Raw genomic sequence first — 57,671 nt, forward strand, 5'->3', positions numbered from 1 at the left:
GCCAAGGGTCCCCCCATGCGCCGATCCGGGCCGGCTCCCGAACAAGTCGAAGCGTCAGGAAGTACCCGCCAGTGGCCACCACCTCTCCGACCGCGCCGGCCCCTCGGCGCCGCGAGAAGAAGATGGCCTACCGGAACGACATAGACGGACTCCGCGGGTTGGCCATCGCCCTCGTGGTGGTGTTCCACATCTGGATGGGCCGCGTCTCCGGCGGGGTCGACGTGTTCCTCACCCTGTCCGGGTTCTTCTTCCTCGGTTCGCTCCTGCGCGGCGCCGCGGACCCCGGTACGCCGCTCAATCCGCTCCCGCATCTCAAGCGACTTGTTCGTCGGCTCTACCCGGCGCTGGTCGTGACGGTGGCCGCCACCGTGGTGGGGACCGTGCTCATCAAGCCACCCACCCAGTGGTCGGCCATCTTCGAGCAGACCGTCGCGTCCCTGCTCTACTACCAGAACTGGGAACTCGCACTCACCGCCCAGGATTACGCCGCCGCCGACGCCACCATCTCGCCGCTCCAGCACCTGTGGTCCATGTCCGTGCAGGGGCAGTTCTACCTGGTGGCCCTCACTGTGGTCCTGGGACTCGCCGCGCTGTGGCGCCTGGTCGCCCGCCGCGGCTCCCCCAAGTGGCTCCTGCTCGCGGTGGTGGCCGCGGGTACCGCCGCGTCCGTGTGGTGGGCCGTCCTGGGGCAGGCCACCAACCAGCCGTGGAACTACTACGACACCGCAGCGCGCATGTGGGAACTGCTCGTCGGCGGCCTGGTTGCGATCCTGCTGGTCGGGATCGTGCTGCCGTGGCCGCTGCGCATGCTCACCACGGTTGCCGGCCTCGCGCTGATCGTGAGCTGCGGCTTCGTGATCGACGGCGCCGCGCACTTCCCCGGCCCGCTGGCCTGGTACCCGATCGGCGGCGCCCTGCTGATCGTCCTCGGCGGCAACCTGCCCGAGGGGGCACGCGCGACACCGCTCAAGGACCCGGTCAGCTGGCTGCTGTCGGCCCGGGTGTTCCGCCGGCTCGGCGACATCTCCTACTCCCTGTACCTGTGGCACTGGCCACTGCTCATCCTCTGGCTCTCCTACGACAGGCAGGCCGAGGTCACGCTGGTCTCGGGGCTGACCATCGTCGCGATCTCCGTGGTGTTGGCGCTCCTCACGGAGAAGTACGTCGAACGACCGCTGCGGATGGCCAGCCGGGCACGCGGCGGCACCACTCCCGCGGCCCGGGAGCGCGACGCGCGACTCGGGAAGCCCGCCCGGTCCGCCCGGGACCAGCGGCGGTTCGTGCAGGCGACCGCCCTCGTCGTCGTCGCCGCCGTGGGCAGTCTCGGCACCGTGGGGTGGTGGGCTGCCACGTCCACCTCCCGCTCGGCGGTCCCCTACGTCGACTCCCTCACCGACCCGGACCACCCCGGCGCCCGTGCCTACCTCGAGGGGGTCCCCACCCCGGACGACGTCGGGTACCTGCCGTCCCTCCTGCAGGTGGGCAATGACCTCCCGGTGAGCACGACCGACCAGTGCATCTCCACCTTCGAGTCGTCCGAGGTGGAGATGTGCGTGTACGGCGACGTCACCGCGCCACGCACCGTCGCACTGGTCGGCGGGTCCCACGCCGAGCACTGGATCAGCGGCCTCGACGAGGTCGGGCGCCACTACGGTTTCCGCGTGGTGACCCTGCTCAAGATGGGCTGCCCGCTCACGCTCGACGCGACGGTCTCCGACGGCGACGACCGGCTGTACGAGAGCTGCGAGCAGTGGACCCCCGCCGCCCTCGCGGCGCTCGTGGGTCTGGCCCCCGAGTTCGTGTTCACCACCGCCACCCGGCCGGTCGGCGTGGTGGGGCCCGACGTCACGCCGCGGCAGTACGTCGAGCTGTGGCGCGCGCTCGACGAGCAGGGCATCGGCGTGATCGCCGTCCGCGACACCCCGTGGCTCAACCGCGGCCGCGGCCCGATCCGCGCCGGCGACTGCCTGGGCGACGGCGGCACCCCGGAGGAGTGCGGGATGCCCCGCGAGCGGTCCATCTCGGCCATCAACCCGGCCGCCCTCGCCGGGGCCGGCGTGGACTCGGTCCGGCTGATCGACCTCACCGACGGGTTGTGCGACGCCCGCGACTGCCCGGCCGTGGTGGGCAACGTGATCGTCTACCACGACTCCCACCACCTCTCGGGCTCCTGGGTCCGGTCCGCGTCGGGCGAACTGGCCCGCCAGATGGGGCCCGCGACGGGGTGGTGGTGACGGGATGGTGGTGACGGGGCGGTGACGGGGTGGTGACGACCCCCACGTCGACTGCCACGCCCTGACGTCCGGGAGGCATTACCCTTGGACACCGTGACCAACGACGACGCGCAGCAGTCCGCCCCGGAGCTCATCCGCGCCTGGCCCGGAACCGCCTATCCACTGGGGGCCACCTACGACGGGACCGGCACCAACTTCGCCCTGTTCTCCGAGGTCGCCGAGCGTGTGGAGCTCTGTCTGATCGACCGGGAGGGCAAGGAGCAGCGCGTCGAGCTCTTCGAGGTCGACTACCACATCTGGCACTGCTACCTGTTCGGTGTCACCCCGGGTCAGCGGTACGGGTTCCGGGTCCACGGTCCGTACGAACCCGAGAAGGGGCTGCGCTGCGACCCGTCCAAGCTGTTGCTCGACCCGTACGGCAAGGCGTTCGACGGTGCCTTCGACGGCGACCCGAGCCTGCACAGCTACGACATGGACAACCCGGACGAGCGCAATACCGACGATTCGCTCGGGCACACCATGACCACCGTGGTGATCAACCCGTACTTCGACTGGGACAACGACCGCGCGCCCCGGCACGAGTACCACAACACGGTGATCTACGAGGCCCACGTCAAGGGCATGACCGCCACGCACCCCGACATCCCCGCCGAGATGCGCGGGACCTACGCGGGCATGACCCACCCGGCGGTGATCGACTACCTCACCAACCTGGGAGTCACCGCGATCGAACTGATGCCGGTGCACCAGTTCATGCAGGACCAGCGACTGGTCGACATGGGACTCCGCAACTACTGGGGCTACAACAGCTTCGGCTTCCTGGCCCCGCACAACGAGTACGCGTTCGCCGCCAAGCCCGGCGACGCCGTGACCGAGTTCAAGGCCATGGTCAAGGCCTTCCACGACGCCGACATCGAGGTGATCCTCGACGTGGTCTACAACCACACCGCCGAGGGCAACCACCTGGGCCCCACGATCGGCTTCCGCGGCATCGACAACCAGGCCTACTACCGGCTGGTCGAGGGCGACGAGAAGCACTACATGGACTACACGGGCACCGGGAACACGCTCAACGTCCGGCATCCGCACTCGCTGCAGCTGATCATGGACTCGCTGCGCTACTGGGTGCTCGAGATGCACGTCGACGGCTTCCGGTTCGACCTCGCCTCCACCCTGGCCCGGGGCCTGCACGACGTGGACCGGCTGTCCTCGTTCTTCGACCTGGTCCAGCAGGACCCGGTGGTCAGCCAGGTCAAGCTCATCGCCGAGCCGTGGGACGTGGGCGAGGGCGGCTACCAGGTGGGCAACTTCCCGCCGCTGTGGACCGAGTGGAACGGGCAGTACCGCGACACCGTGCGTGACTTCTGGCGCGGCGAGCCCGCCACCCTGGGCGAGTTCGCCTCCCGCCTCACCGGCTCCTCGGACCTCTACGAGCACACCGGCCGGCGCCCAACCGCGTCGATCAACTTCGTCACCGCCCACGACGGATTCACGCTCAACGACCTGGTCAGCTACAACGAGAAGCACAACGACGCCAACGGCGAGGACGGCAACGACGGCGAGAGCCACAACCGCTCGTGGAACTGCGGCGTCGAGGGGCCCACCGACGACCAGACCGTGCTGGACCTGCGGCACCGGCAGCGCCGCAACATGCTCACCACGCTCATCCTGTCGCAGGGCACGCCGATGATCGCCCACGGCGACGAGATCGCCCGCACCCAGGACGGCAACAACAACGTCTACTGCCAGGACAACGAGATCGCCTGGATGGACTGGGAACTCGACTCGGAGCAGGAGGACCTCCTCGAGTTCACCCGCGACCTGATCCGGCTGCGCAAGGACCACCCGGTCTTCCGCCGCCGCCGGTTCTTCGGCGCGCCGCTGCGCAGCTTGGACGACCCGCAGGACATCGCGTGGTTCAGTCCCGACGGTTCGGAGATGACCAGCAAGGACTGGGACTCCGGGTTCGGCAAGTCGCTGGCCGTGTACCTCAACGGAGAGGCCATCCACGAGCCGGACGAGCGTGGTCAGCGGATCATCGACGACTCGTTCCTCATGCTGTTCAACGCCCACCACGAGCCCATCGAGTTCTCGCTGTTGGGCTCCGAGTACGCGGAGGCCTGGGAGGTCGTGCTGGACACCGCCGCCCACCACGACAATCGCGGGGGTGAGCTGGGCTCGGACGGCGCCATCACCGTCGCGGACCGGGGCACCGTGGTCCTCCGGAAGCTCCGCTAGCCGTGGTCGCCCCCGTCCCGGCCCCTGACTCCGCCGGGGCCCCTGACTCCGCCGCTGCCCCACTCCTCGGGGCCGGGCCGCTGAGCCGGGGCGCCGCGTTGGCCAGCACGTACCGGGTGCAGCTGCGGACGCCGTCGTCGGACCCCGACGGACGCGGCTTCACCCTGGCCGACGCCCGGGAGCTCGTCCCCTACCTCGCCGACCTCGGCGTGGGTTCGGTGTACCTGTCACCCGTGCTCACCGCCACGCCCGGATCGACCCACGGGTACGACGTGGTGGACCCCACCACCGTCTCTCCCGAACTCGGCGGGATCGAAGGACTCCGCTCGCTGCGGGCGGCGTGCCGGGCCCACGGGTTGGGCCTCGTGGTGGACATCGTGCCCAACCACCTGGGCGTCGAGGAACCGGCGGCCAACGCGTGGTGGTGGGACGCGCTGAGGCGGGGCCCCGACTCCCCGTACTCCTCGTACTTCGACTTCGACACCGAGCCCGACAACGGAGCGGCCGGCCGGATCGCGATCCCGGTGCTGGGCTCACCGGAGGACGTGGCCGACCTCGTCGTCGTCCCCGCGGCCGGCACCGCTGACTCCGACTCCGGCGAGTTCGAGCTCCACTTCTACGACCATCGCTTCCCCGTGGCCCCCGGCACCGAGGAGGGCACCGCGCAGGAGGTCCACGACCGGCAGCACTACCGGTTGGTCCACTGGCGCGAGCCGCTGCTGGGCTACCGGCGCTTCTTCACCGTCACCGGGCTGGCCGGCCTGCGGCAGGAGGACCCCGCGGTCTTCGACGCCACCCACGCCGAGGTTCGCCGGTGGTGCGAGGAGGACCTGGTCGACGGCATCCGAGTGGATCACCCGGACGGGCTCGCCGACCCGGTGGGCTACGGGCGCCGGTTGCGCGAGCTGGCCGGCGAGGACCGCTGGCTGCTGGTGGAGAAGATCCTCGCTCCGGACGAGGTGCTCGAGCCCGCCATGGGAGTCGACGGCACCACCGGTTACGACGCCCTGCGCCTGATCGACCAGGTGCTGGTGGACCACCGGGGGCGCGCACGCCTGACCGAGCTGGCCGAGCGCTACTGCGGCGGCCCCGGCGATGAGGCGCAGGTCCACGAGCAGTCCGCGCTGCTCAAGCGCCAGATCGTCACCGAGGACCTGGCTCCCGAGCTGGCGCGGCTGGCGCGCGCGGTGCGGCGCGACGCGGGGGTCGGTGGCGGGATCGGTGCGGCGGCCCTCGTTGACCACCGTGACGCCGTCGACCACACCCACGACGACGACGACGAGGACGCCGAGCTCCGCGAGGCGCTGGTCTCGGTGATCGCCCGCACGCCGGTCTATCGCGGCGACTACCCCGTCCTGCGGGGCACCCTGCCAGCGATTCTGGACGACCTCCAGCGTGAGCGCCCCGAACTCACATCCGTTCTGCCGCTCGTGGCCGGGGCGTTGGCGCGCGCGGGTGAGGCGTCGGCGCGGCTGGCGCAGGTCACCGGTGCCGCCACTGCCAAGGCCGAGGAGGATCGGCTATTCTACCGGCTCGGTCGGCTGGTCTCCCTCAACGAGGTCGGCGGCTCCCCCGGGCGCATGGGCCTGTCGGTGGACGCCTTCCATCTGGCGATGGCCGAGCGGGCGGGTTCCGCCCCGCTGACCCTCACCGCCCTGAGCACGCACGACACCAAGCGGGGCGAGGACGTCCGCGCCCGCATCTCCGTACTCTCGCAGGTGCCCGAGGAGTGGGCCGGGTTCGTGGCGGAGGTCTTCGCCGCGTTCCCGCCGCCCGCCCAGGACGCCGGGTACTTCCTGCTCCAGGTGATCGTGGGGGTGTGGCCGGAGCTCGGTGGGCCGACCGACGAGCTTCGTTCCCGTCTGCACGAGTACGCCGAGAAGGCGATGCGCGAGGCGGCCGTGCACACCACATGGACCGATCAGGACGCGGAGTTCGAGTCCGCCGCCCATCAGTGGATCGACACCCTGCTCGACTCGGGCGCCCCGCTCGTCGCGCCATTTGTCGGGCGGATCGCCCCCGCCGGGCGTGACAACTCCCTGATCGCCAAGGCTCTACAGCTGCTCTCCCCCGGAGTCCCCGATGTCTATCAGGGGACCGAGGTGTGGGAGGACTCTCTGGTCGATCCGGACAACCGGCGGTTCGTGGACTACGGCCCGTTGCGCTCCGGCGCCGTCGCCAGGGCGGGGCATGCCAAGTTCACCCTGGTCCGCGAGGCGCTGCGGCCCCGGCGCGCGCACCCGGAGGCCATGGCCGCCGGGCCTCACGTCCCCCTGCCGGTGCAGGGTCCCGCCGCCGGGGACGTGGTGGCGTTCACCAGAGCCGTCGACGGCCGACCGCTCATCGGGATGATCGCGCGGCGGCGCACCGCGGTGGTCGGTGCCGGGGACTTCGAGGGCACCGTGGTCCTGCTCCCGGAGGGGTCGTGGGCGGTGCGGCCGGACGGCGCCTCGATCTCCGGCCGGGTCGACCTCGGCGAGTTGCTGAGCGAGACCGCGGTGGTGCTGATCGTCCGCGAGGACGGCTGACGGGTTGCGCGGCCGGGCTCGGTGTTCGGGCAGGGCTCGGTGTTCGGGCAGGGCTGGGTGTTCGGGCAGGCGCCCGGCGAGCTATTCCCGGCCCTGCAGCCGGTCGGTCTCGCGCCGCTCACGCTTGGTGGGTCGCCCCGCGCCCCGGTCCCGCCGCGGCTGTGAGGCGAGGACTTCCCTGGGAGGCGGCGGGGGCGATCGATCGATGTAGCAGGTCGCGGCCACCGGAGCTCCGACCCGCTTGCTGACGGTCTGGACCACCTCGAGGATTCGGATCCGGCCGAGCGGGCCGGTCACCTGGACGCGATCTCCGGGCACGACGTTCTTGGAGGGCTGCACCGCCTCGCCGTTGACCTTGACGTGACCGCCGCGGCACGCGGTCGCCGCCTTGGTGCGCGACGGGAACAACCGCACCGACCACGTCCACGCGTCCACCCGCACTGCCATACGGCGAGGATAGCGACCGGGGCGACCGGGCCGGACGCCGGAACGCCTGTGTCAGTCCAGCGTCCCCGCCGCCGCCGCGCTGCCACTCAGGCATCCCGTCCGATCTGCCCCTCGGATGGCGATCTGCCCTCGTACCTCGGAGGGCGAATCGCCATCCGAGGGGCGGATCGGGAGAACCGGCTGTGTCTGGTGAGTCCCCTCGGAAACTCCCGGCGGATCGTCATCGAGCCGCGGGGGAAAGCACACGCCGGATCCGTTCGGCCAGCAGCCAGGGCTGTTCCAGATCCGCCCATCGCCAGTGGATGACGCGGTAGCCGAGGGCGATCAGTTCGGCGTCGCGATCCTTCTCTCGCGCGAGCCGGCGCCTGACTTCCGCAGGATCGTTTCCATCGAAGTACTTGCCGAACCCGTCGCATTCCCCGATCACCCCGTACTCACGCCAAAGGAAGTCGACGCAAGCGATGCGATTGCCGTGGGGGTCGAAGATGTTCTGCTGTGTCTCCGGCGTCGGCAGACCGTGGTCCAGGAAGGACAGCCTGCTCAGAGTCTCAGCGACGCTCTCGCTCCGCCCGTCGACCAAGCTCATCGCGTGGCGGGCCTTCTTGATACCGGTGCGGCCGGCCGCCTGTGCCAGAGCCAGTTCCAGCGAGGCCGGCGTCGCCAACTCACCTTTGACAGCGGCGTCGGCGACCGACACGCTCGCATCCCGCCCACAGGCCCGCGCGACATCCACCACGGTCCGCGCCGGGGCTGTCACCCGCAAACCGCCCACGTTCAGGATCTCGTCCGCCTCGACCACTGCGGTGTCATGCTTCATCAGCCTTGTGTTGCGAGAGCGCTGGGCCTGGCCGTACCGCGACACCGACACCGTTCTGAGCGGCAGACCCCATGACGGGAGCCCCAGAACCAACGCCGCCGACCAGTGCGTGAACACGGGCTCCAACAGGCACCTGTCGGCCGCCAGGATCAAAAGCAGGTGTCGGTCATCTCGACGCAGACCTCGGGCCGACGCATCTACATAAAATCCTGGTCTCAGTCGGATCATTAAGCCGGTTGCCACTGCTCGGCTGAGAGCCTGGGGACTGCTTCCGCGGGCGAGCAGACGGTCGGTGGTCAGTAGCAATGAACGCAGTTCGTCGATTCCGGTCATGCGACGATGTTCGTACCCTTCCGCGAGCCAACTGGCCCACCGCGGGCCGCACTCGACGAGAGTGTGGTCGAGGACGCCACTTGTGGACAGCCGCCGACGCACCTGCGGTAGGCATTCACCTGGGTCGGCGCCCGTCGGATGGGCCCGTCCTCTCATCAGAGCGGACGATCAACCGCGCAATGCCCCCTTTCCCCACGATTCGCTCGTCAGATCGAGATTTGCCCCCCGAGGTACTAGGGCGGATCGCAATCTGGAGGGCGGACCGTGACGCAGCCACGGCGGGTGCCGACGGGGTTGTGGGTCGAACGGCAGTTGGCGGGCGTTCCGGATGTGTCGGACGTGCCCGCACGCCTGGCGTTCCGGATGTGTCGGACGTGCCCGCGTGCCGGGCGTTCCAGTCGCTACAGGACGTGGCGGGCGTTCCGGATGTGCCGGACGCTCGAGATAGGCCGCGTGCGAGACTGAGATCACAGTTCCGCTACTCCCCTTGGAGGGTCCCATGACCGACGCCGCCACCATGCTCGAGCAGATCCTCGACGACCGCTACAGCTGCAGGGGCTTCACGTCCGACCCGGTCCCCGAGGACACCATCGAGCGGATCCTGCAGATGGCGCAGCGCACCGCGTCCTGGTGCAACTCGCAGGCGTGGCAGGTAGAGCTGGTGACAGGACAGGCGACCGCCGAGTTCGGCAAGCACCTCACCGACTACGTGGTCTCCAACGGAATGCGGTCAGACATCCCGGCGCCCGAGCGCTACGAGGGCGTCTACGGTGAGCGGCGGCGGGCCAGCGGCTACGGCCTCTACACCGCGCTGGGCATCGAGCGGACCGACAAGGACGCCCGGCTCACGCAGATGCTGGAGAACTACCGCTTCTTCGGTGCCCCGCACGTCGCGGTGATCACCTCGGATGCCGGCCTCGGGACCTACGGCGCCGTGGACTGCGGTGGCTACGTGGCCACGTTCCTCGCGGCGGCGTCCTCGCTGGGCGTGGCCACGTGCGCCCAGGCCGCACTCGCCCTCTACTCGGACGGCGTCCGCGAGCACCTGGGCATCGGGGAGGACCGGCTGATCGTCTGCGGAATCGCGTTCGGTTACGCCGACGCCGAGCACCCGGCCAACACGTTCCGGGCCGAACGCGCGGACCTCGGCGACGTCGTGCGCCGCCACGGTTGAGCTGGCGCGGCTGGTCAGGCGCGGCTGGTCAGGCGCGGCTTGACCGGCGCGGCTTGACCGGCGCGGCTTGACCGGCGCGGCTTGACCGGCGCGGCGGCGGACGTAGGCGGAAGTGCTAGTACAGCTCGCGCTTCTGGCCGGACTTACCGGAGATGCCCTTGCGGACCTTGAGTCCGCTGTAGATCGCCATGATCGCGGCGAGGGTGGCCACCAGCATGAAGAACGAGCTGGCGAACAACCCGATCGGCAGCGCCACGACCGTCACCCCCAGCGCGATCGCGGTGTTCCGCGCATCCTTGCGGACCTGCTTCTTCTGGACCTCGATCGAGTTCTGTTGGTAAGGCTGCATGCTCATACCGTCAGGATTCCACATCTCGGCGCCGGGCCGCGTTCTCGGTGGTGGCCACGCCTGCGGACTCCCACTCGGTGCCGCCGGAGGTGCGCGCCGCCAGGATCGGCCCGAGCACCGCGAGCTCCCCGGCCACGGTCAGGGCGACCCTGCGGCCGTACTCCACGCCGAGCACCTGCGCTCCCGCCGCGCGCACCGCCCCCTCGAGCCCACCGGCCACTGAGTGGTCGACCTGCGCAGTCCACGCGGGGGTGCGCGTGACCTCCATGACCCGGCCCGCTCGCCACGCCTCGTCGACGGCCCTCGACACCGCCGCTCCGTACGCCCGCACCAGCCCGCCCGTGCCCAGCTTGGTGCCGCCGAACCACCGCACGACCACCGCGCTCACCCCGGTCAGCCCACTGCCGCGCAACACCTCCAGCATGGGGGTTCCGGCGGTGCCCGAGGGTTCGCCGTCGTCGTTCGAGCGCTCGATCCGGCTGGACCCGGGGACGTCCACCAGGAAGGCATTGCAGTGGTGACGCGCGGCGGGGTGGGCCCGGCGGAGATCGGCGACCAGGGCGCGGGCGGCCTCCTCGTCGTCGCACCGTCTCAGTACCGCGAGGAACCTCGAGCGCTTCTCCTCGTACTCCCCGACGACGTCCGGGCCGGCGGACAGCCTGAGCACGCGGGTCCCGGGGGCGGTCATGAGTCCAGTATCGCCGCACTCGGTTGCTCCTCCCCTGCGCGGCCTTACGCTGGGCACCGTGACCTCCCCGAGCCAACTCACCGTCCCCGCCAACGCCACCCCCGGAACCGACGGCTTCTCCGTCTGGGCGCCGACAGCCGATTCCGTCGGCCTGGTCCTGGACTCCCCCGACGTCGAGCCGATCCCCATGCGCCGCGCGGCCGGCGGGTGGTGGACCTCCAACGTCGTGCGGGATCAGGGCAGGGACTACGGCTTCGTGGTGACGGGCGACGACGGCGAGGTGACCGCCCCCCGGCCCGACCCGCGGTCGGGGCGTCAGCCCGACGGCGTGCACGGGCTCTCGCGGGTGCACCGCGTCGACCCGACCCGCTGGACCGATCAGGCATGGACGGGAAAGCAGCTTGCCGGATCGGTGATCTATGAGATGCACGTGGGCACCTTCTCCCCCGGCGGTACCCTGACCAGCGCTATCGAGCACCTGGACGAGCTGGTGGAGCTGGGCGTGGACATGGTCGAGGTGATGCCGATCAACGCGTTCAACGGCGAGTACGGCTGGGGTTACGACGGGGTGGCGTGGTTCGCGGTGCACGAGCCGTACGGCGGGCCGGACGGGTTGCAGGAGTTCGTCAACGCCTGCCACGCGCGCGGACTGGGCGTGTGCCTGGACGTGGTCTACAACCACCTCGGCCCGTCCGGGAACTACCTGCCGGAGTTCGGCCCGTACCTGTCGGCCGCGGACGGGCCCTGGGGGTCCGGGCTCAACCTCGACGGTGAGCACTCGGGCGAGGTGCGGCGCTACATCATCGACAACGGGCTGCGCTGGTTCGACGAGTTCCATGTGGACGCCCTGCGGCTGGACGCGGTGCACGCGCTGCACGACGGCTCCGCGGTGCACCTGCTCGAGCAGTTGGCGGTGGAGGTCGAGTCGCTGTCCACGCACCTCGGGCGGCCACTGTCGCTGGTCGCGGAGTCGGACCAGAACGATCCGCGGCTGGTCACCGCGCGCGAGGGCGGTGGGCTGGGTCTGACCGGACAGTGGGACGACGACGTGCACCACGCCGTCCACGCCGCGGTCTCCGGGGAACGTCAGGGCTACTACGCGGACTTCGGCTCGCTCGAGGCGTTGCGGCAGGTGCTCACCGGGGCGTTCCTCCACGCGGGGACGTGGTCGGAATTCCGCGGTCGGGTCCACGGGCGACCGCTGGACGTGGGCCGGGTGCCGGGGTCCCGCTTCGTGGCGTACACCCTCACCCACGACCAGGTGGGCAACCGCGCGGCCGGTGATCGGCCGTCGATGAACCTCACGCCGCAGCAGCAGCTGGCCAAGGCGGCGATCGTGCTGTGTTCGCCCTTCACCCCGATGCTGTTCCAGGGCGAGGAATGGGGCGCGCAGACGCCGTTCTGCTTCTTCACCTCCCACCCCGAGCCGGAGCTCGCCGAGGCCGTGCGGCAGGGCCGGACCCGCGAGTTCGCGGCGATGGGGTGGGACCCCGCGACGGTGGCCGACCCGCAGGACCCAGCGACGTTCCAGAGCTCAAAGCTCGACCGCTCGGAGCAGGCTCGGGATCCGCACTCGGAGATCCTGCGGACCTACCGCGACCTGATCGCCCTGCGCCGGGCCGAGCCGGAGCTCAGCGATCCGTGGCTGGGCCCGGTCCGCGTGGAGTGCGGGGTCGAGGCCGACGACGGCCGCTGGCTGGTGGTCCACCGCGGCTCGCTGGCGCTGGTGGTGAACCTGGGCACCGAGCCGAGCCGGGTACCCGTAGCCGGCGAAGCGGTGCTGGCCTCGGGCGCAGTGGCCGACGCGGACTCGGTGTTCTGCCAGGCGTACGGGTTCGCGGTGGTGCGGACACGCTGATCCCGGGCCGCGCGCGTTCCGGTCACCCGACCGACCGGGTCAGTTGGCGAACCCCAGCGAGAACGTCCCGGCCTGGCCCATGCTCCCGGAGAGCCAGTCCCAGACCAGCTGAGGCGCGCGGAAGAAGCCCTCGAGGCTGACCGAGCCCTCGCCGCCGTCGGGCAGGGGCGAACCGGGGCTGCTGCCCACGACGATCGCGGCGACCGGCGTCGCTGACCCGCCCACGTAGCGCTCCACCCCGGAGATCACCGGCACGATCTCGGCCCGGTAGCGGTAGGTCCGGGTGTCCGTGTACTGGGTCAGGGTGTCCGTGGGGAAGGTGTAGTTGGCGGTCGTCGTCCCCGCGTTGATCGCCGTCGGCGCGCCGAGTGGCTGGTCGTTCCGGTAGAGCTGTATCGCCAGCCCGGCAGGCGCCGATTTCCCGGCGGGCAGCGAGAACGCGGCCCGGAGCGTCACGGGCATCGTCCCCCCGGTGAGTGAGCCGTTAGTGGAGGTGAGGACGACGCCGACGTTGACCTCGTTGTACCCGACGGCGACCGTAACGGGGTCAGACGTGCTCGCCTCGATGTCGTTGGCACGACCGGCGTAGGACGCCGTGACCTCGTATTCGTCGCGGAACGAGCCCGCGCTCAGCGCGGGGAACGCGTAGTTGGCCACGGTCGCGCGGCCGTCAGTCCCGATCGCCACGTTCGGCACGGTCGCGAGGACCTGCCCGGTGGCCTTGTTCCGGATCGTGAAGTTCATCCCGCCCGGGCTGATGTTGGACATCAGTTCCTCGCTGGAGGACACCTCCGCGGTGAGGTTCATCGTCCTGGCATTCAGGGGGAGCAGGGTCGCCGGGGTGACCATCCGCGTGCTGGTCTTGGCGAGATAGCGGGGAAGCGAGCTGCTGACGACCGTGGAGGAGAGCGCGGACGCGTTGGCGGAGGAGTTGCAGTAGAACCGCGTGGTGTAGAGGTAGCTTCCGAAGTATCCGGCCTTCTCGGCCCCTTGGACGGTGTTGTTGGCCCCGTTCGTCGTGCTCCCGTTGGTAGTACCCGCCCCCTTCAGGCCTACGGCGATGGTCGAACCTCCCGCCGTCACAGGCGCCCTCATCCGTAGCGCGACCTCCGGGAACCGGAACGTCGTGTTGCCTGGCACCTGGAGGCCGCCCTGCCAGTCGTTAGCCCAGGTTCCTGCCTGCCCGGATTCCAGTACGGCACTCTCGCCTCCCCAGATCCGCGCGTAGGGGCCGAGCGCCTGGGCGGCACCAGTGGAGCCCACCCGGTCGACGGCCATGATCGTGCCGGCCGAGGAGAACCCGCTCTCGCCGCCGTTCTTGACCGCTCCGAGATTCGTGGAGTTCGTCGGGAATGCCAGGTCGTAGCTGAGGCGGCCGGCGCCGTAGCCCTCCCCGCTCCCGCTCGCCGTGGTCATCGGACCGGGCTGAACGTACGCCGTGAAGATCTCTCCCGGTGCGACGATGGCCGGATAGCGGGAGGTCACCGAATCCGGGGTCACCTTGGTTCGGTGCTCCTTGTTGAGGGCTGACGTGTTGTGGACGACAGCACAGCTGTGCGTCACCGCCGTGGACCGAGTGGACAGTTCCTGCGCCACTGCGATGGGGGTGACCGGGGAGACGACGCCAGCCGCCAGTCCCGCCGCGAGGAAGGCGGAGGTCTTTCGCCACAGAGTCATGCGGCCATCCTTAATCAATTCGTGATCCCGCAGATCAGTCGCAGGACGCCGTGGGATTTTCAGTGTCAGGCTCGGGCAAACCTAACATCCGGCAGTGATAGAAAACACATCGACGCGCGTGTTAACGTCTTCAACAGCAGCGTAGCGCCTTACCGTTTACTGAACTTCACCGAGTTGTGTTTTGGGTCACTAACGTCAATACTTCGTTCGTCGGCGCCTCCAGCGCCCGCCCGACGCAGCCCAGATCCCTCGTCGCCCCAGGAGTCGGACGTATGCCCAGAACTCGCACCCATGCCGGTCCCCGGTCCGCCGCCGTCACCCGCACAGCGGTCAGAAGCGCAGCCGCCGCAGCGACCGCGGTCGCGATCGCCGTCGCCGTGGCTGCCCCCGCTTCCGCCCAGCTGCCCGGTGTCGATCTCGGAACTAACGTCGTCATCGTGGACAGCACCCTGGTCCAGGTCGCAGTCGACGCTCCGAATCTCACAGCTGGCACCGTCGGCCTGAGCCTGCAGAACAACACCAGCTCGGCGATCACCTGCAGTGGCATCCGGGGCACCGACACCGGCACCACGTCTCGTGCGGGGACGGTCACCACCGACGAGATCGTCGCCCGGACCGTCGACTACTACGCCCAGTACCCGCACACCTTCGATCCCGCCCTGGCGATCCCGGTGGGCAGCAACGGCACCAACATCCTGACCGTCGGGGCGGACCTGGGCAGTATCACGACGCTGATCCCGGGGAGCTTGAGCGGGAGCCTTCGGCCGGAGTTCGGCGCTACCGGCCGACTCAGCGAGATGTACACCGACGCGCGTCTGGACGGTCTGGTGGGCACGATCGACACGGTCACCATCCCGGCCTCCAGCGGCATCACCCGGACCGTCGCCCTCAACGAGCCGGCCGCGGGCCCTCGCCCGTCATCCTTCCGACCCGGCGCACTGATCGCCTGTCAGATCTCCGGGCAGGACTACCTGTTCTCGGGGTACTTCGGCGACGCGACACCCACCATCCCACTGGGCAGCATCACCTCGTCCGAGACCGGCCGCTTCGGCAGCTGAGCCGCGCACCCCACCACCACCCGGATCCATCAGGAGACCACCATGGCCGCAGTCCCCCTCCGTGCGCTCGCGCTCGTGTCCGCACTCACCGTCGGGCTCGGTTGCCCGGCGGTCGCCCACGCACAGATCCCGGGCGCGATCGACACCGGCACCGTCGTGATCACCGACAGCAACCGGCTGGCCGTCACGGTGGACGCGGCGCAGGCCTCGGCGACAACCATCACCGGCCGGATCCAGAACACCACCGGCACGGCCTTCCGCTGCGCCACCCCAGGGGTCCAGGGTCTGGAGTTCCCCGGACAGGTCACCGAGGCCGAGGTCGTGGCAAGGTCGATGCGCTACTACGCCAACAACGTCTTCGAACCGGTTGGTGGAGTCGATCTTCCCCTCGGCGGCATCGACCTCGACCCCATGCCGATCGGCAGCCTGCTGGACATCCTCCCCACCGGCAGTTTCAACAAGGCGCTCGGCGCGACGCGGTCGGAGCTCATCGACATCCGCACGGCCCAGGAGTCCGCCCGGGTGCTCGGGCACACCGGCGACCCCCGCGTGGGCGGCGATGCGGTCTTCAACATCGCCGCTAACGGCTCGGTGACGTGGAGCGCACCACTGGGCGCCCCCGCGAGTGGCCAGCGCACCGACTTCCAAGCCGGAGCGATGTTCTTCTGCACCGAGACCGCCGGCGCACGGCGCGCGCATGTGTTCGCAGGCTACGAGGGCGGCGTCGCCCCCGCCCTCTAGCTCCCCACAATCCGACGGAGACCCACCATGTCCTTCCCCCTCAAGACTGCGCTACTTTCGACCGCCACCCTCACCGCCCTCGCGGTCGCACCCGCCGTCGCGGGGGCGCAGAACGTCATCCCCGGTGACGTCAATGCCGGCAAGGTCGTGGTGACCTCCTTACCCGGGGTGATCGTCACCGTGACACAACCCAACCTGAGCGCCGTCACCGTCGGTGTCGCCAACAACTCCGGCCGCAACCTCACCTGCGCCGGCCCCGAAGGGAACGGCAGTATCGGCGCCAGCGTGACCACGGCACCGGTGACCCAGGCGGCCGTGCAGTACTACGCGAACTTCGCCTACAAATCGGATCCCGTCTCCGCGTTCGGCAGCTCCGGGAACGTGCAGAACCAGAACGGCACGATCACCGCACAGGTCCCGTTCGGACCGCTGTTGGGCCTCCTCCCCTCGGGCAGCATCTCGCCGATCCTCGGTGATGCCTACGCGGCACGGGACTGGATCTCCCGCGGCAACACCGCGGCCAAGATGGCAGGCCACGCCGGGACCACCGGCACATTCTCCGTCAACAACGGGGCCACCCAGTCACGGTCGGTCCCGCTCTCGGCCCCGAGCAGCGGGCCGCGCACCGATTTCTCCGCGGGCGCGTTCCTCGTCTGCAGCGACCCCAACGGGCAGGCGTATGCGCTCGCCGGATACGAGGGCGGCGTCGCACCCTCACCGAGCAACGGCGGCACGCTCCCGATCGGGTCGACCGGGAACCGCTGACACCACCGCCGGCCGCGCTCGGCGCCGGCCACAGGCAGGGCTCGGAACGCTCACCGGCTTTGATTATCAGCAAATGCACGGATCACACTCCGGTCACAGGCCCGAGAGGCGAGCTTCACCCCTGAAGGGCGAACCTCGCCCGCGCATTTCAAACTCCTTGACCATCGACCGCGCGGTAAACAGGTTAAAACGCAGTTCAGAGGCCTCAATTGGGCCGACGACCAGCGGAAGATGGACACAATTCGAGAATGTGTTTGCGCTAACAAAACTGTTATGCAATGCTTAGCAAGCGTCCAGATTGTTAGGCGGATCACACTCCGGCCTGATCCATCAGGCAGGATCCCTCCACTTCCTTAAGGGGAATTTCATGGCTTCAGTCTCGCTCCGTTCGTCCCTGCGGACCGCCGTCGCCGTCGGCGCGTTCGGTGCACTCGCCGTGTTCGGCACCGCCGCTACCGCCGGCGCCCAGGTTGAGGTCGACGCCCCGTCCTTCGGGAGCCTCGGTTCGCTCACCGGGCTGATCGGCGACGGCAACTGGGACAACCTCGGCGGCTTCTTCGATGGTTCCGTCGGCGAGACCGGGTCCCTCACCGGTTCGGTCGGGTCAGTCGGGGGTTCTCTCGGCGATGCCGGATCGCAGACCGATGCCCTCGACGACCTCGAGGCCGGCTCCTCGCAGGGCTCGGCCGGTTCGGTCGGCCAGATCGCCGGCAACATCGATCCGGACGGTCTCGGGGAGGCCAACTCGGGTTCCGCCGGAATGTCGTCCGACCTGACGGGCATGCTCACCGGCGTCTCCGACGGTTCGGTCGGCGGCCTCGTGCAGTCCGGCTCCACAGCGCTCGGCGCGTTCAACCCGCCTGCGCCGCCGGTAGTGATCATCCCCTGATCTGTTACCCCCCGGGTAGCAGCGCCTCGTCAAGGCGGAGCCCCTGTCGGACGAATCATCGTCCGGCAGGGGCTCCGTCGTGTCGGGGCTGTTCGTCCGGTGGCCGGAAGGGCAGATTCGCCGGGCCAGCTCCGCACGACAGTCCGGCTCAGACAAGCCGCCGACCGTCATGTGCCTCGCTCCTGAGAGGCGTTACCACACCCATAGCTCGGGTAGTTGAGCCTCTAGCCGGTGCACTCAGGCGCCCAGATCTTGTTCATGCCGCTGGCCAGGCGTTATGTCGTGCAGCTACAGAGTTGGACACTTTTGAGGGAGGGTGTTCTAAAACACAATCAAACAACGTAGCCTTCGGCGGGCGTCCTGAAAAAGGGGGGATGCATCACCCGGCCTTCGCGTCAGCGAGGGCGTCGTTCGCCACCACTTAGGGGAAACATGGCTTCCATCTCGACCCGAACATTCACCAAGTCCGCGGCCGTTGTCGGCGCTCTCGGGCTCGCCTTCGCTCTCGGAGCACCCGCCGCCAACGCTCAGACCGAGGGAGCGGACCTGGGTTCGCTGCTCGGCATCCTCAGCAACCCGACCGTGTCGGGCTCGCTCACCGGGTCGCTCACCGGGTCGTTGCCCGGGGAGGGTGACGCGGGGAGCACCGACCAGATCGCGGGCCTACTGACCCCCGGTTCGATCGCGACCGGCGTCGGAACCGTCCTGGGGTCGTCCGGCACGGCCCAGGGCTCGACCGGTCCGGCTGCGTCTCTCGGCGACGTCGCCGGCACGCTCGACCCGGCCGTCGTCGGGGCGGTCATCAGCGGTTCGATCCAGTCGCTGTCCGCCGATGGCGGGGCCACCAGTTCGCTCGGAGAGATCTCTGCTGCCTCGATCGGAGAAATCCTCGGCACCGGCTCCGGTGCGGGCACCGGGACGGGGACCGGGACCGGGACCGGGACCGGGACCACCCCGTAACCCGACGTCCGCCCCGGGCGGAACCGGCCGGCCGCGGACGCCAACCGGGGACACCGTCCCTGAAACGAAGGGCCCCTGCAGGACGAGAGATCGTCCGGCAGGGGCCCTATCGTGTGTTCAGGTACCAGCCTCAGCTCAGGTCAGGTACTCGTACGCGGCGGTGCCGGGCTCGAGCTGCTCGCAGTCGATGCGGGAGGCCGCCATCCGCTCGAGCAGGGAGTGCAGGCCCGTGGCGGAGCCGAGCTCGATGCCCACGAGCGCGGCGCCGTACTCACGGTTGTTGCGCTTGAGGTACTCGAACTGCGTGATGTCGTCCTCGGGACCCAGCACCTCGTCGAGGAAACGACGGAGCTGCCCGGGCTCCTGGGGGAACTTGACCAGGAAGTAGTGCTTGAGCCCCCGGTGGACCAGCGAGCGTTCGATGATCTCGCTGTACCGGGAGACGTCGTTGTTCCCGCCCGAGACGATGCAGACGACCGTCGCGCCCTCGTCGATCTCCAGCTGGTGAAGAGCTGTCACGGCCAGCGCGCCGGCAGGCTCGGCGATGATCCCCTCGTTCTGGTATAGCTCGAGCATCTCCGTGCACACCGCGCCCTCGTCCACGGTGAGGACCCGGATCCGGTCGGACATCGAGGCGATCACCCCGAACGGGAACTCTCCGAGCCGGGCCACGGCGGCCCCGTCGACGAAGGTGTCCACCTTGTCGAGAGTGACCGGTTCCCCGGCTTCCAGTGCCTTGGTCAGCGACGGCGCGCCCGCGGGCTCCACCGCGATGATCTTGCAGTCGGGCGCGTACTCCGCGAGGTAGATGGCCAGACCACCCACCAGGCCACCGCCGCCCACCGGCACCACCACAGCGTCGGGGGCCCGGTCGAGCTGAGCCAGGATCTCGGCGGCGATAGTGCCCTGCCCGGCCATGGTGTCCGGGTGGTCGAACGGCGGGACCATCGTCGCCCCGGTCCGCTCGGCATCAGCACGCGCCGCTGTCTGGGCCGCGTCGAAGTTGGTGCCGGTGACCACCAACTCCACCCAGTTGCGCCCGTGGGCCAGAATCCGGTCGCGCTTCTGCTTGGGGGTGTTGGTCGGCACGTAGATGCGGCCGTTGATCTCCAGGCTCCGGCAGGCGAAGGCCACACCCTGAGCGTGGTTCCCGGCGCTCGCCGTCACCACCCCCGCGCTGCGCTCGTCGCTGCTCAGCTGCGACATCAGGTTGTAGGCGCCCCGGATCTTGTACGACCTGACGGCTTGCTGGTCTTCCCGCTTGAGCAGGATCCTCGCACCAGTCTGCTCGCTCAGCCGATCGCTCACGTCCAGGTCACTCGCACGGACCACATCGCCGATGCGGCGGGCGGCGATGTCGATGTCGTCGGTGGTTACGACCTGGGTGGTTGGTGATTCGGTGGCGGTCACGGCCACCAGTGTCCCACCGCGGCCGTCGTCACCGCCAACTGGTCAACCGGTGAGGCAACCCGGTCCGAGCAGCGCCTTGAGATCACCCATGAGGGACGACGACGTCTCCACCCGCAGATGGTCGTCGAGCCGCAACACGGTGGACGACTTCCCGTTGACCAACCGCAGGTGGACATCCGACGGCCCGGGGTGCCGGCAGAGGACCTGTTTGAGGGCGGTGACCGTCTCGATCGTGCACATGCGGGTCGGGAGGGTGAGTGCGAGCGGGGCCCCGTTCCCGCCCACGACCAGGTTCGGCACCTCGAGCGTGTCGCCGAACACGGAGACGCGCTCCTCTCGAATGTTGATCCGCGCCTTGACCAGGACCACCGCATCCTCGGCGATGTCGAGGGCGGCGAGCCGGTAGGTCTTGGGGAAGAACAGCACCTCGACGCTGCCGTTGAAGTCCTCGATGTTCACGATCGCCCACGGCTCGCCGTTCTTGTTGACCCGCCGGTCCACGCCGGAGATGATCCCGCCGATCGTCACCGGGGTGCCGTGTGGCAGCTCGCCCTCGTGGATCCTGGCGATGGTGGTATCGGTCTTGGCGTCGAGCGCGGATTCGAGCCCGTCGAGCGGGTGCCCGGACACGTACAGACCGAGCATTTCCCGCTCGAGGGCCAACTTCTGTTTGATGTCCCATTCCTCATCGGGGACGCGCACCGCGAAGACGTCACTGAAGCCCGAGTCGTCGTCGGCATCTCCCCCGCCAAAGAGGTCGAACTGCCCCACCGCCTCGGCCTTCTTGGTGGACATGACCGATTCCACTGCTTCGGCGTGGACCAGGAACAGGCCCTTACGCGGGTGACCGAGGGAGTCGAACGCGCCGGCCTTGATCAGCGACTCGGTGACCTTCTTGGTGCACGCGGTCTGGTCGATCTTGGCCAGGTAGTCCGAGAAGTCGGTGAAGGCCCCCTTCTTCTCGCGGGCCGTGACGACGGACTCCACCACATGAGCTCCCACGTTGCGGACCGCGCCCATGCCAAAGCGGATGTCGGTGCCCACCGAGGCGAAGTTGGTCAGCGACTCGTTGACCGACGGCGGGAGGACCTTGATGCCCATCTGCCGACAGTTGGACAGATACAGCGCGGATTTGTCCTTGTCGTCACCCACCGAGGTCAGCAGCGCGGCCATGTACTCGGCCGGGTAGTTGGCCTTGAGGAAACCGGTCCAGTACGACACGAGTCCGTACCCGGCGGCGTGGGACTTGTTGAACGCGTAGGACGCGAAGGGCTCGATGGTGCCCCACAGCGCGTCGACCGCCTCCTTGGAGAAACCCCGGTCGAACATTCCTCCGGAGAACTTCTCGTACTCGGCGGCCAGCACCTCGGCCTTCTTCTTGCCCATGGCCTTGCGGAAGCCGTCGGCCTCACCGGCCGTGTATCCCGCGAGCTCGCGGGAGATGGCCATGATCTGCTCCTGGTACACGATCAGACCGTGGGTCTCGCCCAGGATCACCTTGAGCGGCTCCTCCAGCTCCGGGTGGATGGGAGTGAGCTCCTGCTTGCCGTTCTTGCGGTCGGCATAGTTCCAGTGCGTTCCCATACCCATGGGCCCGGGTCGGTACAGCGCGAGGGCTGCCACGATGTCGTTGAAACCGGTGGGCTTCATGCGTTTGAGCAGTTCGCGCATGCCACCGGAGTCCAGCTGGAACACGCCCAGGGTGTCGCCGCTGGCCAGCAGGTCGTAGGTCGCCTGGTCGTCGGTCTTGAGCGTGTCGAGGTCGATGTCCTCGCCGCGGTTGAGCTTGATGTTGTCCAGACAGTCGCCGATCACCGTGAGGTTGCGCAGGCCCAGGAAGTCCATCTTGAGCAGGCCGATGTCCTCGCAGGACGGGTAGTCCCACCCGGTGATGAGGGCGCCGTCCTGGGCACGCTTCCACATGGGGATCACGTCGAGCAGCGGCTCGGAGGACATGATCACCGCACAGGCGTGGACACCCGCCTGCCGGACCATGCCCTCGAACCCGCGGGCCGTGTCGTAGATCCGCTTGACGTCCGGGTCGGTCTCGAGGAGCTGGCGGACCTCCGAGGCCTCGCCGTAGCGCTCGTGTTTGGGGTTGGTGATGCCCGACAGCGGGATGTCCTTGGCCATGACCGCCGGGGGCAGGGCCTTGGTGATCCGGTCGGCGATCGCGTAGCCCGGCTGGCCGAAGTTCACGCGCGCGGAGTCCTTGATGGCGGCCTTGGTCTTGATGGTGCCGAACGTGATGACCTGGGCGATCTTGTCCGCGCCCCACTTGTCGCTGGCGTAGCGGATCATCTCGCCGCGGCGCCGGTCGTCGAAGTCGATATCGATATCCGGCGCCGACGGACGCTCGGGGTTGAGGAAGCGCTCGAACAGCAACCCGTGTTCGATCGGGTCGATGTTGGTGATCTTGAGCGCGTACGCCACCAGCGCACCCGCGGCGGACCCTCGGCCCGGTCCGACCTTGATGCCGATCGAACGCGCGTACTCGATGAGGTCACCGACCACCAGGAAGTACCCGGGGTAGCCCTTCCCCTTGATCACCTCGAGCTCGAACTTGGCCCGGTCCAGGTACTCCTCGGGGATGCCGGCGGGGAAACGCCACTCCAGGCCCTTGTGAACCTCCCTGGCCAGCCAGGTGTCCTCCGTCTCGCCTTCGGGCACGGGGAACTTGGGCATCCGGTCCTTGGGGGCCCAGATGTCGTCGTAGGGCTGGACGCGCTCGGCGACCCACAGGGTGTTGTCGCAACCGTCGGGGACCTCGGAGTCCCACTGGGCACGCATCTCCTCCGCCGACTTGAGGTAGTAGCCGTCGCCGTCGAATTTGAAGCGGTTCTCGTCGGCGAGGGTCTTGCCGGTCTGCACACAGAGCATGGCCTCGTGGGCGAGCGACTGATCGCGGGTGACGTAGTGGCAGTCGTTGGTCACCAGGGGCGGCATGCCCAGGTCCTTGCCGAGCTTGACCAGGTCCTCCCGGACCCGCCGCTCGATGTCGATGCCGTGGTCCATGAGCTCGAGGAAGAAGTTGTCCTTGCCGAAGATCGACTGCCACTTCGCCGCCGCCTCGTAGGCCTCGTCGACGTGGCCCAGGCGCAACCGCGTCTGGATCTCCCCCGACGGGCAGCCGGAGGTGGCGATGATCCCCTCGGAGTACTCGGCCAGGATCTCGGCGTCCATCCGCGCCCACTTGCCCAGCTGCCCCTCGTAGGAGGCCAGTGAGGAGAGCCGGAACAGGTTGCGCAGGCCGGTGGCGTTCTCCGCGACCATGGTCATGTGGGTGTAGGCGCCGGACCCGGCGACGTCGTCGCTCTTCTGGTTCTTCTCACCCCACAGCACGCGCTTCTTGTTGAACCGCGACTCGGGGGCGACGTACGCCTCGATCCCGATGATCGGCTTGAGCCCGCTCTTCACGGCCTGTTTGTAGAAGTCCGAGGACCCGTACATGTTGCCGTGGTCGGTCATCCCCACCGCGGGCATGCCGAGCCGCTTGGCCTCGGCGAACATCGGGTTGATCTGAGCCATCCCATCGAGCATCGAGAACTCGGTGTGATTGTGCAGATGCACGAACTGGGATCCGCTCACGCAGCATTCCTCCTACGACTTGTCCGGGCCAGTGTAGGTCGCAACTCCGACAGGACTCGAACCGCCGAGACGCACCGGGCGTGGCGCTCTCCCGGCCAGCGTGAACGCGATCACGGCCACCCAGATCAACGCGAATCCCACCCACTGCACGGCGTCCAGCCGCTCGCCCACGGCCAGCAGGCCCCACGCCATCTGGAGCACCGGGACGATGTACTGCAGCATGCCCACCGTGGCCAGCGGGATCCGCTGGGCCGCGACGGCGAACAGCAACAGGGGCACCACCGTCACCAGGCCGGCGGTGGCCAACAGCACGGAATGACCGAGGCCGTACCCGGTGAACGTCCCCGCGCCGGTCACCCCCAGCCACACCAGCAGCGCGAGGGCGAGCGGGGCGATCACCAGGACCTCGCCGGTCATCCCGATCACCGGGTCCACCCGGAGCTTCTTCTTGAGCACGCCGTACAACCCGAAGCTCAGGGCGAGGATCACGGACAGGTACGGGAAGTGTCCGTACCCGACGGTCAGGACCCCCACGGCGACGACGGCGAGGCCCACCGCGAGGACCTGTGGGCGGTTGAGACGTTCGCGGAAGACCAGTACCCCAAGGATCACGCTGACCAGGGGGTTGATCGTGTACCCCAGCGCGGCTTCGGTGACCCGCTCGGAGTTGACCGCGTACACGTAGACGCCCCAGTTGGCGGTGATGAACACCGCGGCCCCGGTGATCCGGGCCCAGGACGCCCGGTCGATGGCCCACAGCTCGCGCCACCGCCGCAGCGCGGTGAGGACGATAGCCATCACCACCAGCGACCACACGATCCGGTGGCCCACGATCTCCACGGCGCCGGCGGGCTCGAGCAGCGGGAAGAACGCCGGGAAGAAACCCCACAGCGTGTACGCGAGGACGCCGGCGAGCATGCCCCCGGCCACGTGCTTGTCGGCGGCCGTCTGCTTGTCGGCGGCCGTCTGCTTGTCGGCGGACACCCGCTTGCCGGCGGCCGCTGATCGATCCGGTGCGGCTCCCCCGCGCTCCTCGCTCACCCGCGCCACCCTAGCGCCGGCACGGTCTGGTCGACGTGCCGCCGGTGCCGGGGGGATCGGACTCAGGCGGGCGGCACCGGCGCGCTGTCGGGCAACGGGACCGCGGCGTCGACCTGCTGGGGTTGGAGCGGCCGGACCGCGAAGTGCTCCCACACCGCGTCGGCGGGCAGCGCCTCGACGGCTCGCACCCCCGGCTGCTCGGCCACGGCCCGCAGCTGCGCGGACGTGCCGCGGGCGAGCAGGCCGACGATCGCCGGCTCCCCCTCTCGCATCCGGGCGACGGTGAGCGCAGCGGCCGCGGCGGCCCGGTCGGAGGCGGCCCGGTCGGAGGTGGCCCGGTCGGAGGTGGCCCGGTCGGCGGCGGACGGGCCCACATCCAGCCGCCGCATCACCTGCTCGAGGCCACGTTCGAATGCCGGCTCGCGGCCCGCCTCCCCGGCCGTCGGCTCGGTCAGCGTCACGCCGCTCACCGGCATGGCCACCCCGTCGACGGGTACCTGCACGTACAGCCCCGAGACCCTCGGCAACCCTCGGACCATGCCGGCCGCCTCGGGAACGGACCACGCCCGGTCTGCCGTCACGAGGGCCCAGCGAGGTGCATCGGCGTCGGCGGCGTTGTCGTCGTCGTCGTCGTTGTTGTTGTTGTCGTTGTCGTCCCCGGCGAGCGAGGCGCTCGCGCGCGCGAGGTAGCCGTCGATCAGTTCGCCGTTCTCCGGGCCGAGTGCGTCGCTCATCACCCCGGGGCTGCGCGGGAGCTCGGTCCGCAGTGCGGTGAGGATCGCCACCAACGCCAGAACGATCACCACGCCCATGCCCGCGACCCTGAGCGCCCGCGCGGCGACCGCCCGCGAGGTCACCCGGCCCCCGGTCGCCCGGGGGTCAACCGCCCGGCCGGTCGTGTCGGTCGTGACGGTCGTGCCCGGGGTGCCGGTCATGCCGAACGCAGCAGGTCCAGTGCGTGCTGGAGGTCGTCGGGGTAGTCGCTGGCAAAATCCACGCGCTCGCCGGTTCCCGGGTGTTCGAAGCCCAGGCCCACGGCCTGCAGCCACTGCCGCTCCAGCCCCAGCCGCTTGGCCAGCACCGGGTCGGCGCCGTAGGTCAGGTCACCGGCGCACGGGTGGTGCAGGGCCGAGAAGTGCACGCGGATCTGGTGGGTACGTCCGGTCTCCAGCTTCACCTCGACGAGCGAGGCGGCCTGGTGCGCCTCGAGGGTGTCGTAGTGGGTGACCGAGTGTTTGCCGTCGGAGGTCACGGCGAACCGCCAGTCGGACGAGTTGTGGCGGCCGATCGGGGCGTCGATCGTCCCGGACGACGGATCGGGATGCCCCTGGACCAACGCGTGGTAGGTCTTGTCGACGGTGCGGTCGCGGAAGGCGCGCTTGAGCAGCGTGTACGCGCGTTCGGAGGCGGCGACCACCATCAACCCCGAGGTGCCGACGTCCAGGCGGTGGACGATCCCCTTGCGCTCCGGCGGCCCGGAGGTGGAGATGCGGTAGCCGGCCGCGGCCAGGCCGCCGATCACCGTGGGACCGGTCCAGCCCACGGAGGCGTGCGCGGCCACCCCGACGGGTTTGTTGACGACGACGATGTCGGCATCCGAGTAGATGACCGCCATCCCCTCGACGGGCTCGGCGACCACCGCGGGCTCGGCCCGCGGGTCGGGCATCTCGACCTCGATCCACGACGTCCCGGTGAGCCTGTCGGACTTGCCCACGGCCCGGCCGTCCACCAGGACCTTGCCCTCACCTGCGAGATCGGCCACGGCTGTCCGGGAGATCCCCAGCAGTCGGGACACTCCGGCGTCGACTCTCATGCCGTCCAGGCCGTCGGGGACGGGGAAGGTGCGCAGCTCACCCATCGGTGGAGCTCCGTCGGGTGATGCTGCCCTCGTCGTCGTCGGCACTGTTCTGGACAGAGCTGCCCTCGTCGTCGTCGGCACTGTTCGGGACAGAGCTGCCCTCGTCGTCGTCGACGCTGATCTCACCGTCGCTACCGCGCTTGTCCGACTCGCGCGACCCGTCGTAGTCCAGTCCCCTGAGCACGGCGACGGCCACCACGATCACCCCGGCGACCAGACACGAGTCCGCCACGTTGAACACCGGCCACCAACCCACCGAGACAAAATCCACGACGTGCCCGCGCAGGACATCGGGCGAACGGAGATACCGGTCGACCAGGTTTCCGGCGGCCCCGCCGAGGATCAACCCGAGGCCCCACGCCCACCACCGCGAGTGGACCCGCCGGGAGAACCACACCAACCCCAGCACGACCATGGTCGCGACCACGCTCAGGACGACGGTGAGGCTGGTGCCCATCGAGAAGGCGGCCCCGGGGTTGCGCAGGAGGACGAGACGCACCGTCTCCCCGACCAGCCGGATCGGTTGCTGCCCCTCGAGGCCGGCCACGGCGAGGACCTTGGTGATCTGGTCGACGATCACGATCACCGCGGCGATGGCCAGCATGACCACCGGCCCGGCTCGGAAGTAGCCGGACTTGACGCTGTGGGGCGTCTGTCCCGGCGCGTCGGACCGCGTCCCGTTGGTCTCCGTCATGCGGTCCAGTATCCCTGATGCCGCGGCGGGCCCGGAGTCCCCGGGGGCGAGACCCTCTAGGCTCGGGCATCGTGGACCCGCGATCAACGCTCCCCCCAGGCCCCTCCCGACCCGCGCGCCGTCTCGCACGCACCGGTCGGCGACTGCTCGTCGCGGTGACGGCGGCCGCGCTCGTGGCCACCGCCACCGCGTGCTCGGACAGCGACGACGCCACCGGCGACACCGCCGCGGGCGAGACGAGCGAGGTCCGGGGTTCGCAGGCCCTCGAGCCGCCGGTGGCGGTCGATCCCGGTCCCGCCCCCACGGTCGAGTTGCTCGACGGGGGCACCGGCGAACGGCGGGTGCTGTCCTACGCGCCGTCCAGGGAGCCGGAGGTCGTCACCGTCACCCGGTCCGGATCGGCCCGCACCACCGTGCCGGGATCGGCGCCGCGGACCGATGAGACTCCCGAGCAGACGCTGACCGTCGAGGGGCTGTCGGAGCCCGACGTCGACGGTGCCCAGCGGGCCACCGTCACGGCCCGCGCGTTCACCTCCGTGGACGAGCTCCGCGCAGCGCAGTTCGCCACCGCGACCGGGTTCACGGTCACGTGGACCCGCAGTGCGGACGGCATCGTGCGCGGGCTCTCGCTGGAGGCGCCGGTCGACGCCACGGACGCCGCCCGGGCGGGCGTGGAGATCATGGCGAACGCGGTGGCGGATGCGACCGTGGCATGGCCGTCGGAGGCCATCGGGGTGGGCGCGCGCTGGACCGTCACCCGCCCGATCGACGACGCGGTCGCACCGACGCGCGTCGTCACCTACCGACTCACCGCGCTCGACGGCGACGTGGCCACCGTCCGGATGGCGGCCAGCGCACCCGAGCCGGCCGACACGCTCACGGCTCCCGCGTCCGACGGTGGGCCGGACATCACGCTGGACGTCGAGACCTACGAGGTCACCGGCTCGGGCGAGCTCACGGTGGACCTGCGCGCGGCGCTGCCGGTGGAGGGAACGACAGAGTCCTCGACGCGGGCCGTGTACGTCGACCCGGCTTCGGGGCGGCGGACGACCTACGACGAGGACTCGGTACTCGAGTTCCGTCGCGCGGGCTAGAGCCCGGCGGGGCCCTCAGGCGCTGAGCCGACTGGTCGATTCAGCGGCAGGTCGCTCCCGCGCTCAGGCGACGCTGCAGCTGGCCGGCGGCTGGAGCCCGGCGTTGGTGATGAGCGCGCACGCGAAGGACTTCTGCAACTGCCACTGGCCGTTCTGCTCGATGAACTGCGCCTGGACGTTGATGTCCTCCTGGCCGGGCTGCGAGATCACCGCGTTGGCGATGAGCGTCCCCGGGATGTCGCCCTCGGCGGCACCGGTGATGGTCACGCCGGCGCCCTGCTCCGACTTGAGGGCGGCGATCTGATCGAAGAGCTCAGGCGCCTCGGCGCCGCCCTCCACCAGGTCGACCTTCTCCGCCACGGGGACGGTCGGATCGGAGGCCCGGTCGAGCAACCGGGTCAGTTCCTCGGCCGTGGGCACGGGGGCCTTCTCCTGTGACGCGGTGGCGGGCGGCGCCGCGTTGGTTTCCCGGGGCCCGGGGCCGTCCTCTCCGCCGCATGCGGCGAGGCCGCCCAGCGCGAAGGCGGACAGGGAGACAGCGGCGATGGTCCGTCGAAAACTCACACGTGGTCCTTTCGTCGTGATGTGCAGCTGGAGGGCCGTATCACCGGCCCAACGAACACGGACAGGCCATTGTTCCACCGCCTGCGGCACGGGTGGTTGACGCCGAGCCGCGAGCCCACCACTGTGGACCGGGTGAACAGCGCCCAGACCAGCACCGATACCCCCCACGTCGTGATCTGCACCACCGGCGGCACGATCACCGCCTCGACGGCCGCCGGCGGGGTCGTGGTGGCCGGCGACTCTGACCCGGCCACCCGCGCGATGCTCGACGACCTCCGCGCGGTGCTTCCCGACTCGGTACGGGTCAGCGCCCGGGCCGTCCTGGACGCCGATTCGTCGACGTTCGGCCCAGCGGAATGGGACGTCCTCGTCGACGCCGTCGAGGACGTGCTGGCCGATCCCGGCGTGTCCGGGGTGGTGGTCACCCACGGCACGGACACGCTCGAGGAGACGGCGATGGCGCTGGATCTGGTCCATCGCGATCCCCGGCCGGTGGCGATCACAGGGGCTCAGCTGCCGGCGGACCATCCCGACGCGGATGGACCGGCCAACCTCCTGGACGCGGTCCTCCTGGCGGCCGACCCGGTCTCACGCGACCTCGGGGTGCTGGTGGTCCTGGGGCGGGCGATCCTCCAGGCGCGTGGCGTGCGCAAATGGCACACGACCGACGCGGTCGCGTTTGCCCGCAACGCCCCGGATCTGCCCGTGGAGGGTCTGCCCGCCGAGCTTGAACGGCCCACCCTGCGCGGTCGGGCCCGCTTCACCGACGCCCGGGTCGACGTGGTGGCCTGCCCGCCCGGTTCCGACGCGGTCGCTCTGCGCGCCTGCATCGCGGCCGGGGCCCGAGGGCTCGTGCTCGAGGGATCCGGGTCCGGGAACCTGCCGCCGCTGGTCGCCGAGGCCGTGGCGGAGTTGGCAGTCGAGCGGCCGGACGTCGTGGTGGTGGCCGGCACTCGCGTGCCCCGCGGCGAGGCGACCGCCACGTACTCCGGGCCCGGCGGGGGCGCGGAACTCGCGGCGCACGGCGTCCTGAGCTGCGGTTACCTCCGGTCCGGCCAGGCCCGGGTCCTGCTCGCCGCGCTACTCTCGACCGCCGACCCGGTGGAGGTCCGTCGGCTGTGGGATCGGTATCACCTCTACAGCTGACGAGCGACCCGCCGGGCGTGGAGCGTGCTCCACCCCGGTTCTGCGGCCTGGGGACGTGGCGCTCACGGTGCTGGCCGGACTGGAACAGCCGCACGCGAACCTGGCGTCTCGCGCGTACCGCCGCGCAGGCCGGACGCCATGTCGAGGGGCGCCTGTAGCCGGGCTGTACACCCGCGCGAGCGAGACGCCAGGCGCAGGAGCGGATGCCGCGCTCAATCGCGGGAGCGGATGCCGCGCTCAATCGCGGGAGTGGATGCCGCGCTCTCGTGCCGCAGTCACCAGCCGAGGGAATCCAGCGGGTCGGCGGTTTCCAGCACGGGATCGTCCTCGGCGAAGGTCCGCATGCGGCCGGGGCCGGTGGCCGCGGTCTCGAACCGGACCGAGACGCGGCCGTGCCCGGAACCCTGGACCCATCCGTGGCCGAATTCGGGGTGCCGCACGTCCGCGCCGGTCTCGAAACGCTGGTGTCCGCCGTCTCGCCACGCCCCGATCGCCGGGGGTGCGTGAAGGGCATCGTCGGTGGCCGCCGATCCCGACGCGAGTGCGGGGTCCTCGTCGTCGTCGGTGGTGACGGTGGTGCCGACTCCCACGATGTCGGGCAGGTCCTCGTCGCCGTCGATACCCGGGGTGGTCCGGCCGTCCAGCTGGAACTCCTGCTCGAACAGCGCGTCCTGGTGGTTCTCTGTCAGTCCCGACAGGCTCACGCCCAGCAGGCGGATGGCGCCGAAGTCGACCGGGTCGGGGGCCAGCGAGCGGGCCACGGCGATGATCGTCTCGAGCGACGTGGTGCCGCTGGGCAGCGTGTACGAGCGGGTGATCGAGGTGAAGTCCGGGCGCTTGACCTTGACCGTCACCGTGCGGGCGGCGCGGCCGTCGCCCAGCAGACGCCGGTGTGCGCCCTCCGCCGACCGGCGCACCGCCGCTGCCACCTGACCGGCGGTCGTGAGATCGGCCGCGAAGGTGCTCTCGGCGCTGATCTGTTTGGCCTCGGCCCGCTCGTGAACCGGCCGGTCGTCGTATCCCCGCGCGATCCGGGCGATCGCCGGGCCCACGGTCTTCCCGAGTGCGTGGACCACGTCGTCGTCGTCCATCGCGGCCAGATCCCCGATGGTGGCGATCCCGAACTGGGACAGCCGCTCCCCCGCCACCGGCCCCACGCCCCACAGGCTCCGGACCGGCAGCGGGTAGAGCACCTCGGCGTGGTCGCGGCGCGGTACCACCGCGACCCCGTCCGGCTTGGCCAGCTCCGAGCCGATCTTGGCGTACTGCTTACCGGCGCCCGCCCCCACCGACGCGGGCAGGCCGGTGGCCTCGCGGATCGCCGCGCGCAGGTCGTGCGCCCACTTCCTGGTGAGCTCGACGCTCGCCCCGCGCAGCTCCGGCGGTTCGAGGAAGGCCTCGTCCACCGAGACCTGCTCGACCACGGGCGCGTGCTCGGCGAACACCTCGAAGACCCGGCGGCTGAGCGCCCGGTACACCGCCATCCGCGGGGAGACGAAGACGGCCGACGGACCCACGAGCCGCCGCGCCTGGTGGGAGGGCATCGCCGACCGGGCACCGTAGGCGCGGGCCTCGTACGAGCAGCCCGCGACCACGCCGCGGCCGCCCTGGCCGCCCACGAGCACCGGCCGACCCCGCAGGGTCGGCCGGGTGAGCTGCTCACAGGAGGCGAAGAACGCGTCCATGTCCACGTGCAGGACCCAGCGGTCCTGCCCGTCAGTCATGTCCGTCCTCGCTTCGGCTCGGGCCCGGTCCGGGTCAGACCCGGGCGAGCGTCATCCTGACGCCCTCGGCGAGCTCGACCGGGCCGGCACCGGCAGCGTTCCCGTTGGTCGGGTCGCCGTCGGCCGGGTCCAGTGCGTCCACGACGGCGAAGTCGGTGGCCAGGACCTCCCGGGCGATGAGCTGCGCGTTGAGGTCGGCCCATTCACGGCGGGCCGCCGGGACCTCCAGCCGCACCCGGATGCGGTCGGAGATGTCGAAGCCGGCGCCGCGACGGGCCTCCTGGATCTCGCGGATCCGGTCCTTGGCCCAGCCCTCCGCCTCCAGCTCCTCGGTGACGGTGAGGTCCAGGATCACCAGCCCGGCGCCGCCGGGCAGCGCGGCCGTCGACTCCGGGTCGGCGGCCACCAGACGGTGCTCGAACTCGCCCTCCCGCAGCTCGACCCCGCCGGCGGTCACGACGCCGTCGACCTCGGTCCAGTCGCCCGTCTTGGCCGCCTTGATGCACGCCTGCACCTGCTTGCCCAGTCGCGGGCCGGCGGCGCGGGCGTTGACGGCCAGCTCCATCCGGCCGTGCGCGGCGACGTCGCTGGTCAGGTGGACCTGCCGCACGTTGACCTCATCGGCGATGATGCCGACGAACGGCCGGAGCCGCTCGGCGTCGGGCGTCGCCACCGTGAGCGAGTTGAGCGGAAGACGCACGCGCAACTGCTTGGCCTTGCGCACCGAGGAGACGGTCGAACACACCGCGCGCACGGCCTCCATGGCCTCGACCAGCTCGGCGTCCCTCGGCAGTTCGTCCGCAGCCGGCCAGTCCACCAGGTGCACCGACTCCTCACCGGTCAACCCGGCCCACACCACCTCCGACATGAGCGGGAGCAGCGGAGCCGCGAGCCGCATGGTGGTCTCGAGCACGGTGTAGAGGGTGTCGAAGGCGTCGCGGGAGTCCTGGCCTGAGGACTCGCCCGCCCAGAAGCGCGAACGGGACCGGCGCACGTACCAGTTGGTCAGCGCGTCGGCGAACTGCCGCAGCTCGTCGCAGGCGGTGGCGATGTCGGTGATGTCCAACGCCGCCGTCATGGCGTCCCGCGTCGAGGCGAGCTTGGACAGGATGTAGCGGTCCAGGACGTGGGGGGAATCCGTCCGCCAGGTGGCCCGGTCGGCCGCGTACAGCTGGAAGAAGCTGTAGGAGTTCCACAGCGGGAGCATGGCCTGACGGACACCCTCGCGGATGCCCTGCTCGGTCACCACGAGGTTGCCACCGCGCAGGATGGGCGAACTCATGAGGAACCAGCGCATGGCGTCGGAGCCGTCGCGGGAGAAGACCTCCTTGACGTCCGGGTAGTTGCCCTTGGACTTGCTCATCTTGAGCCCGTCGTTGCCCAGGACGATCCCGTGCGCGGCGACGTGGGTGAACGCCGGTCGGTCGAACAGCGCCGTGGCCAACACGTGCAGCGTGTAGAACCAGCCGCGGGTCTGGCCGTTGTACTCGACGATGAAGTCGCCCGGGTTGTGGGTCTCGAACCAGTCCTTGTTCTCGAACGGGTAGTGGACCTGCGCGAACGGCATGGCTCCGGACTCGAACCAGCAGTCGAACACGTCCGCGACCCGGCGCATCGTGGACTCGCCGGTCGGATCGTCCGGGTTGGGCCGGGTGAGCTCGTCGATGTACGGGCGGTGCAGGTCGGTGGGTCGCACACCGAAGTCGGCCTCGAGCTCGTCGAGCGAGCCGTAGACGTCCACGCGCGGGTAGGCCGGGTTGTCGGACTCCCACACGGGGATCGGCGCGCCCCAGTAGCGGTTCCGGTTGATGTTCCAGTCCCGGGCGCCCTCGAGCCACTTGCCAAACTGCCCGTCGCGCACGTGCTCGGGCATCCAGGTGATGTGCTCGCGGTTGAGCTCGACCATGCGGTCCCGGAACGCCGAGACCCGGACGAACCACGCCGGCAGGGCCATGTAGATGAGCGGCTGGCCGGAGCGCCAGGAATGCGGGTAGGAGTGCTCGATGGTCTCGTGGCGGATCAGCCGCCCGGCGGAGCGCAGGTCGCGCGAGATGGGCGCGTTGGCGTCAAAGACCAGCTGGCCCACGTACGGCGGCACCTCGGCGGTGAACTTGCCGTCGGGTCCGACGGGGATCACCAGCTCGATGCCGGCGGCGTCACAGGCGTCCTTGTCCTCCTCGCCGAAGGCCGGGGCCAGGTGGACGATGCCGGTGCCCGACTCGGTGGTGACGTAGTCGGCCGACAGCACAACGTGGGCGCCCGCGTGTCCGGCGAAGAAGTCGAACGGCGGCGTGTAGTCCAGGCCCACCAGCTCGGTGCCCTTGACGGTGGTCACCACCTCGGCGTCCTCGCCGAACTCGGCGGCGTAGTCACCGCGGCGGGCCTCGGCCAGTACGAAGGTGCGGCCGGCCAGCTCACCGGAGTCCACCCGCACCACGGAGTAGTCGATGTCCGGGTGCACGGCGGCGGCGAGGTTGGACGGCAGGGTCCACGGCGTGGTGGTCCACACCAGCGCCTCGGCGCCGTGGAACGGGCTGGACTGCGGCGCGGAGAGCGGCAACGCCACGGTGACCGCCGGGTCCTGACGCATCTTGTACGCGTCGTCCAGGCGGGTCTCGTGGTTGGACAGCGGCGTCTGCTCGTACCAGGAGTACGGCAGCACGCGGAAACCCTTGTAGACCAGTCCCTTGTCGTAGAGCTGCTTGAAGGCCCACAGCACGGACTCGGTGAAGTCGATGTCGAGGGTCTTGTAGTCGTTCTCGAAGTCCACCCACCGGGCCTGACGGTGGACGTAGTCCTCCCACTCGTCGGTGTACTGGAGCACCGACTTCTCGCAGGCGGCGTTGAACTCGGCCAGCCCCATCTCGAGGATCTGCGACTTCTCGGTGATCCCCAGCTGCTTCTCGGCTTCGAGCTCGGCCGGCAGGCCGTGGCAGTCCCAGCCGAAGCGGCGCTCGACCTTGTAACCGCGCATGGTGCGGTAGCGCGGGATGACGTCCTTGACGTACCCGGTGAGCAGGTGACCGTAGTGCGGAAGACCGTTGGCGAACGGCGGGCCGTCGTAGAAGACGTACTCCTCGGCGTCGCCGCGGTTGCGGATGGACTCGCGGAAGGTGTCGCGCTCGTCCCAGCGGGCCAGGACCGTCTCCTCGAGGGCGGGGAACGACGGCGACTGCGCGCCCGTTCCGCCGGTGAGGTCGAGGATCGGGTACGCGCTACCCGTCGCCGCGGACTCGGGGTTCACGGGCTCAGGGTTCCCGGACTCGCCGCCCACGGACTCGGGGTTCACGGATTCGGTGCTCATGTAGGGCGGACTCCTCGAGGTACGGGGCCCGCACGAGTTTTCCACCCGTGGGGCCGACAGGCCTGCGCTCGGGGACGATCCGGACGCGACTGACGCGTCCGTTCCGCGGTACCACCCCGTTTGGCGACGACTCGGCGACGCCCACTCGTGGGTCGGGCTGTGACGGGCTCCCCCGTTCGGTTCTACTGAGCCGTCCCCGCGAGAAAGGGGTCGACCGTTCTTCCGAGCACTCCCCGGTGATGGCCGGATCACAGCGCACCCGGCTCGTGGCCGGACTTCCGTCGATGTTACCCGTCGGTGTGGGCGTCCGCCTCTTCGGCCACGCCCGTGGGGTCGTCGACCGAACGGCCGCGGGAACCACGACCGCGGATGAGGTCGATCACCAGGAGGAGCAGCCCGAGCGCGCCGACCGCGATGCACGCCCACGCCCACCCGATCTGGCCCGTGGCGACGGCGGCGACGAGGAAGGCGAAACCGAGGACCGTCAGTCCGAGTGCGGCGACGAGCATCCGTTCCTCCTGGGCGTGCGGCGTGGAAGGTCTGCGTGGTTCCGAGGTGACCCAGGTCCAGGGGCGACTCACGGTCTCCCCGAATATACGTCGGTCCCCGCACCTGGGAAGGGGCGGGGACCGGACGGATGTGGGAGTGGACTACTCGGCGCGGTGGCCGCCGTCCTTCTTGGAACCCTGATCGGGCGCGCCGGCGTTCTCCGCGGGTGCGGACGGGGCGGCCGATCCGGACTTGCCCAGCTCGGAGAGCTGGTTCTCGAGGTAGCTGGTGAGCCGGTTGCGGTAGTCCTTCTCGAAGGTCCGCAGCTGGTCGATCCGACCCTCGAGCACGCCACGCTGCTGGTTGATGGTGGCCATGATCTCGGTGTGCTTGCGCTCGGCGTCGGCCTGCAGCGCGTCGGCCTTGGCCTGAGCTTCCTTGATCTGCTGCTCCGACCGGCTCTGCGCGTCCTTGACGATCCCGTCGGACTTGGTCTTGGCCTCGGAGAGGATCCGGTCGGCTTCCTTACGGGCGTCGCCGACCTTCTTCTCGGACTGCGACTTGGCGTCGCTGACCAGACGGTCGGACTCGCCACGGGCCTTGGCCATGAGGCCGTCGGACTCCTTCTTGGCCTCCCCGGTGAGCCTGTCGGCCATCTCCTGCGCCATGGCCAGGACGCGAGCCGCACGCAGATGCGTGTCGTTGTTGGCCGCGCCGCTGTCCGCGGCCTTGGCGAGCGACGGGGTCGCTGCCGCGGGAGCGGGGGTGGCCACCGGGGCGGCGGCGGGCGCGGGGGTGGGCGTAGGAGCCTGCGGCTGCTCGACGCGGCCGGCACCCGAGCCGCCCGCGGAGTCACCGGAGGTCTTGCCACCCTTGTCGGCGGACTTGCGGGCCTTCTCGAGGTCCTTGTTCAACTCCTCCACCCGCTGGCGGAGGTCGTCGTTCTCTTCTACGAGGCGGCCGAGCTCCTGCTCTACCAGGTCGAGGAACTGATCGACCTCGTCCTCGTTGTAACCGCGCTTACCGATCGGCGGCTTGGAGAACGCGACGTTGTGCACATCTGCTGGCGTCAACGGCATGGGATACCCCTTGTGGTCGTCTCGGGTGCCGGCCCGGCATATTGGCACCGGACCCACGACTTCATTACTACCTTAACGCGTGCCAATCTAGTCACAATCGAACCCGCGCGTCACTACCGGCCTGCTATCCGCCTCACCCGACGCTCGCCATGAGTCCGCGCAGGATCACCTGGATGACGATGATGATCACGAAGAGCACCAGCACGGACAGATCCAGGGACACCTGGCCGATCCGCACCGGCTTGATCACCTTGCGCAAGGCCTTGACCGGCGGGTCCGTGATGGTGAACAACCACTCGAGGATCACCGCGAAGAAGCCCCGCGGGCTCCATCCACGGGAGAACGAGGTGATCATCTCCACCACGATCCTGGCCAGGAGCAGGTACCAGAAGACCTGGGTGATGATGTAGAGGACTAGCAGGGTTTCAACCACGGGACAACCCTACTGGCACCCGCGGGCGCGGCGCCGTCGGCACTCGTATCGCCGCTGACTCAGCGACGGAAAGCGCCGTTGACGGCGTCACGGATCTCGGCCTCGGTGAGGTCCATCCCGGCCGGCTGGAGCAGGAAGGTGCGCTCACGGTCCGCGACCTTCTCCATACGCCCGTCGAGCCCGAACACCAGCCCGGCGGCGAAGTCCACCATGCGGCGAGCGTCGCCGGAGGCCATGGTCGACAGATCCAGGACCACCGCGCGACCGGCGCGGAAGTGCTCGCCGAGGCTCTTGCCGTCGCCGAAGTTACGGGGCCGCTCGACCACGGTCTCGGGAACCGTCACCAGCCCGTCCTCCACAAAATCCTCGGCCGGCGCCAGCGCCACGGCGCCGCGGGTCGCGGGGACTCCGCGCAGCGAGGCGCGGGCTCCGGCCTCGGCGGCGTGGTAGCGGCGCGGGCGCGGGGCGGGCTCGTCGAATCCCGGACGGTGGCGCCGGTCGGGGACGGGCTCCTCGATCGGGTCGAGGTCGGCCGGCCGGGCACGGGGCGCCGGCTCGTCGCCGAAGCGGTCCGCGGCGTAGCCGTAGTCCTCCCGGCGATCGCGGGCGACCGGGCCGAGGTCGTCGGCCTCGTGCACCGCGCGGGGGCCACGGATGTCGTGGTGGACCGGGCGGTCGTAGTCGTCGAGGTACTCGTCCTCGTACGCCGCGACCGGCGCCATTCCGAAGTACTCCTTGAACCGGGCGATTGCACTCATCTTCCGGGGACCTTCCTGATACGGGGTCGTCGCGGGCTGTTCGTCGCGGGGCAGCCCCACGATCCTGGAGTTCAAACTACTGGCCGGGGCCCGAGGATGGCCGTTCCGACACGCACGCAGGTCGAACCCGCGGCGATGGCGGACTCGAGATCCCCGGACATACCGGCGGAGAACTCCTCCGCGCCGGGATGGTCGAGTCGTAGTGCCGCCGCCACCTCGGCCGCGTCGGCGAAGTGAGCGGCCGGATCACCCTCGAGCGGGGGCACCACCATGAGCCCGGCCAGGCGCAGGTGCCCGAGCCCGGCGACGTGGTCGGCGAGCTCGGGGAGGTCCGCGCGGGCGACCCCGCCGCGGGAGGTGTCGCCGTCGAGGCTCAACTGGAGGAGCACCGGCAGCGGCTCGACCCCGTCCCGCTCCGAGGCCGCCCGGGCGCGACCCTTCTCCAGGCCGCTCGCGACCTTGGCCGAGTCCACCGAGTGGACGCGGTCCGCCCAACCGGCCACGGAGGCGGCCTTGTTGGACTGGATGTGGCCGATCATGTTCCAGCGCACGCCGCCGGCCAGTTCCGGCTCGGCGGCCGACAGGTCGGCCACCTTGGCGGCCGCCTCCTGGACGCGGTTCTCCCCCAGGTCGTGGACGCCGAGGCGGGCGAGCCGTGCGACGTCGTTGACGGGATGGAACTTGGTGACGACGACGAGGTCCACCCGGTCGTCCCGGCCCGCGGCCGCCAGCGCCGCGTCGAGGCGCTGACGGGTCTCGGCCAGCCGCGCGGCCAGCTCCTCGGTCCGGGGATCGGTCATGTCCACCTCTGCCCTGTTCACTTCCGCGTCACCCCTGCCGCCAGATCACACTGGCCTGGCGCCCGGTGCGCCCCTGCCGACGATAGGAGAAGAGTGTCTCCTCGGCGATGGTGCAGCGCGGATCGGAGTCCACCCGGCTGACCCCGAGGCCGGCCAGTTGGAGTTTGATCCCCGCCCGCAGGTCCACCCCGGCGGTGCCGGCGACGGTCTGGGTCAGGCTGCCGGGCAGCGCTGCCTCGACCTCGTCCGCGAGTTCGTCCGGGAGCTCGTAGTGGCGACCCGTGGCCGCCGGCCCCAGGAGCACGGTGATCCGCTCGGCATCGGCCCCGAGCGAGGTCATGGCCCCGATCAGCGACGGGATGATCCCGGCGACCGCGCCCTTGCGCCCGGCGTGGACGGCACCGATCACCCCGGCCACCTCATCCGCGGCGAGGACCGGCACGCAGTCGGCGGTGAGCACCGCGAGGGCCAGGCCCGGGCGGTCCGTCACCAGACCGTCGGTGGCCGGGACCGCGCCGCCCGGCGAGCGGGTGACGCGCGCGATCCGGGTTCCGTGGACCTGGTCCATCCACACCACGTCGGATTGGGGCAGGCCGATCCGGCGCGCGAGGCGGGCCCGGTTTGTCGAGACCGCCGCGGGGGCGTCCCCGACGTGGTCGCCGAGGTTGAACGAGGCGAAGTCGCCCGAGGAGGCGCCGCCGCGGCGGTCGGTGATCACCCGGCGGACCCGGCCGGGGCCGTTGGAGGCCATGACCGGCGTCAGTGCCGCATGAAGGGCGGGACGTCGATGTCGTCGTCCTCGTCCCGGCGGCGCGAACCCGCATAGCCGGAATCCGCCTGCGTCGGGGCCTCGTCGCGGCGCTCCTCGCGACGGCGTCCGTCGAGGGGGGTCGATCCGAGACCGGAGGCACCGCCGGTGTCGCCGGAGGCGCCGGGGACCGACTCGTCGTCGTCGATGTGGTGGCGACCGCGGCGCGGCTGACCCCCACCCGCGGTGACCGGACGGGAACCGCCGTCGAACCCGGCGGCGATGACGGTCACGCGGACCTCGTCGCCGAGGGAGTCGTCCACGACGGTGCCGAAGATGATGTTGGCGTCCGGGTGCGCCTCCTCCTGGACGAGCGTGGCGGCCTCGTTGATCTCGAACAGCCCCAGGTCGCTACCACCGGCGATCGACATGAGCACGCCCTTGGCGCCCTCCATGGTGGTCTCGAGCAGCGGCGAATTGATGGCGGCCTCGGCGGCCTTGTACGCCCGCCCCTCCCCGCGCGAGGAGCCGATGCCCATGAGCGCACTGCCGGCGCCGGACATGACGCCCTTGACGTCGGCGAAGTCCACGTTGATCACGCCGGGGGTGGTGATGAGGTCGGTGATGCCCTGGACACCGTTGAGCAGGACCTGGTCGGCGGTCTTGAACGCCTCCATCATGGACACGCCGGCGTCGCCGAGCTGGAGCAGTCGGTCGTTGGGGATCACGATGAGCGTGTCGCAGGCCTCGCGCAGGCCCTCGATGCCCGCCTCGGCCTGACCGCCGCGCCGCTTGCCCTCGAAGGAGAACGGGCGGGTGACCACGCCGACGGTGAGCGCGCCGAGCTTGCGCGCGATGGCCGCGACGACCGGCGCGCCGCCGGTACCGGTGCCGCCGCCCTCGCCGGCCGTGACGAAGACCATGTCGGCCCCCTTGAGGACCTCCTCGATCTCGTCCTTGTGGTCCTCGGCGGCTTTGCGGCCGACCTCGGGGTCGGCGCCGGCGCCCAGGCCGCGGGTCAGTTCGCGGCCCACGTCGAGCTTGACGTCGGCGTCGGACATGAGCAGCGCCTGCGCATCGGTGTTCACCGCGATGAACTCGACGCCCTTGAGGCCCTCGTCGATCATCCTGTTGACGGCGTTGACGCCGCCGCCCCCGATTCCGACGACCTTGATGACTGCGAGGTAGTTGTGCGGAGAGCTCATCGAGGCCCGGCCTTCCTGATGGGGGTGTCGTGCTGATGGGGGTGTCGTACTCGGTTGAAGTCTGTCTCGGCGATAGACGCTCGACCGTCAACTCTCACCCTCTAGTTGAGGGTTAAACTTGCTGGTCAGAGGCTGTTTCCGCCGTCTGGTCACACGGTAGGGGCAGCGGCCCCACGCGTCCACGAGGCTCGCGGGCGTGTCGGCTCTAACGCGACGCGGGCAGGGCCGGATTGGACACGTTCCAGGTCTCGCCCGGCTGTCCGAGGACCATCCGCAGAGCGACCGCCTTCTCGTGGTCGCGTCCCGCGGCCCCCCACTCCACCGTCCGGCCGTCGAGCAGGGTGAGCACGATCGACGCCGGGGTCTCGACCCTGACCGAGGCGATCTCCTGGCCCGCGGTGCCGCGGACCTCGGCGAACACGGTCGACAGATCACGCACGACCGCCGGCAGTTCTTCCCGCGAGTCCTCACCCACGGTGAGCAGCGGCGTGCCGGGCGGCGGCTCCCCCTGCCCGAAGTCGATCCCCTGGCCGTCGACCAGGTGCTGCGCGCCGTCCACCTCGACCACCACCAGCGCGGTCCGCTCGATCAGCTCGATCCGCAGACCCGAGGGGTAGTCGCGGGTGACGGTGACCTGATCCACCCGGGGGATCCCGGCCACGCGTCGCGCGACCGCGTGCGTGTCCACCTGCAGCAGCGGCGTCCCGGGGGCCACCGCGGCGCGCTCCGTCACCGCTTCTGCCGGGATGGTCCGGGTTCCGACCACCCGCACGTCACGCACGGAGAAGACCGGCAGGAAGTACAGCGCCACGTACCCGATCAGCACCACGACCAGGGCGATGCCGAGCCCGGCGTAGACGCGGTTGGTCCGACGGCGGCGCCTGCGCAACGTGGCCCGCACCGACGGGTCGGAGTGCCGGACCCGCTCATCGGAGCGGCTCACGGTGGCGGCGGTGATCCTCCGGTCGTGATCGTCGGAGGTCGTCGGCTCCGTCTGGTCGTCCGGCGCCTCGAGGGGCTCGTCCGTCACAGCTCAGCCCTTGTCCTGAACCCGCTGCGGGCCCGCAAGTCCGGCCACGATCCGGGGGCCGAGAGTGGTGATGTCGCCGGCGCCGAGGGTGAAGATGACGTCGCCGGGCCGGGCGATGTCGCGCACCGTCGCCAGGGCCGCGTCGAGATCCGGGACATGGTGGACAGGAACAGAGTGGACAGGGACGTGCTGGTGGGCCGCATCGTGCTGGGGCGCATTGTGGAACGCTGCGGAGACGTGGCGCGCGATGAGTCCGCCGTCGACACCGGGCTCGGGCTGCTCCCGCGCCCCGTAGACGTCGAGCACCACGACCTCGTCGGCCAGCGACAGCGCCCGCCCGAACTCCTCGGCGAAGATCCGGGTGCGGGAGTACAGGTGGGGCTGGAAGACCGCCACCAGCCGGCCGCCCTCGGCGGCGACGATCTCCCGCCCGGCGCCCAGGACGGCCGTCACCTCGGTCGGGTGGTGCGCGTAGTCGTCGTAGACGCGGACCAGCCCGCCGTCGACCTCGACCGTGCCCTTGGGTTCGAACCGGCGTCCCACGCCCCCGAAGCCGGACAGGCCGGACAGGAAGCCGTCCACATCGACCCCGGCTTCCGCGCCGACCTCCCTCGCCGCCAGCAACGCGGCGAGCGCGTTGAGCGCCATGTGTTCACCCGGGGTGCCCACGTGCAGCTGGCCGCGGGGCCGGCCGTCGAGGGTGAGCTCGGCGCGGGTCCCGTCCGAGTCCACGACGATCCCGGTCAACTCCCCCGCCACGGGCAGGTCCGTCCCCGGCCCCGTCGCGGTGCGGTAGCCGAGCAGTCGGACGCCCGCGGCGGCCGCGCGGCGCGCCCGCTCGACGGCTCCCGCGTCATCGAGGCAGACGACCAACGCGCCGGTCGACGGGATGCGGGCGAGGAAGGTGTCGAAGACCTCGAAGTAGGCCTCCGCGGTGCCGAAGTGGTCGAGGTGGTCGGGTTCGGCGTTGGTCAGGATCACCACGTCGGGTTGGTAGTGCATCAGGGAGCCGTCGGATTCGTCGGCCTCCGCCACGAACACGGGGTCGGTGCCGCCGCGTGCGTTGGTGCCGAACTGCAGGACGGTGCCGCCGACCGCGAAGGACGGGTCCGCGCCGGCGGCGATCATGCCCGCGATGAGCATGGACGTGGTGGAGGTCTTGCCGTGCGTGCCGCAGACCATGATCGACCGGCCGGTCCGGGCGAGATGCCCCAGGACCTGCGACCGGGTGACGACGGGGATCCCTGCCGCCCTCGCCGCCGCCATCTCCGGGTTGTCCACGGGGATCGCGGCCTTGGAGATCACGACGATCTCCGGCGGGGCGCCGAGCGCCTCGAGCGCCGCGGCATCGTGGCCCACCCGGACCACCGCGCCCCGGCCCTCGAGCGCGCGCAGCTCGGCTGAGTCGCGGGCGTCACTGCCCGAGACCGCCACGCCGTGGTCGAGCAGGATCCGGGCGACGGCGGACATGCCCGCCCCACCGATCCCGATCATGTGTACCCGGGTCAGGGTGGCGGGAACTGCGTCCTGGGGAGTGCTGCTGTGGCTCAACGCCGGGCCTTTCCGGCGGCGTCGAGCGCGATCCGTGCCACGACCTCCGCCGCATCTCGGGAGCCGCCGCCGACGGCGGCCGCGGACATGTTCTGGAGGCGGTCCGGGTCCAGTGCCAGTGGCAGGACGGTGGACCGCAGGTAGTCGGGGGTGAGCGCCGCGTCCTCGACGATCAGCGCGGCGCCGCCGGCCACCAGGTCGCGCGCGTTGAGCGCCTGCTCCCCGTTGCCGTGCGGGAGCGGGACGAACACGGCGGGCAGGCCGACCGCGGACACCTCGGCCACCGTGATGGCCCCCGACCGGCACAGGATCAGGTCCGCCGCCGCGTACGCCAGGTCCATCCGGTCCAGGTACGGCACTGTCACATATGCCGGGCCCACAGATGCCGGATCGTCCCCGTTGACGCGGGGCGCGTCGTCGACGTTCTTGGGCCCCACCGCGTGGAGCACGCCCACGCCGGCACGGGAGAACTCCTGCGCGACCCCCGCCATCGCGGTGTTGAGCGACCTCGCGCCCTGGGACCCGCCCACCACCAGCACCGTGGGCGCGTGGGGGTCCAGGCCGAAGGCCTTCCGGGCCTCGGCGCGCAGCGCCGCCCGGTCGAGGGTGGCCACCGATCTCCGGACCGGGTTGCCCACCACCCGGGCGTCGAGACCCGAGTCGCTGACGGCCGCCAGGGTCGCCACCGCGAACCGCGCGCCGAGCTTGTTGGCGATCCCCGCGCGTGCGTTGGCCTCGTGCACCACGATCGGGACGCGGCCCCTGGTGGCGGCAGCGGCTAGGTAGACGGGAACGCAGGCGTATCCGCCGAAACCCACCACGACGTCCGCCTCGGTCCGGCGGAGCACGTCCCGGGCGCCACGGACCGCCCGCACGAGTCGCCCGGGCAGCCGGAAGAGGTCGCCGCCGACGCTCCGGGGCAGGGGCACGGGGTCGACCAGCTCGAGCGGGAACCCCCGGCGTGGGACCAGTTCGGTCTCCAGTCCCCTGGGGGTGCCGACGGCGGTGACGCGCGCGGTCGGATCGAGAACTGCGACGGCCTCACCCACGGCGAGTGCGGGCTCGATGTGTCCGGCGGTTCCACCGCCCACGACCAGCACCGAGGGACCGCCGGTGCGGGGGGCGCTCATCGCTCCCGACCCCGGTGGATCGAACTCGGCCTGGCGGAAGCGGGCGACTGCCGCGTCCCGGAGTCGGGCGCCGGCGGCCGGGGCTGGCGACGCTCCGCCTCCCGCTCACGGACCGGCCGGGCGGTCCGGCCGGTCATGGCGGTGGCGCCGCGGCGACGGTCACGAGCGGCGTCGGCCGGGCTCGGCATCGACTCGTACGCCGGGGCCGTGGGCGCACCGCGGGCCGGGCGCGGCACCGGCGCCGGCTGTGCGGCCCCACGGCCGGATCCGGACCTGTCCCGGCCCGAGGAGGTAGACGATCGTGGCGCAGCCGGTCGCGCAGCAGACGTACGTGCGGCAGACGGGCGTGCGGCAGACGGGCGTGCGGCAGACGACTGCCCATCGGACGGGCGAGAGGCGGACTGCCGGGTGACGGGCTCTCCGTAGCGTCGGGCGCCAGCACTCGACCGGCCGGGGACTGCCGAGGCGGGGACCGGGCGATCAGGGGTGTACGGACGCGGGTTCGGGAGGGAGAACCACCGCCGACGGCGGCGCTCCGGCGAACTGAGGATCGCGGAGATGGCCTCGGGCTCGTGCCGCGCGCAATTGGCCAGGATGCCCAGGGAGGCCAGCGTGACGACCGCCGAGGTGCCACCATTGGAGATCAGGGGCAACTGGAGGCCGGTGACGGGCAACAGGCCCACCACGTAGCCGATGTTGATGAACGCCTGGAGCACGACCGTCGCGGTGATCGTCCCGGCCAGCAGCCGCCGGAACGGGTCCACCGACCGCAGCGCGATCCGCATGCCCGCCCACCCCAGAGCCAGGTACAGCGACACCACCACCACGGCGCCGAACCAGCCCAGTTCCTCGCCGATGATCGCGAAGATGAAGTCGTTGGTGGCCTCGGGCAGGTAGAACCACTTGGCGCTGGACTGGCCCAGACCGACGCCGAAGAGACCGCCCTCGGCCAGGGAGAGCATCCCCTGATACGACTGGTAGGCCGAACCCTGCGGGTTGGAGAAGTCGCCGACGAACGTGTCGAAGAACGTCCTGATCCGCTCGAACCGGTAGGCGAAGGCCAGGGCGAGCGCGCCGAACACCGCGGTGCCGACCGCGATGACCAGGACGAAGTGGCGGGTCGGGTAGCCGGCGAACCACAGCAGGCACAGGAATGCGATGGTCACCGCAGTGGCCATGCCGAGGTCGGGGGCCACGACGACGAGGCCGGCGACCACGCCGTACCCCACGACGGCCGGGAAGAGCAGGTCGAGCCAGTACCCGGTGCGCATCCGCTTGGCCACCGTCGCGGACGCCCAGATGATGAACGCGAACTTAGCGATCTCCGCCGGCTGGATGGAGAAGATCTTGAGGTCGATCCACCCGCGGGAGCCGTTGACCTCGGAGCCCACCCCGGGCAGGAGGACCACGACGAGCAGGGCGATCGCGACCACCAGCAGCGGGAGGGCGGCCTTGCGGAGGAGTTCGAGCCGCATCCGCAGGGCCACCATGAACCCCACCCAGCCGATCATCACGAACATCGCCTGACGCAGGAAGATGTCGAACGGGGTGCCGCCGCCGGAGAACGCCAGGACGTTGGAGCTCGAGAGCACCATGCCGAGTCCGATCACGGTGAGCAGGCAGGTGACCACCATGACCACGTGATAGGAGGTCAGCGGCGCGCGGTTGATCGCGGCCAGGGGTGCGGCGATGCGCCCCAGCAGGTCCGGCCGGTGCTCGGCGTCGGCTCCCGTGCGGTCGCCTGAGCGAGCGGGTTCTTCGAGTGCCATGCCCCTACCTTCCGGCCACGCGGCCCACGGCGAGGACGAAGCTGCGCCCCCGGTGGCCGTAATCGGTGAACATGTCCATCGACGCGGCGGCGGGGGCGAGCAACACGGTGTCGCCTCCGGTGGCCATCCGTGCGGCCTCGGCGACCGCTCGGTCCATCGTCCGCTGCGGCTCGTCGGGATCCGCAACGTCGTCATCGTCTCCCGAGGCCAGCTCCACCACGGGGACCGCCGGCGCGTGTCGGGACAATGCCTCGGCGATCCTCCCGCGGTCCCGGCCCATCAGGACCACACCGCGGAGGACGCCTGCCACCTCCGCTACCAGCGGGTCGACGTCGGCGCCCTTGAGCAGGCCGCCCGCGATCCACACCATCATCCCGCCGGCGAGCAGCGAGGTGCGCGCGGCGTGCGGGTTGGTGGCCTTGGAGTCGTCCACGTACCGGACGTCGCCCGGAGTATCGACGAGCTCGGCACGGTGGGCACCCACGGTGAAGCCCCGCAGTGCGTTCGCCACGTTCTCGGGTCGCGCCCCGACGGCCATCGCGACGGCCGCGGCGCAGAGCGCGTCGAGGACGCCGGCGGGCCCGGGCGGGCGGACGTCGACAGCCGGCAGCAGCGCCGCCTCGTCGTCGTCGTGGTCGTGGGCGTTCGGGAGCCGCGCGGTGAGCACACCGTCGACCACCCCGAACTCCCCCGGGCCGGGGGCGCCCAGCCGCACCGCGATCTTCGTGGCAGCAGGGGCGGCGGACAGCAGGCGGGAGGCGCGCTCGTCGTCGACGCCGGCCACCGCCACCCGACCGGTCAGGACCTGCGCCTTGGCGCGGGCGTAGGCCTCCATCGAACCGTGCCAGTCCAGGTGGTCCTCGGCGATGTTGAGCACCACGCCCACGTCGGGCCGGCAGCGGGGCGCCCAGTGGAGCTGGAAGCTGGAGAGTTCGGCGGCGAGGACGTCGACCCGCGGCTCGGTCAGCAGGACGTCGGTCACCGGCAGTCCGATGTTGCCGCACGCGCGCACGGCCATCCCGGCATCGAGGCAGATCGCCTCGAGCATCGAGGTGGTGGTGGTCTTGCCGTTGGTGCCGGTCACCGCGAGCCACGTGCGGCGCGGTCCGAACAGCTCGGCGTCGTCGGCACGCCAGGCCAACTCCACATCGCCCCACACCGCGATGCCAGCCTCCGCGGCAGCGACGAGCAGCGGCGAGTCCGGACGCCAGCCGGGGCTGGTGACGACCAGGTCGACGCCCTCGGCTGCACCGGCTGAGTCGGCCGCACCGCCGGCGCCGATCAGCTCGGCCGCGCGATCGAGGTCGATGCCCGCGCAGTCCACCCCGTCCGGCAGGGCCGCGCGGAGGAGCGCGACCGCCTCGGGTCGCGAGTCGGCCACCACCGGCTCGGCGCCGAGGGCGTGGAGGATCCGGACCGCTCCGGGACCCGAGACCCCGGCACCGAGCACCAGTGCCCGGGCGCCGGCGAGCGCGCGGACGTCCACGTCGGGCTGGGCCACCGTGTTGTCGGGCGCCGTGTTGTCGGGCGCCGTGTGGCCGGGCGCCGTGTGGTCGGGCATCGCGTTCTCGGGCACGGTCATCCCGTCGAGCTCGCGAGCCAGTTGCCGTAGAACAGCGCGATGGCCAGGCCGCAGGAGATGGCCACCAGGAGCCAGAACCGGATGGTCACCGTGGTCTCCTTCCAGCCACCGTTCTCGAAGTGGTGATGGATGGGGGTCATCCGGAAGGGCCGACGGCCGGTCGTGCGGAAGGCCACGACCTGGATGAGCACCGAGACGAACTCCATCACGAAGACCGCGCCCACGACCACCATGAGCAGTTCCGTGCGCGAGACCACGGACACACCGGCGACGATGCCGCCCAGGAACATCGAGCCCGTGTCGCCCATGAAGATCTTGGCCGGCGCCGCGTTCCACCACAGGAAGCCCAGGCAGGCGCCGAGGGCGGCCGAGCACACCACCGCGATGTCGAGCGGATCCCTGACCTGGTAGCAGCCGGAGAGGTCCACCCCCTCGGCTGTGGAGAAGCACGAGTACCGGAACTGCCAGAAGCTGAACACCACGTACGTGCCCATCACCATCGCGACCGAACCGGCGGCCAGGCCGTCGAGCCCGTCGGTGAAGTTGACCGCGTTGGACCAGCCGTAGACCAGGATGACGATGAAGATGAGGAAGACGACGACGGGGAAGGTCACGGCGACGAAGTCCCGCACATAGCTCAGCGACCGGCTGGCCGGCGTGAGCCCGTCGGCGTTGCGGAACCCCAGCGCGAGGATGCCGAACGCGAGAGCTGCGAGCACCTGGCCGATGGTCTTGGACAGGATGCCCAGGCCCTTGTTCTGCCGCTTGAACACCTTGAGACCGTCGTCGATGAACCCGACGAGTCCCAGCGCGGTGGCCAGCCCCAGGATGAGCAGCCCGGAGGCGGTGAACCCGCCGCCACCCACCGTGAACTGACCGATCAGCCCGGCCACGATGTACCCGAGCCAGACCGCGATGAGGATCGCGATCCCGCCCATGTTGGGGGTCCCGCGCTTGCTCATGTGGGACTTGGGTCCCTCGAGACGGATCTCCTGCCCGTAGCCCTGCCGGCGGAAATAGATGATCAGCATCGGTGTGAGGAAGATGCTCACCACAAAGCCCACGATGCCTGCGACCATGATCTGGGTCATTGCGACTTCTCCTCACCACGCGTCGCGAGCAGGTGCTCGGCGACGCTCCACAGTCCGACGGCCGACGAGGCCTTGACCAGCACCACGTCCCCTGGCTCCACGCGGTCGTCGAGGACCGCGATCGCCTCCTCGGCGGAGTCGACATGCTCCGCCTCGCTGCCCCACGATCCCTCCTGGATCGCCCCCTGGAACAGGGCCCTCTGGGGCCGACCCCGTCCCACCACCACGAGCTGGGACACATCGAGCCGGACCAGGAAGCGCCCCACGAGGTCGTGCTCCGTCACCGAGTCCTCGCCGAGTTCGGCCATCTCGCCCAGCACGGCCCAGGTCCGACGGTGTCCCCCGCCCGCCCGGGCCATGAGGGCCAGCGATTTGAGTGCGGCGCGCATGGAATCGGGGTTGGCGTTGTATGAATCGTTGATGACGGTGACGCCGTCGGCGGTGGCGCGCACGTCCATCCGGCGAGCCGAGGCCGCGGCGGCGGTGCCGAGCGCGGCAGCGATCGCGTCGACGCCCATGCCGCAGGCCAGACCGACCGCGGCGGCCGAGAGGGCGTTGCCCACCTGATGTTCGCCGTGGACGCGCAGGGCCACGTCGGCCGCGCCTTGGGGAGCGATCAGTCGGAACGAGGCGCGCACCTCGTCGTCGAGCGTCACGTTCTCCGCGCGCACGTCCGCGGACCGGCCCAGACCCACCGTCACCACCCCGGCGGCCGTCCGGCCGGCCATGGCGGAGACCCGCTCGTCGTCGGCGTTGAGCACGGCGACGCCGCCCCGGGCGGCGTCGGGCAGCGCCTCGACCAGCTCGCCCTTGGTGGCGGCAATGACGTCGCGCGACCCGAACTCACCGAGGTGGGCGGTCCCCACGTTGAGTACGACGCCGATCTTCGGCGGCGCGATGGCCGCGAGCTCGGCGATGTTGCCGGGGGCGCGCGCGCTCAGCTCGAGCACGAGGAAGTCGGTGGTCTCGTCGGCGCGCAGCGCGGTCCAGGGGTGGCCGATCTCGTTGTTGAACGACCCGGGCGGGGCCACGACCGTGCCGGCCGCGGCCAGGACCGCGCCGACGAGGTCCTTGGTACTGGTCTTGCCGGACGACCCCGTGATCCCCACCACCACGAGCCCGTGGTCGGCGACGAGCCGGTCCACGCTGGCGCGGGCGAGCGCGCCGAGAGCGGCGAGGACAGCCGCGCCGGAACCGTCCGAGTCGGCGGCCAGAGCCATGGCGTTGCTCGTACGCCGGTCGACGGGCGGCACCACGATCTGGGCGCCGGACACCCCGGCCACCTCGCGGGCGACGAGCGCGGCCGCGGCTCCCTGACCGAGGGCCCGGGCGACGAACTCGTGGCCGTCGACGCGCTCGCCGGGCAGCGCCAGGAACAGTCCACCGGTCTCGAGACGACGCGAGTCGAACTCGACCGATCCGGTCACGGGCGTCGACGGGTCGCCTCCGACCAACCGACCGCCGACGATCCCGGCGATCTGGCCGAGGGTGAGGTCGATCATGAGGTGCTGTCCTCCGTCTCGCCCGGTGAGGCGGTGTACTCCAGGCGTCTGATGAGTTCTTCTGCTGCGCGGGTCCGGTCGTCGAAGGGGAACACCGTACCGGCGACCTCCTGCCCGGTCTCGTGACCCTTACCCGCGATCACCACGACGTCGCCGGTGCGCGCCCAGCCGATGGCGGTCGCGATCGCGAGGCCCCGGTCCCCGATCTCCTCGACCCGGGTGCGGCCGCCCGCCGCGGCCTCTGCCCCCGCGCGCACGGCGGCGCGGATCTCGGCCGGCTCCTCGCTGCGCGGGTTGTCGTCGGTCACCACCACCAGGTCGGCGACCTCCGCGGCAGCGGCCCCCATGAGGGGGCGCTTGCCCGGGTCCCTGTCCCCGCCGGCCCCGAGCACCACCGCGATCCGGCCCGCAGCCTGGGCGCGCACCGAACGCAGGACGGCGGCGACCGCACCAGGCTTGTGGGCGTAGTCCACGAGCACCCGGAAGTCCTGGCCCCGCACGATCGCCTCGAGCCGGCCCGGCACCCGGACGTGCTCCAGTCCGGCGGCGGCCGCCCGGACATTGGCGCCCAGGGCGTCGACGACCGCGAGGGCCACCAGGGCGTTGGCCACGTTGAACCGGCCGAGCAGCGGGAGTTCCACGTCCAGAACGAGATCGCGGGGCCCGTGCACGGTGAAGACCTGGGTGTCGCGGTCGGTGGTCGTGGACTCCCCCGCCGTCCAGTCCGCCGCCCGGCCCATCTCGGCGGAGACCGTCACGGCGTCCGGCCGCATCTCCACCAGCCGCCGGCCCCACTCGTCGTCGATCACCACGACAGCCCGGTCCGCCGGACGCACCGCCGACCCGGGGTCCGCCGACTCGTCGAAGAGACGGCACTTGGCCCGGAAGTAGTCGTCCATGCTCGGGTGGAAGTCCAGGTGGTCCTGGGAGAGATTGAGGAAGGCACCGACGGCGAAGCGGGTCCCGTCCACGCGTCCGAGACGCAGCGCGTGACTCGAGACCTCGGCGGCCACCGCGCGGGCGCCCTCGGTTCGCATGACGCTCAGGAGTGCCTGGAACTCCGGGGCCTCGGGTGTGGTGAGGCGGCTGGGGAGCGGCCGTCCGGCCACGCGGCTGCCCGTGGTCCCGATGATCCCGGCCACGTGGCCGCAGCCCTGGAGCGCGGCCTCGACGAGATACGAGGTGGTGGTCTTGCCCGAGGTGCCGGTGATGCCCACGACGTCGAGGTCCGCAGACGGGTCGCCGGCGACGGCGGCCGAGACCGCACCGAGGACGGAACGAGGGTCCGGGTGGACGAGGACCGGGACACTCTCGGCGGTCGGCCCCATCAGCTCGAGTCCCGCGAGGTCGGTCAGTACGGCCGAGGCCCCCGACTCCACCGCGGTCGCGCTGAACGAGGCCCCGTGGACCCGGGATCCGGGCAGCGCCGCGAAGAGCGTCCCGGGACCGGCGTCCTGGGCGCGGATCGTCGCGCCGGACAGGACGACGTCGGCTCCGCCGGTGTCTCCGAGCAGCGTGGCCCGCACCGCATCTGCAAGCTGTGCTGCTGTGGTCATGCCTGTCCTCGCCCCGCCTCTCGTTGTCCGCGACCTCCCGTGAACCCGCTACACGCTACCCTGCCGGACGTTGATCACTGCGCCTGCAGGATCAGGTCCGGGGCGGGGGCGGACGGCGGGATGTTGTCCCGGTTGACCAGCCACGAGGCGATGTCGTGGAACAGCGGTGCGGCGGATGCGCCGAGCGCTCCGCGCTGGGGGGCGTCGAGCATGATCGCGATCACGTACCTGGGGTCGTCGGCCGGCAGGATCCCCGCGAAGGTGATCCAGTACCGGGAGTTGGAGTAGCACGAGCACCCCGGATCGATCTGCTGGCCCGTGCCGGTCTTGCCGCTGATCTGGTAGCCGGCCACGGCCGCCTGCGGACCGGTGCCGGACTGGGCCCCCGGCCCGGCTTGCACGACGGACCTGAACATGTCGCGCACCGTCCGGGCGGTCTGTTCACTCACCACGCGCTCACCCTCCGGTCGGGCGGCCGCATGGGACTCCCCGTCCGGTCCCACCCGCTCGGCGATGATCCGCGGCGGCACCCGGACCCCGTCGTTGGCGATGGTCTGATAGATGCCGGCCATCTGCAGGGTGGTGATGGACAGGCCCTGTCCGATCGGCAGGTTGGCAAAGGTTCCGCCCTGCCAGTTCTGCAGGTCGGGGACCAGTCCGTCGGACTCTCCCGAGAGCTCGATGCCCGTGCGCTGTCCGAGGCCGAACTTCTCCAGGTACTCGGAGAACGGCTCCTTTCCCACCTTCTGCGCCAGCATCAGGGTCCCCACGTTGGAGGACTTGCCAAAGATCCCGGTGGTTGTATACGGCGTCGGTCCGTGCTGCCAGGCATCGGAGACCGTCACCCCGTCCATGGTGATGCTGCCGTCCACGGAGTGGACCTCGTCGGGTGTGGTCAGGCCCGCCTCGATCGCCGCGGCGGCGGTGATGATCTTCTGCACCGAGCCCGGTTCGAAGGGCGAGGTGATCGCGGGGTTACCCAGGTCGGCGCCGCGCCCGAGCTCCTCGCCGATACCCACTGACGGGTTGAAGGTGTTGTCGTTGGCCATCGCCCGGACCTCGCCGGTCTTCGCGTCCAGCACCACGGCCGAGGCGTTCTCCGCGCCGGAGGAGTCCTTGGCGGACTGGATGGCCTTCTGGACGTGCCACTGCAGGTCGGAGTCGAGGGTCAGCCGGACCGTGTCGCCGTCGCGTGGGGTGGACACGCCTCGCAACGTCCCCGGGATGACCGTGTTGTCCTGGGCCCGGTCGAAGGTCTGACGGCCGTCCTCGCCGTCGAGCTGGTCGTTGAGGGACGCCTCGATCCCCTGGAGGCCGATGAGCTTGCCGTCGTCACTCTTCGACGTCACCCCCACCACGTTGGCCGCGAGCGCTCCCCCCGGGTACTCGCGGATGTCCACGCGCTCGGCCCCGATCATGGGGAACTTCCTGGTGATCACGTTGGCCAGGGTGACGTCGACGTTGCGCACGAGATAGGTGAACCCGCTCTCGGCGGTGAGCTTGGCCTCGATCTCGTCGCGGTCCACCGCGTCCCCCAGCACGGACTCGAACTCGTCGGCGATCTCGGTGACGAGTTGGTCCCAGGTGGGCTTGGTGCTGTCGAGTTCCTTGCGCGCCTCGGCGTTGCGCCTCTCGACGAGTGGCTGGATGGACAGGTCACGGGCTTCACGGGTGAACGCGATGGGATCACCGTTGAGGTCCACGATGGCTCCGCGGGTGGCGGGTAGGACCTGCTGGACCTGGCGTTGGCTCTCCGCCCGGGCCGCCAGTTCGGTACCGCCGATCGTCTGCACCCAGAGGAGCTTGACCAGAGCGATCACCAGGATCACGACGAAGGCGGACCGCATCCAGGTGAACCGCCGGTCGGTGGACGCGGCGGTCTGCACGCGGCCGGAGCGGGTGGGCGGCCGTCCGTCACCCGATCGTCCGCCGCGAGGGATCCCCGAGGGGACTCGGGGTCCCTTTCCCGGGGTGCGTCGATCGGTCATCGAGGGGGCCTTTCACGGGTCGGTCGGTACTTCAGAAGAGTTGGCCGGGCACCGGGGCCAGCGTCGCGGAGTCGATTCCCGGCATCGGAGCCGGCGCGGGTGCCGCGGGTTCGGGTGCGGCAGGTGCAGGTGCAGGTGCGGCGCCGAGTGGGGCCGGCGGGACGACCTCAGCCAGCGGTGCTGTCGGGGCGAACGCGGTCGGAGGGCCGGCGACGGGCGGATACGGGACGGGGGCGACCCCGCGCGGGGCCCTGTCCTGCGGGGCCTGCGCGGGCGGTGCGTCGAACTCGCCCCGGTCAGACGACCTCGACGGCTCGGACGCTACCGGAGCAGGCTGGAGCGGTTTGATCGGCGCGCCGAGCTTGGCCTCGGGCTCCCCGACCACTTCGATCACGCCGTCCGAGCCCATGGCGAGGATCGGCGCGCTCGCGACCCCGACCATTCCCAGCTTCTCCGCGCGCTGTGCCAGGACCTCGGCCGATCGGGCGCGTTCGTTGGACGCCTGGAGCGACTCCATGCGCTCGACGAGTTCGACGTTCGCATCGCGGGCGTTCTTAAGGTCGTAGGTGTCCTGGGTGGTCTGGGCGGACAGCAGGAGCGTGCCGCCCACGCCGGACCCGATGAGAAGAAGCATGACGACGACAAAGGGCACCCGTCCGGCCAGCTCGGCCGGACTCAGCCGTTCCGCGGGGACGACCACCATGCGGCGACCGCGGACCGAGCGCGTGACCGGCTTGCGGCGGAGACCGGCAGCCCCGAGGGCGGGGGCCTGCCCGGCGGCGCGGTCGGGCCCGGTCGTGCGGGCGGGCCCGGTCGTGGGGGCGGACCCGGCGGCATCCGGTGCGGACGCGCGCCGGGTGTCCAGCCCGTCAGCCGCGCCTGGCGTATCGATCGTGCTCGTCATGGGGTTCTCCCGTCGATACGCCGGACGCAACGCACCCGGACCGAGGCCGAGCGCGGGTTGTGGTCAATCTCGGACTGTGAAGCCTTCTCGGCCCCACGGGTCACCGCCTCGAACTCGGGCCCGTGGCCGGGTAGCTCCACCGGCAACCCGGCCGGTGTCCGCGAGGCGGTGCGCGTGGTCAGCTCGCGCTTGACGATCTTGTCCTCGAGGGACTGGTAGGCCATGAACACCGCGCGCCCGCCACCGCGGAGCAGGTCGAGATACCCGGGGACGGCGTTCTCCACCGACTCGAGTTCGTTGTTGACCTCGATGCGCAGCGCCTGGAACACGCGTTTGCCGGGGTGTCCGCCGGTGCGCCGGGCACCCTGCGGAATGGTCGCGTAGAGCAACTCGACCAGCTGGGCGCTGGTGCGAACCGGATCGGAATCGCGGCGGCGCACGATCGCGGAGGCGATCTGACGAGCGAACCGCTCCTCCCCGTACACCCGGAAGATGCGCGCGAGGTCGTCACGTTGGTAGTCCGCGAGGATGTCGGCCGCGGTCGGGCCCGTGGTGGGATCCATCCTCATGTCCAGCGGGGAATCCACCGAGTAGGCGAATCCCCGCTCGGCCACGTCGAGCTGCATCGAGGACACCCCGAGATCGAGCAGCACACCGTCGATCGCCGGACCCGCGTCGTCCCGGGCATCGGCGTGCAGGTTCTCCACGATCAGGTCGAAGTCGTCGAAACGGGCGTGGACAGGGGTGAACCGGTCCCGGTAGGCGGTGAGCCGGCGGGTCGCGATCTCGAGAGCCTCCGGGTCGCGGTCGACCCCCAGCACTCGCAGCGCGTCGAATTCGGCGAGGAGGTGGGAGGTGTGTCCGCCCAACCCCAGGGTGCCGTCGATGATCACCGGGTTGCGCCCCTCGGCGCTCGCGGCCTCGACGACCGGCCGGAAGAGCTCGATAGTGCGGTCCAGGAATACAGGGACGTGACCGGATCGCGCGGCGGCGCGGTCGGCGTCGGGTTCTTCTGCCATGTCGCCTCCCTCGCGTCCGGATGTCGTCGGTGCTCCGGTTGTGGTGGAGCCCCCTGGTCCCCGTCCGGTACCCACCTGGCGTTGGGGAAGTACGTCAGGGTGGTGCCGGGCAGGGGCCGGGGGGCTCCGTCCGTAGTGCCGTCGTGCTGTCGTGCTGTCGTGCTGTCGTGCAGTCCTGCTGGCGAGCTGGCCTCTCCCTCGTGGGATCAGAACTCGATCCCGAGGGAGGTGCCCTCCATCTCGGAGAACACGGGAAGGTTCTCCGCGCTGTACCGGTCCCAGGCCTCCGCGTCCCAGACCTCGAGGCGTTCCCCGAGACCGTTGACAACGCAGTCCTTGTCGAGACCGGCGTAGTTCCGCTGACTCGCCGGGATGGACACCCGCCCCTGCGAATCAAGTTGTTGTACTTCCGCACCGCTCACGAGGAGCCGGAAGAACGCCATGTGCCTCTCACTGAGGTTGGCGGTCGGCCGGACCTTCCTGACCAGCGCGTCGAACTCGTCCTCCGGGAAGACCGAGAGCGTGTTGGTAAACCACCCACACACCACCACCCCGCTCGCCAGGCCTGGCCTGAATCTCGCGGGGATCGTCAGTCGCCCCTTGTCGTCGAGCTTGGGACGGTGCGTCCCGTACCCGACAAAGGCTCGTTCGCGCACGGAGTCGACGGGGTTGGTGTCGGTCACCCGCCACCTCCTGGCTCCAGGCCCCTTCGAGCTCCTTGCGTGCCCCACTGTACCCCACAACGCCCCACAAACAAGGCTTGCGCCCCACATCGCCCCACTGTCTTACATCGGTGCAGTTCATCGGTGACAAAGCGCCCCGGAACCGACCGTGACCACCACTCGAGTCGACGGGCGACAGGCCTTCCCAGGCTCCGTTTCCGATACAGGTGTGACTATTGGTAACAGTTGAGCACTGCGGCCACTGTCGGGTGGGGCGAAGTGGAGAGTCGTGGTGGGACGTGGTGGGACATGGTGGGGCACGCCGGAAAATGCAGTCCCGCAGGACCACGAAATGAACGGGAGGGGCGAGCGCTGGTGCGCTCGCCCCTCCCGGGACTCGTTCAGTGGTGCGTGGCTACTGCTCGAAGCGCCGGCGGAAGCGGTCCTCCATACGGGCTGAATACGACTGGCCGGATGCGGGCTTCGCCGACGTGCGGCCGCCGCCGGCCCCACGAGAACCGCCACCGGACTTGGCGGCCGGCGATTTCTTGGACGGCGCCGCGCGTAGGGCGAGCACGCCGGCTGCGAACATCACGAGGAACCCCACGAGGCTGAGCACGGGAAAACCCCCGGGCTTGAAGTCGAGCGCCAACCCGCCCACGAGGAGTGCCACCCCGACGATGCCGAGCAGGACCACCAGCGCCGCGGGACGACGAGCCCCGGTTGCACCGGTCTTTCGGACGGACGACGCGAACTTGGGGTCGTCGGCGTAGAGCGCGCTCTCGATCTCGTCGAGCATGCGCTGCTCGTGCTCAGACAGGGGCACTTTGACCTCCTTCGAATGCTCGCGGGCACGAGCACGGCCAACTCGACCGTATGACATCGACCGTACGGGGAACGGCCGGTCAAGGGTTGCCACCATCATACGAGCGCAACGCTGCGGAGACCACCGAGATTAGTTGGAGGCGCAGGACGAGAGACCCGCCGCCCGCTCAGCACGTCATGCGGCGGGACCCAACACGCCCAGTCGCTGGTCCACCAGATCGAGAAAGCGCCCGACCGCCCACAGGAAGTCGTCCGCCAACCGGGGGGTCACCGTGCGGGGAAGACCGTCCTCCACGGCCGCAGCGAGCGCCGAATACCCACCGAGAGCGCCCGCCCATTCCTTGAGTTCCGGGACCTCCGCAGCCAGCCGA

General features: G+C 70.5%; 47 protein-coding genes (1 of these 47 only partly in view). 12 read left to right on the top strand and 35 right to left on the bottom strand.

Going from position 1 to position 57,671, the window contains the following annotated elements:
* Positions 1-71 precede the first annotated feature (71 nt).
* The 3 genes from R4P08_RS11225 (at position 72) to treY (ending at position 7,000) form a co-directional block, all read left to right on the top strand.
* Positions 72-2,234 (top strand): acyltransferase family protein, encoded by a 2,163-nt coding sequence (locus R4P08_RS11225; RefSeq protein WP_317813933.1) that lies wholly within the window; start codon positions 72-74, stop codon positions 2,232-2,234.
* Positions 2,235-2,327: 93 nt separating this feature from the next.
* Positions 2,328-4,472, top strand: coding sequence for a glycogen debranching protein GlgX (gene glgX / locus R4P08_RS11230; RefSeq protein WP_317813934.1), 2,145 nt, complete (start codon positions 2,328-2,330; stop codon positions 4,470-4,472).
* An 80-nt stretch (positions 4,473-4,552) separates the two neighbouring features.
* The gene (gene treY, locus R4P08_RS11235; RefSeq protein ID WP_411741197.1) at positions 4,553-7,000 is read left to right on the top strand and encodes a malto-oligosyltrehalose synthase; all 2,448 of its coding nucleotides are present in this window, start codon (positions 4,553-4,555) and stop codon (positions 6,998-7,000) included.
* An 81-nt stretch (positions 7,001-7,081) separates the two neighbouring features.
* On the opposite strand, the gene R4P08_RS11240 is transcribed toward treY, so the two are convergent.
* On the bottom strand, positions 7,082-7,447 hold the full coding sequence (locus R4P08_RS11240; protein ID WP_317813936.1) for an RNA-binding S4 domain-containing protein: 366 nt from the start codon (positions 7,445-7,447) through the stop codon (positions 7,082-7,084).
* A gap of 220 nt (positions 7,448-7,667) precedes the next feature.
* Positions 7,668-8,597 (bottom strand): type IV toxin-antitoxin system AbiEi family antitoxin domain-containing protein, encoded by a 930-nt coding sequence (locus R4P08_RS11245; protein ID WP_317813938.1) that lies wholly within the window; start codon positions 8,595-8,597, stop codon positions 7,668-7,670.
* Between the two features lie 499 nt (positions 8,598-9,096).
* Here R4P08_RS11245 and R4P08_RS11250 point away from each other — a divergent pair, with 499 nt between their 5' ends.
* Entirely contained in the window at positions 9,097-9,771 is a 675-nt protein-coding gene (locus tag R4P08_RS11250) for a nitroreductase (protein WP_317813939.1), read from the top strand.
* 115 nt (positions 9,772-9,886) lie between these two features.
* On the opposite strand, the gene R4P08_RS11255 is transcribed toward R4P08_RS11250, so the two are convergent.
* Both R4P08_RS11255 and R4P08_RS11260 read right to left on the bottom strand, forming a co-directional pair.
* Positions 9,887-10,126: a hypothetical protein gene (locus R4P08_RS11255; protein WP_317813940.1), complete on the bottom strand. Its 240-nt coding sequence runs from the start codon at positions 10,124-10,126 to the stop codon at positions 9,887-9,889.
* A 4-nt stretch (positions 10,127-10,130) separates the two neighbouring features.
* Positions 10,131-10,808, bottom strand: a complete 678-nt coding sequence (locus tag R4P08_RS11260; RefSeq protein ID WP_317813941.1) for an IMPACT family protein — start codon at positions 10,806-10,808, stop codon at positions 10,131-10,133.
* Positions 10,809-10,866: 58 nt separating this feature from the next.
* Between R4P08_RS11260 and treZ the strand changes: the two genes are divergently transcribed.
* Complete coding sequence (gene treZ, locus R4P08_RS11265; protein ID WP_317813942.1) at positions 10,867-12,666, top strand: malto-oligosyltrehalose trehalohydrolase; 1,800 nt, start codon at positions 10,867-10,869, stop codon at positions 12,664-12,666.
* 39 nt (positions 12,667-12,705) lie between these two features.
* On the opposite strand, the gene R4P08_RS11270 is transcribed toward treZ, so the two are convergent.
* Complete coding sequence (locus R4P08_RS11270; protein ID WP_317813943.1) at positions 12,706-14,343, bottom strand: hypothetical protein; 1,638 nt, start codon at positions 14,341-14,343, stop codon at positions 12,706-12,708.
* Between the two features lie 272 nt (positions 14,344-14,615).
* On the opposite strand from R4P08_RS11270, the gene R4P08_RS11275 reads away from it, so the two are divergent.
* From R4P08_RS11275 to R4P08_RS11295, 5 genes are all read left to right on the top strand, one after another.
* A complete protein-coding gene (locus R4P08_RS11275) occupies positions 14,616-15,401 on the top strand; it encodes a hypothetical protein (RefSeq protein WP_317813944.1) in 786 nt (261 codons plus the stop codon).
* Positions 15,402-15,443: 42 nt separating this feature from the next.
* Positions 15,444-16,142: a hypothetical protein gene (locus tag R4P08_RS11280; protein WP_317813945.1), complete on the top strand. Its 699-nt coding sequence runs from the start codon at positions 15,444-15,446 to the stop codon at positions 16,140-16,142.
* 27 nt (positions 16,143-16,169) lie between these two features.
* Positions 16,170-16,907: a hypothetical protein gene (locus R4P08_RS11285; RefSeq protein ID WP_317813946.1), complete on the top strand. Its 738-nt coding sequence runs from the start codon at positions 16,170-16,172 to the stop codon at positions 16,905-16,907.
* A 367-nt stretch (positions 16,908-17,274) separates the two neighbouring features.
* A complete protein-coding gene (locus tag R4P08_RS11290) occupies positions 17,275-17,796 on the top strand; it encodes a hypothetical protein (protein ID WP_317813947.1) in 522 nt (173 codons plus the stop codon).
* Positions 17,797-18,228: 432 nt separating this feature from the next.
* Entirely contained in the window at positions 18,229-18,756 is a 528-nt protein-coding gene (locus tag R4P08_RS11295) for a hypothetical protein (RefSeq protein ID WP_317813948.1), read from the top strand.
* A 135-nt stretch (positions 18,757-18,891) separates the two neighbouring features.
* Here R4P08_RS11295 and ilvA read toward each other — a convergent pair whose 3' ends face one another.
* The 6 genes from ilvA to lspA form a co-directional block, all read right to left on the bottom strand.
* The gene (gene ilvA, locus R4P08_RS11300) at positions 18,892-20,166 is read right to left on the bottom strand and encodes a threonine ammonia-lyase IlvA (protein ID WP_317813949.1); all 1,275 of its coding nucleotides are present in this window, start codon (positions 20,164-20,166) and stop codon (positions 18,892-18,894) included.
* Positions 20,167-20,208: 42 nt separating this feature from the next.
* Positions 20,209-23,706, bottom strand: a complete 3,498-nt coding sequence (gene dnaE, locus R4P08_RS11305) for a DNA polymerase III subunit alpha (RefSeq protein ID WP_411741198.1) — start codon at positions 23,704-23,706, stop codon at positions 20,209-20,211.
* 60 nt (positions 23,707-23,766) lie between these two features.
* The gene (rarD, locus tag R4P08_RS11310) at positions 23,767-24,672 is read right to left on the bottom strand and encodes an EamA family transporter RarD (RefSeq protein WP_411741199.1); all 906 of its coding nucleotides are present in this window, start codon (positions 24,670-24,672) and stop codon (positions 23,767-23,769) included.
* A 185-nt stretch (positions 24,673-24,857) separates the two neighbouring features.
* Entirely contained in the window at positions 24,858-25,730 is an 873-nt protein-coding gene (locus R4P08_RS11315; protein ID WP_317813952.1) for a hypothetical protein, read from the bottom strand.
* On the bottom strand, positions 25,727-26,653 hold the full coding sequence (locus R4P08_RS11320) for an RluA family pseudouridine synthase (RefSeq protein ID WP_317813953.1): 927 nt from the start codon (positions 26,651-26,653) through the stop codon (positions 25,727-25,729). Before R4P08_RS11320 ends, R4P08_RS11315 begins: the two co-directional genes overlap by 4 nt.
* Complete coding sequence (lspA, locus tag R4P08_RS11325) at positions 26,646-27,347, bottom strand: signal peptidase II (protein ID WP_317813954.1); 702 nt, start codon at positions 27,345-27,347, stop codon at positions 26,646-26,648. The genes R4P08_RS11320 and lspA overlap by 8 nt, the downstream gene beginning before the upstream one ends.
* Before the next feature lie 71 nt (positions 27,348-27,418).
* Here lspA and R4P08_RS11330 point away from each other — a divergent pair, with 71 nt between their 5' ends.
* Positions 27,419-28,441, top strand: coding sequence for a hypothetical protein (locus R4P08_RS11330; protein ID WP_317813955.1), 1,023 nt, complete (start codon positions 27,419-27,421; stop codon positions 28,439-28,441).
* A 63-nt stretch (positions 28,442-28,504) separates the two neighbouring features.
* Here the strand turns inward: R4P08_RS11330 and R4P08_RS11335 are convergent, their stop codons facing one another.
* Positions 28,505-29,005, bottom strand: a complete 501-nt coding sequence (locus R4P08_RS11335) for a hypothetical protein (protein ID WP_317813956.1) — start codon at positions 29,003-29,005, stop codon at positions 28,505-28,507.
* A gap of 132 nt (positions 29,006-29,137) precedes the next feature.
* On the opposite strand from R4P08_RS11335, the gene R4P08_RS11340 reads away from it, so the two are divergent.
* Entirely contained in the window at positions 29,138-30,151 is a 1,014-nt protein-coding gene (locus R4P08_RS11340; protein WP_317813957.1) for an asparaginase, read from the top strand.
* Positions 30,152-30,426: 275 nt separating this feature from the next.
* On the opposite strand, the gene R4P08_RS11345 is transcribed toward R4P08_RS11340, so the two are convergent.
* From R4P08_RS11345 to R4P08_RS11455, 23 genes are all read right to left on the bottom strand, one after another.
* Positions 30,427-31,875 (bottom strand): DNA polymerase IV, encoded by a 1,449-nt coding sequence (locus tag R4P08_RS11345; protein ID WP_317813958.1) that lies wholly within the window; start codon positions 31,873-31,875, stop codon positions 30,427-30,429.
* A 34-nt stretch (positions 31,876-31,909) separates the two neighbouring features.
* Positions 31,910-35,179, bottom strand: coding sequence for an isoleucine--tRNA ligase (gene ileS, locus R4P08_RS11350; protein WP_317813959.1), 3,270 nt, complete (start codon positions 35,177-35,179; stop codon positions 31,910-31,912).
* A 287-nt stretch (positions 35,180-35,466) separates the two neighbouring features.
* Positions 35,467-35,688: a hypothetical protein gene (locus R4P08_RS11355; protein ID WP_317813960.1), complete on the bottom strand. Its 222-nt coding sequence runs from the start codon at positions 35,686-35,688 to the stop codon at positions 35,467-35,469.
* 141 nt (positions 35,689-35,829) lie between these two features.
* On the bottom strand, positions 35,830-36,747 hold the full coding sequence (locus R4P08_RS11360) for a DivIVA domain-containing protein (protein WP_317813961.1): 918 nt from the start codon (positions 36,745-36,747) through the stop codon (positions 35,830-35,832).
* Positions 36,748-36,880: 133 nt separating this feature from the next.
* Entirely contained in the window at positions 36,881-37,180 is a 300-nt protein-coding gene (locus tag R4P08_RS11365) for a YggT family protein (protein ID WP_317813962.1), read from the bottom strand.
* A gap of 59 nt (positions 37,181-37,239) precedes the next feature.
* On the bottom strand, positions 37,240-37,938 hold the full coding sequence (locus R4P08_RS11370; protein WP_317813963.1) for a cell division protein SepF: 699 nt from the start codon (positions 37,936-37,938) through the stop codon (positions 37,240-37,242).
* Positions 37,939-38,009: 71 nt separating this feature from the next.
* Positions 38,010-38,738 (bottom strand): YggS family pyridoxal phosphate-dependent enzyme, encoded by a 729-nt coding sequence (locus R4P08_RS11375; protein WP_317813964.1) that lies wholly within the window; start codon positions 38,736-38,738, stop codon positions 38,010-38,012.
* Between the two features lie 28 nt (positions 38,739-38,766).
* Complete coding sequence (gene pgeF / locus R4P08_RS11380) at positions 38,767-39,489, bottom strand: peptidoglycan editing factor PgeF (RefSeq protein WP_317813965.1); 723 nt, start codon at positions 39,487-39,489, stop codon at positions 38,767-38,769.
* Positions 39,490-39,497: 8 nt separating this feature from the next.
* The gene (gene ftsZ / locus R4P08_RS11385; RefSeq protein WP_317813966.1) at positions 39,498-40,691 is read right to left on the bottom strand and encodes a cell division protein FtsZ; all 1,194 of its coding nucleotides are present in this window, start codon (positions 40,689-40,691) and stop codon (positions 39,498-39,500) included.
* Positions 40,692-40,896: 205 nt separating this feature from the next.
* Positions 40,897-41,721, bottom strand: a complete 825-nt coding sequence (locus R4P08_RS11390; protein ID WP_317813967.1) for a cell division protein FtsQ/DivIB — start codon at positions 41,719-41,721, stop codon at positions 40,897-40,899.
* A gap of 3 nt (positions 41,722-41,724) precedes the next feature.
* Positions 41,725-43,215: a UDP-N-acetylmuramate--L-alanine ligase gene (gene murC / locus R4P08_RS11395; protein ID WP_317814087.1), complete on the bottom strand. Its 1,491-nt coding sequence runs from the start codon at positions 43,213-43,215 to the stop codon at positions 41,725-41,727.
* A 53-nt stretch (positions 43,216-43,268) separates the two neighbouring features.
* The gene (gene murG / locus R4P08_RS11400) at positions 43,269-44,402 is read right to left on the bottom strand and encodes an undecaprenyldiphospho-muramoylpentapeptide beta-N-acetylglucosaminyltransferase (RefSeq protein WP_317813969.1); all 1,134 of its coding nucleotides are present in this window, start codon (positions 44,400-44,402) and stop codon (positions 43,269-43,271) included.
* On the bottom strand, positions 44,399-46,171 hold the full coding sequence (gene ftsW, locus R4P08_RS11405; RefSeq protein ID WP_317813970.1) for a putative lipid II flippase FtsW: 1,773 nt from the start codon (positions 46,169-46,171) through the stop codon (positions 44,399-44,401). The genes murG and ftsW overlap by 4 nt, the downstream gene beginning before the upstream one ends.
* A 4-nt stretch (positions 46,172-46,175) precedes the next feature.
* Positions 46,176-47,753, bottom strand: a complete 1,578-nt coding sequence (gene murD / locus R4P08_RS11410; RefSeq protein ID WP_317813971.1) for a UDP-N-acetylmuramoyl-L-alanine--D-glutamate ligase — start codon at positions 47,751-47,753, stop codon at positions 46,176-46,178.
* On the bottom strand, positions 47,750-48,844 hold the full coding sequence (gene mraY, locus R4P08_RS11415; RefSeq protein WP_317813972.1) for a phospho-N-acetylmuramoyl-pentapeptide-transferase: 1,095 nt from the start codon (positions 48,842-48,844) through the stop codon (positions 47,750-47,752). The genes murD and mraY overlap by 4 nt, the downstream gene beginning before the upstream one ends.
* On the bottom strand, positions 48,841-50,346 hold the full coding sequence (locus tag R4P08_RS11420; protein ID WP_317813973.1) for a UDP-N-acetylmuramoyl-tripeptide--D-alanyl-D-alanine ligase: 1,506 nt from the start codon (positions 50,344-50,346) through the stop codon (positions 48,841-48,843). Before R4P08_RS11420 ends, mraY begins: the two co-directional genes overlap by 4 nt.
* Positions 50,343-51,902 (bottom strand): UDP-N-acetylmuramoyl-L-alanyl-D-glutamate--2,6-diaminopimelate ligase, encoded by a 1,560-nt coding sequence (locus R4P08_RS11425; protein ID WP_317813974.1) that lies wholly within the window; start codon positions 51,900-51,902, stop codon positions 50,343-50,345. The genes R4P08_RS11420 and R4P08_RS11425 overlap by 4 nt, the downstream gene beginning before the upstream one ends.
* Positions 51,903-51,976: 74 nt before the next feature.
* Positions 51,977-53,890 carry a penicillin-binding protein 2 gene (locus tag R4P08_RS11430; protein ID WP_317813975.1) on the bottom strand — a complete coding sequence of 638 codons (1,914 nt, stop codon included), beginning with the start codon at positions 53,888-53,890 and terminating at the stop codon, positions 51,977-51,979.
* A 31-nt stretch (positions 53,891-53,921) separates the two neighbouring features.
* Positions 53,922-54,794 carry a hypothetical protein gene (locus tag R4P08_RS11435; protein ID WP_317813976.1) on the bottom strand — a complete coding sequence of 291 codons (873 nt, stop codon included), beginning with the start codon at positions 54,792-54,794 and terminating at the stop codon, positions 53,922-53,924.
* A complete protein-coding gene (gene rsmH, locus R4P08_RS11440) occupies positions 54,791-55,813 on the bottom strand; it encodes a 16S rRNA (cytosine(1402)-N(4))-methyltransferase RsmH (protein WP_317813977.1) in 1,023 nt (340 codons plus the stop codon). Before rsmH ends, R4P08_RS11435 begins: the two co-directional genes overlap by 4 nt.
* Positions 55,814-56,019: 206 nt before the next feature.
* Entirely contained in the window at positions 56,020-56,496 is a 477-nt protein-coding gene (gene mraZ / locus R4P08_RS11445; RefSeq protein ID WP_317813978.1) for a division/cell wall cluster transcriptional repressor MraZ, read from the bottom strand.
* A 394-nt stretch (positions 56,497-56,890) separates the two neighbouring features.
* Positions 56,891-57,301 carry a DUF3040 domain-containing protein gene (locus tag R4P08_RS11450; protein ID WP_317813980.1) on the bottom strand — a complete coding sequence of 137 codons (411 nt, stop codon included), beginning with the start codon at positions 57,299-57,301 and terminating at the stop codon, positions 56,891-56,893.
* A 174-nt stretch (positions 57,302-57,475) separates the two neighbouring features.
* A protein-coding gene (locus R4P08_RS11455) for an SAV_6107 family HEPN domain-containing protein (protein WP_317813981.1) crosses the window boundary here: on the bottom strand, positions 57,476-57,671 show its end. It continues 212 nt past the right edge of the window; only the last 196 of its 408 coding nucleotides appear in the window; its start codon lies beyond the right edge, outside the window; its stop codon occupies positions 57,476-57,478.

It is taken from the genome of Rhodococcus sp. IEGM 1408, from assembly GCF_033142235.1.
Lineage (GTDB): Bacteria > Actinomycetota > Actinomycetes > Mycobacteriales > Mycobacteriaceae > Dietzia.

Bases quoted from the DNA above. Each gene is read 5' to 3' on its own strand.
- R4P08_RS11240 (WP_317813936.1), bottom strand. From the start codon at position 7,447: ATGGCAGTGCGGGTGGACGCGTGGACGTGGTCGGTGCGGTTGTTCCCG.
- R4P08_RS11245 (WP_317813938.1), bottom strand. From the start codon at position 8,597: ATGACCGGAATCGACGAACTGCGTTCATTGCTACTGACCACCGACCGT.
- R4P08_RS11250 (WP_317813939.1), top strand. From the start codon at position 9,097: ATGACCGACGCCGCCACCATGCTCGAGCAGATCCTCGACGACCGCTAC.
- R4P08_RS11255 (WP_317813940.1), bottom strand. From the start codon at position 10,126: ATGAGCATGCAGCCTTACCAACAGAACTCGATCGAGGTCCAGAAGAAG.
- R4P08_RS11260 (WP_317813941.1), bottom strand. From the start codon at position 10,808: ATGACCGCCCCCGGGACCCGCGTGCTCAGGCTGTCCGCCGGCCCGGAC.
- R4P08_RS11270 (WP_317813943.1), bottom strand. From the start codon at position 14,343: ATGACTCTGTGGCGAAAGACCTCCGCCTTCCTCGCGGCGGGACTGGCG.
- R4P08_RS11275 (WP_317813944.1), top strand. From the start codon at position 14,616: ATGCCCAGAACTCGCACCCATGCCGGTCCCCGGTCCGCCGCCGTCACC.
- R4P08_RS11280 (WP_317813945.1), top strand. From the start codon at position 15,444: ATGGCCGCAGTCCCCCTCCGTGCGCTCGCGCTCGTGTCCGCACTCACC.
- R4P08_RS11285 (WP_317813946.1), top strand. From the start codon at position 16,170: ATGTCCTTCCCCCTCAAGACTGCGCTACTTTCGACCGCCACCCTCACC.
- R4P08_RS11290 (WP_317813947.1), top strand. From the start codon at position 17,275: ATGGCTTCAGTCTCGCTCCGTTCGTCCCTGCGGACCGCCGTCGCCGTC.
- R4P08_RS11295 (WP_317813948.1), top strand. From the start codon at position 18,229: ATGGCTTCCATCTCGACCCGAACATTCACCAAGTCCGCGGCCGTTGTC.
- dnaE (WP_411741198.1), bottom strand. From the start codon at position 23,706: ATGCTCGATGGGATGGCTCAGATCAACCCGATGTTCGCCGAGGCCAAG.
- rarD (WP_411741199.1), bottom strand. From the start codon at position 24,672: ATGCTCGCCGGCGTCCTCGCGTACACGCTGTGGGGTTTCTTCCCGGCG.
- R4P08_RS11315 (WP_317813952.1), bottom strand. From the start codon at position 25,730: ATGACCGGCACCCCGGGCACGACCGTCACGACCGACACGACCGGCCGG.
- R4P08_RS11320 (WP_317813953.1), bottom strand. From the start codon at position 26,653: ATGGGTGAGCTGCGCACCTTCCCCGTCCCCGACGGCCTGGACGGCATG.
- lspA (WP_317813954.1), bottom strand. From the start codon at position 27,347: ATGACGGAGACCAACGGGACGCGGTCCGACGCGCCGGGACAGACGCCC.
- R4P08_RS11345 (WP_317813958.1), bottom strand. From the start codon at position 31,875: ATGACTGACGGGCAGGACCGCTGGGTCCTGCACGTGGACATGGACGCG.
- ileS (WP_317813959.1), bottom strand. From the start codon at position 35,179: ATGAGCACCGAATCCGTGAACCCCGAGTCCGTGGGCGGCGAGTCCGGG.
- R4P08_RS11355 (WP_317813960.1), bottom strand. From the start codon at position 35,688: ATGCTCGTCGCCGCACTCGGACTGACGGTCCTCGGTTTCGCCTTCCTC.
- R4P08_RS11360 (WP_317813961.1), bottom strand. From the start codon at position 36,747: ATGCCGTTGACGCCAGCAGATGTGCACAACGTCGCGTTCTCCAAGCCG.
- R4P08_RS11370 (WP_317813963.1), bottom strand. From the start codon at position 37,938: ATGAGTGCAATCGCCCGGTTCAAGGAGTACTTCGGAATGGCGCCGGTC.
- R4P08_RS11375 (WP_317813964.1), bottom strand. From the start codon at position 38,738: ATGACCGATCCCCGGACCGAGGAGCTGGCCGCGCGGCTGGCCGAGACC.
- pgeF (WP_317813965.1), bottom strand. From the start codon at position 39,489: ATGGCCTCCAACGGCCCCGGCCGGGTCCGCCGGGTGATCACCGACCGC.
- ftsZ (WP_317813966.1), bottom strand. From the start codon at position 40,691: ATGAGCTCTCCGCACAACTACCTCGCAGTCATCAAGGTCGTCGGAATC.
- murC (WP_317814087.1), bottom strand. From the start codon at position 43,215: ATGATCGGGATCGGTGGGGCGGGCATGTCCGCCGTCGCCCGGATCCTG.
- murG (WP_317813969.1), bottom strand. From the start codon at position 44,402: ATGAGCGCCCCCCGCACCGGCGGTCCCTCGGTGCTGGTCGTGGGCGGT.
- ftsW (WP_317813970.1), bottom strand. From the start codon at position 46,171: ATGGCACTCGAAGAACCCGCTCGCTCAGGCGACCGCACGGGAGCCGAC.
- murD (WP_317813971.1), bottom strand. From the start codon at position 47,753: ATGACCGTGCCCGAGAACGCGATGCCCGACCACACGGCGCCCGGCCAC.
- mraY (WP_317813972.1), bottom strand. From the start codon at position 48,844: ATGACCCAGATCATGGTCGCAGGCATCGTGGGCTTTGTGGTGAGCATC.
- R4P08_RS11420 (WP_317813973.1), bottom strand. From the start codon at position 50,346: ATGATCGACCTCACCCTCGGCCAGATCGCCGGGATCGTCGGCGGTCGG.
- R4P08_RS11425 (WP_317813974.1), bottom strand. From the start codon at position 51,902: ATGACCACAGCAGCACAGCTTGCAGATGCGGTGCGGGCCACGCTGCTC.
- R4P08_RS11430 (WP_317813975.1), bottom strand. From the start codon at position 53,890: ATGACCGATCGACGCACCCCGGGAAAGGGACCCCGAGTCCCCTCGGGG.
- R4P08_RS11435 (WP_317813976.1), bottom strand. From the start codon at position 54,794: ATGACGAGCACGATCGATACGCCAGGCGCGGCTGACGGGCTGGACACC.
- rsmH (WP_317813977.1), bottom strand. From the start codon at position 55,813: ATGGCAGAAGAACCCGACGCCGACCGCGCCGCCGCGCGATCCGGTCAC.